General features: G+C 52.8%; 47 protein-coding genes and 1 tRNA gene (1 of these 48 running past the window's edge). 29 read left to right on the plus strand and 19 right to left on the minus strand.

Translation table 11 applies throughout. The annotated features are described in order from the left end of the window. Positions 1-1,435 (plus strand): YadA family autotransporter adhesin (locus tag NAI64_RS04980; RefSeq protein WP_269298397.1); only part of this gene is annotated, 1,435 nt, incomplete at its 5' end. 479 nt (positions 1,436-1,914) lie between these two features. Here NAI64_RS04980 and NAI64_RS04985 read toward each other — a convergent pair. The 5 genes from NAI64_RS04985 to NAI64_RS05005 all read right to left on the minus strand — a co-directional run bounded on the left by NAI64_RS04985 (position 1,915) and on the right by NAI64_RS05005 (position 6,304). Then, the gene (locus NAI64_RS04985) at positions 1,915-2,679 is read right to left on the minus strand and encodes an META and DUF4377 domain-containing protein (protein WP_269298398.1); all 765 of its coding nucleotides are present in this window, start codon (positions 2,677-2,679) and stop codon (positions 1,915-1,917) included. Positions 2,680-2,966: 287 nt separating this feature from the next. Continuing rightward, on the minus strand, positions 2,967-3,584 hold the full coding sequence (locus NAI64_RS04990; protein ID WP_269298400.1) for a nitroreductase family protein: 618 nt from the start codon (positions 3,582-3,584) through the stop codon (positions 2,967-2,969). A 12-nt stretch (positions 3,585-3,596) separates the two neighbouring features. Continuing rightward, the gene (locus tag NAI64_RS04995) at positions 3,597-4,154 is read right to left on the minus strand and encodes a nitroreductase family protein (protein WP_269298402.1); all 558 of its coding nucleotides are present in this window, start codon (positions 4,152-4,154) and stop codon (positions 3,597-3,599) included. Between the two features lie 99 nt (positions 4,155-4,253). Further along, entirely contained in the window at positions 4,254-5,945 is a 1,692-nt protein-coding gene (locus tag NAI64_RS05000; protein WP_269298404.1) for a phosphoethanolamine transferase, read from the minus strand. Between the two features lie 283 nt (positions 5,946-6,228). Then, a tRNA-Lys gene (locus tag NAI64_RS05005) sits at positions 6,229-6,304 on the minus strand. 429 nt (positions 6,305-6,733) lie between these two features. Between NAI64_RS05005 and glnK the strand changes: the two genes are divergently transcribed. Continuing rightward, the gene (gene glnK, locus NAI64_RS05010; RefSeq protein ID WP_269298406.1) at positions 6,734-7,072 is read left to right on the plus strand and encodes a P-II family nitrogen regulator; all 339 of its coding nucleotides are present in this window, start codon (positions 6,734-6,736) and stop codon (positions 7,070-7,072) included. A 14-nt stretch (positions 7,073-7,086) separates the two neighbouring features. Further along, a complete protein-coding gene (locus tag NAI64_RS05015; RefSeq protein WP_269298408.1) occupies positions 7,087-8,415 on the plus strand; it encodes an ammonium transporter in 1,329 nt (442 codons plus the stop codon). Positions 8,416-8,518: 103 nt separating this feature from the next. Here NAI64_RS05015 and htpG read toward each other — a convergent pair whose 3' ends face one another. The 3 genes from htpG to NAI64_RS05030 form a co-directional block, all read right to left on the minus strand. Continuing rightward, positions 8,519-10,444 (minus strand): molecular chaperone HtpG, encoded by a 1,926-nt coding sequence (gene htpG / locus NAI64_RS05020; protein WP_269298409.1) that lies wholly within the window; start codon positions 10,442-10,444, stop codon positions 8,519-8,521. Positions 10,445-10,641: 197 nt separating this feature from the next. After that, positions 10,642-11,973, minus strand: coding sequence for a sensor histidine kinase (locus NAI64_RS05025; RefSeq protein WP_269298411.1), 1,332 nt, complete (start codon positions 11,971-11,973; stop codon positions 10,642-10,644). 5 nt (positions 11,974-11,978) lie between these two features. Continuing rightward, complete coding sequence (locus NAI64_RS05030; protein ID WP_269298413.1) at positions 11,979-12,647, minus strand: response regulator transcription factor; 669 nt, start codon at positions 12,645-12,647, stop codon at positions 11,979-11,981. Positions 12,648-12,990: 343 nt separating this feature from the next. Between NAI64_RS05030 and NAI64_RS05035 the strand changes: the two genes are divergently transcribed. Beyond that, the gene (locus NAI64_RS05035; RefSeq protein WP_269298415.1) at positions 12,991-14,154 is read left to right on the plus strand and encodes an aminotransferase-like domain-containing protein; all 1,164 of its coding nucleotides are present in this window, start codon (positions 12,991-12,993) and stop codon (positions 14,152-14,154) included. A 63-nt stretch (positions 14,155-14,217) separates the two neighbouring features. Here NAI64_RS05035 and NAI64_RS05040 read toward each other — a convergent pair whose 3' ends face one another. Next, positions 14,218-15,141, minus strand: coding sequence for a branched-chain amino acid transaminase (locus tag NAI64_RS05040; RefSeq protein WP_269298417.1), 924 nt, complete (start codon positions 15,139-15,141; stop codon positions 14,218-14,220). A gap of 196 nt (positions 15,142-15,337) precedes the next feature. Between NAI64_RS05040 and NAI64_RS05045 the strand changes: the two genes are divergently transcribed. From NAI64_RS05045 to NAI64_RS05065, 5 genes are all read left to right on the plus strand, one after another. After that, positions 15,338-16,540: a phosphoglycerate kinase gene (locus NAI64_RS05045; protein WP_269298419.1), complete on the plus strand. Its 1,203-nt coding sequence runs from the start codon at positions 15,338-15,340 to the stop codon at positions 16,538-16,540. Positions 16,541-16,561: 21 nt separating this feature from the next. After that, the gene (fba, locus tag NAI64_RS05050) at positions 16,562-17,626 is read left to right on the plus strand and encodes a class II fructose-bisphosphate aldolase (RefSeq protein ID WP_269298421.1); all 1,065 of its coding nucleotides are present in this window, start codon (positions 16,562-16,564) and stop codon (positions 17,624-17,626) included. A 95-nt stretch (positions 17,627-17,721) separates the two neighbouring features. Beyond that, positions 17,722-18,231 (plus strand): 5-(carboxyamino)imidazole ribonucleotide mutase, encoded by a 510-nt coding sequence (gene purE / locus NAI64_RS05055; protein WP_269298423.1) that lies wholly within the window; start codon positions 17,722-17,724, stop codon positions 18,229-18,231. Positions 18,232-18,243: 12 nt separating this feature from the next. Next, on the plus strand, positions 18,244-19,122 hold the full coding sequence (locus NAI64_RS05060) for a phosphoribosylaminoimidazolesuccinocarboxamide synthase (protein ID WP_269298425.1): 879 nt from the start codon (positions 18,244-18,246) through the stop codon (positions 19,120-19,122). A gap of 7 nt (positions 19,123-19,129) precedes the next feature. Next, positions 19,130-20,155, plus strand: coding sequence for an L-threonylcarbamoyladenylate synthase (locus NAI64_RS05065; protein ID WP_269298427.1), 1,026 nt, complete (start codon positions 19,130-19,132; stop codon positions 20,153-20,155). 55 nt (positions 20,156-20,210) lie between these two features. Here the strand turns inward: NAI64_RS05065 and NAI64_RS05070 are convergent, their stop codons facing one another. Together NAI64_RS05070 and NAI64_RS05075 are read right to left on the minus strand one after the other, a co-directional pair. Further along, a complete protein-coding gene (locus tag NAI64_RS05070) occupies positions 20,211-20,729 on the minus strand; it encodes a universal stress protein (protein ID WP_269298429.1) in 519 nt (172 codons plus the stop codon). A gap of 492 nt (positions 20,730-21,221) precedes the next feature. Next, the gene (locus NAI64_RS05075; protein WP_269298431.1) at positions 21,222-21,725 is read right to left on the minus strand and encodes a universal stress protein; all 504 of its coding nucleotides are present in this window, start codon (positions 21,723-21,725) and stop codon (positions 21,222-21,224) included. Between the two features lie 270 nt (positions 21,726-21,995). Here NAI64_RS05075 and msrA point away from each other — a divergent pair, with 270 nt between their 5' ends. After that, the gene (gene msrA, locus NAI64_RS05080) at positions 21,996-22,532 is read left to right on the plus strand and encodes a peptide-methionine (S)-S-oxide reductase MsrA (protein ID WP_269298433.1); all 537 of its coding nucleotides are present in this window, start codon (positions 21,996-21,998) and stop codon (positions 22,530-22,532) included. A gap of 52 nt (positions 22,533-22,584) precedes the next feature. On the opposite strand, the gene NAI64_RS05085 is transcribed toward msrA, so the two are convergent. After that, positions 22,585-23,808 carry an SAM-dependent methyltransferase gene (locus NAI64_RS05085; protein ID WP_269298435.1) on the minus strand — a complete coding sequence of 408 codons (1,224 nt, stop codon included), beginning with the start codon at positions 23,806-23,808 and terminating at the stop codon, positions 22,585-22,587. A 414-nt stretch (positions 23,809-24,222) separates the two neighbouring features. Here NAI64_RS05085 and NAI64_RS05090 point away from each other — a divergent pair, with 414 nt between their 5' ends. Continuing rightward, positions 24,223-24,984, plus strand: coding sequence for a tRNA threonylcarbamoyladenosine dehydratase (locus NAI64_RS05090; RefSeq protein ID WP_269298437.1), 762 nt, complete (start codon positions 24,223-24,225; stop codon positions 24,982-24,984). A gap of 28 nt (positions 24,985-25,012) precedes the next feature. On the opposite strand, the gene thpR is transcribed toward NAI64_RS05090, so the two are convergent. The 5 genes from thpR to NAI64_RS05115 form a co-directional block, all read right to left on the minus strand. After that, a complete protein-coding gene (gene thpR / locus NAI64_RS05095; protein WP_269298439.1) occupies positions 25,013-25,591 on the minus strand; it encodes an RNA 2',3'-cyclic phosphodiesterase in 579 nt (192 codons plus the stop codon). A 139-nt stretch (positions 25,592-25,730) separates the two neighbouring features. After that, positions 25,731-27,137, minus strand: a complete 1,407-nt coding sequence (locus NAI64_RS05100; RefSeq protein WP_269298441.1) for an MATE family efflux transporter — start codon at positions 27,135-27,137, stop codon at positions 25,731-25,733. Further along, complete coding sequence (locus NAI64_RS05105) at positions 27,134-28,885, minus strand: ArnT family glycosyltransferase (RefSeq protein WP_269298443.1); 1,752 nt, start codon at positions 28,883-28,885, stop codon at positions 27,134-27,136. The genes NAI64_RS05100 and NAI64_RS05105 overlap by 4 nt, the downstream gene beginning before the upstream one ends. Positions 28,886-28,966: 81 nt before the next feature. Beyond that, on the minus strand, positions 28,967-29,230 hold the full coding sequence (locus NAI64_RS05110) for a type B 50S ribosomal protein L31 (protein ID WP_269264134.1): 264 nt from the start codon (positions 29,228-29,230) through the stop codon (positions 28,967-28,969). Positions 29,231-29,452: 222 nt separating this feature from the next. Further along, positions 29,453-29,791 carry a hypothetical protein gene (locus tag NAI64_RS05115; protein ID WP_269298445.1) on the minus strand — a complete coding sequence of 113 codons (339 nt, stop codon included), beginning with the start codon at positions 29,789-29,791 and terminating at the stop codon, positions 29,453-29,455. Positions 29,792-29,991: 200 nt separating this feature from the next. Here NAI64_RS05115 and ompR point away from each other — a divergent pair, with 200 nt between their 5' ends. The 10 genes from ompR to NAI64_RS05165 all read left to right on the plus strand — a co-directional run bounded on the left by ompR (position 29,992) and on the right by NAI64_RS05165 (position 47,603). Continuing rightward, positions 29,992-30,744 (plus strand): osmolarity response regulator transcription factor OmpR, encoded by a 753-nt coding sequence (ompR, locus tag NAI64_RS05120; RefSeq protein WP_269298447.1) that lies wholly within the window; start codon positions 29,992-29,994, stop codon positions 30,742-30,744. A 13-nt stretch (positions 30,745-30,757) separates the two neighbouring features. Next, complete coding sequence (locus NAI64_RS05125) at positions 30,758-32,161, plus strand: ATP-binding protein (protein WP_269298449.1); 1,404 nt, start codon at positions 30,758-30,760, stop codon at positions 32,159-32,161. Positions 32,162-32,312: 151 nt separating this feature from the next. Next, complete coding sequence (gene purL / locus NAI64_RS05130) at positions 32,313-36,266, plus strand: phosphoribosylformylglycinamidine synthase (protein ID WP_269298451.1); 3,954 nt, start codon at positions 32,313-32,315, stop codon at positions 36,264-36,266. Between the two features lie 313 nt (positions 36,267-36,579). Then, positions 36,580-39,192: an alanine--tRNA ligase gene (gene alaS, locus NAI64_RS05135; protein WP_269298453.1), complete on the plus strand. Its 2,613-nt coding sequence runs from the start codon at positions 36,580-36,582 to the stop codon at positions 39,190-39,192. A gap of 6 nt (positions 39,193-39,198) precedes the next feature. Beyond that, on the plus strand, positions 39,199-39,444 hold the full coding sequence (locus tag NAI64_RS05140; protein ID WP_269298455.1) for a sulfurtransferase TusA family protein: 246 nt from the start codon (positions 39,199-39,201) through the stop codon (positions 39,442-39,444). 33 nt (positions 39,445-39,477) lie between these two features. Beyond that, positions 39,478-40,227 (plus strand): electron transfer flavoprotein subunit beta/FixA family protein, encoded by a 750-nt coding sequence (locus tag NAI64_RS05145; protein WP_269298457.1) that lies wholly within the window; start codon positions 39,478-39,480, stop codon positions 40,225-40,227. A 44-nt stretch (positions 40,228-40,271) separates the two neighbouring features. Further along, positions 40,272-41,204, plus strand: coding sequence for an electron transfer flavoprotein subunit alpha/FixB family protein (locus NAI64_RS05150; protein ID WP_269298459.1), 933 nt, complete (start codon positions 40,272-40,274; stop codon positions 41,202-41,204). A 75-nt stretch (positions 41,205-41,279) separates the two neighbouring features. Further along, entirely contained in the window at positions 41,280-44,150 is a 2,871-nt protein-coding gene (locus tag NAI64_RS05155; RefSeq protein WP_269298461.1) for an adenosylcobalamin-dependent ribonucleoside-diphosphate reductase, read from the plus strand. Positions 44,151-44,491: 341 nt separating this feature from the next. Next, positions 44,492-44,701: a hypothetical protein gene (locus tag NAI64_RS05160; RefSeq protein WP_269298463.1), complete on the plus strand. Its 210-nt coding sequence runs from the start codon at positions 44,492-44,494 to the stop codon at positions 44,699-44,701. A 280-nt stretch (positions 44,702-44,981) separates the two neighbouring features. After that, on the plus strand, positions 44,982-47,603 hold the full coding sequence (locus tag NAI64_RS05165; RefSeq protein WP_269298465.1) for a DUF349 domain-containing protein: 2,622 nt from the start codon (positions 44,982-44,984) through the stop codon (positions 47,601-47,603). 22 nt (positions 47,604-47,625) lie between these two features. Here NAI64_RS05165 and hslO read toward each other — a convergent pair whose 3' ends face one another. Continuing rightward, positions 47,626-48,540: an Hsp33 family molecular chaperone HslO gene (gene hslO, locus NAI64_RS05170; protein ID WP_269298467.1), complete on the minus strand. Its 915-nt coding sequence runs from the start codon at positions 48,538-48,540 to the stop codon at positions 47,626-47,628. 51 nt (positions 48,541-48,591) lie between these two features. Beyond that, entirely contained in the window at positions 48,592-49,158 is a 567-nt protein-coding gene (locus tag NAI64_RS05175) for a gamma carbonic anhydrase family protein (protein WP_269298468.1), read from the minus strand. A gap of 179 nt (positions 49,159-49,337) precedes the next feature. Between NAI64_RS05175 and NAI64_RS05180 the strand changes: the two genes are divergently transcribed. The 8 genes from NAI64_RS05180 to carB all read left to right on the plus strand — a co-directional run. After that, positions 49,338-50,207, plus strand: a complete 870-nt coding sequence (locus NAI64_RS05180; RefSeq protein ID WP_269298469.1) for an alpha/beta fold hydrolase — start codon at positions 49,338-49,340, stop codon at positions 50,205-50,207. A 70-nt stretch (positions 50,208-50,277) separates the two neighbouring features. Continuing rightward, entirely contained in the window at positions 50,278-51,111 is an 834-nt protein-coding gene (locus tag NAI64_RS05185) for a 3',5'-nucleoside bisphosphate phosphatase (RefSeq protein WP_269298719.1), read from the plus strand. A 197-nt stretch (positions 51,112-51,308) separates the two neighbouring features. Beyond that, entirely contained in the window at positions 51,309-52,190 is an 882-nt protein-coding gene (gene htpX / locus NAI64_RS05190; RefSeq protein ID WP_269298471.1) for a protease HtpX, read from the plus strand. Between the two features lie 28 nt (positions 52,191-52,218). Further along, on the plus strand, positions 52,219-52,845 hold the full coding sequence (locus NAI64_RS05195) for an L-threonylcarbamoyladenylate synthase (protein ID WP_269298472.1): 627 nt from the start codon (positions 52,219-52,221) through the stop codon (positions 52,843-52,845). Between the two features lie 45 nt (positions 52,846-52,890). Then, positions 52,891-53,550, plus strand: a complete 660-nt coding sequence (locus tag NAI64_RS05200) for a site-2 protease family protein (RefSeq protein ID WP_269298474.1) — start codon at positions 52,891-52,893, stop codon at positions 53,548-53,550. 6 nt (positions 53,551-53,556) lie between these two features. Beyond that, on the plus strand, positions 53,557-54,765 hold the full coding sequence (locus NAI64_RS05205) for a tryptophan--tRNA ligase (protein ID WP_269298476.1): 1,209 nt from the start codon (positions 53,557-53,559) through the stop codon (positions 54,763-54,765). 155 nt (positions 54,766-54,920) lie between these two features. After that, entirely contained in the window at positions 54,921-56,108 is a 1,188-nt protein-coding gene (gene carA / locus NAI64_RS05210) for a glutamine-hydrolyzing carbamoyl-phosphate synthase small subunit (protein ID WP_407946915.1), read from the plus strand. Between the two features lie 88 nt (positions 56,109-56,196). Then, positions 56,197-57,671: the beginning of a carbamoyl-phosphate synthase large subunit gene (gene carB / locus NAI64_RS05215; protein WP_269298480.1), read on the plus strand. 1,756 nt of this gene lie beyond the right edge of the window; only the first 1,475 of its 3,231 coding nucleotides appear in the window; the start codon lies at positions 56,197-56,199; its stop codon lies off the right edge, out of view.

Below are 57,671 nucleotides of genomic sequence, written 5' to 3' on the forward strand. Positions count from 1 at the left end.
CCTGACGGTCGAAGGTACTTCCACACTGAAGGGTGATGCAACCATCGCATCGAATGCCGGTGCAAATGCCACGATTGGCAACAATACGGGGGTAGTCGGTGTAACAGGAAGTGAAGTCAATATCAATACAGGCGCTGGTGCGGGTTCAACCAGCATTGGCAGTGCATCCAATGGTAATGCTGTAACGATTGCATCAGGTACATCCGTTATCAAGGCCGAAAATGGTGCCAATACCATAGTCGGGCAAACCAATGTCATGAACGGTTCCGAAAGCAACCTGATTACCAGTCAGCAGAATACTGTGGAAGGCAACAGGAACGTCATCGCGGCAACTGGAGAAAACGCATCGAATACGATGATAGTCGGAGATGGCGGCAACAATATCATCACGGCTACTGGAACCGGTAACAATACCATGTCGGTAGAGAATGGTACTAATACCATTACTGCTACTGGACAGGGAAGCAATGTCATTACATCGGCAACCAACAATACACTGAATGCGGCTCAGGATAACATCATTTCCGCAGGTAACCACAATCAGATTGTATCGGCCGGTGATAATACGATGAGTGCAGGTATCAAAAATACTATTACTGCTGTCGGCAATAATAATATGACCGTAACAGGGGATAATGGCAGCAATAACATCGTTGCCAGCGGCGTCAATGGTTCCAATAACCTGACTGCAACGAATAATACGATTACCAGTACTGGAACGACTACAATTCGGAATGCTGAAACGAATGCAACCAGTGCCATTGTTGTCAACCAGATCGGTGCCGATGCCGGTATTGAAATGGTTGGTGAAGGAACCGCAACAGGTATGTCACTGAAAGGCACGGTCCGTGGCCAGACCGCCAGCTTGGCTTTGTCAGGCACAAATGTCAGTCTGCAAAATTCAAATCTGACGGGATTGAATGTTGATAGCAACAGGACGATGCTTAGTGGCGGTACAAATGCAGCGACAGGCTCGAAGATTACACTGGCAGATAATAATGCATCGGTTATGACTTCAGGTGGTAATGGTATGTGGGCCAATGCCAACAGTGCTGCTTTGACTGGAGGAGGCAATAAGTTGACCATGAACAGTGGTGGAGCGCATTTCTCCAACGGTAGCGGTGGTCCGGTCAAGGTTACCGGTGTGGCTGACGGTACGTCACGCTATGATGCAGTGAACTATGGTCAGTTGCAGGACGTGGAAAAATTAGCCTCTCGTGGTATCGCAGCTGTTACAGCTATGGCCAATATTCCACAAGTTGACCACGGCAAGACCTTTTCGGTTGGTGCTGGTGTAGGTAGCTATAATGGCTATCAGGCTCTTGCTATCGGTGCAAGCGGTCGAGTCATGGATGACTGGATTCTCAAGGCGTCTGTTGGTTCGTCTGAGAACGGTCATGTTGCATTTGGCGGTGGTGTCTCTTATTCTTGGTAAGAACAAAGGAAAAATTTGGAGCTAATGAGGCTGGCAGCAGAAAAGGCTGCCAGCTTTTTTCATATACGGAAAAAGAAATGAAGAAACTATGGTGTGGAATATGGATATGTCTCATATGTACGTTATTGATACCGCTAGCGGGAGCACAGCAGAAAAAGACGTCTCTTTCTCGGGAAACACCGAAAATGCGATTTCTTGGCAAGTTCGACGCAGGTGTTCCGAATGCAGGTATATATAAGATGTATGATGCATCGGATGATGTTGTGTGTTATATCCTGATGCCAGATTTGCCGGTAACGCGGCAAATCACACAGGGCCTCATGTATGAGGGAAACTCGATAGGTGCGATCAGTTGTGTGAAGGTGAAAGTGCATGTCGTTCCGATGAGGGAAAGATAAAGGGAGCGCCCAGTCAGTTTTTTCACTAACGACAGGAATATGGAAAACCCGATGGCGGAAACCACCGGGTTGTTCGTACAGTTACTGGACGATCATGTCGAGGATATAGGCATCACTTGCCGGAACCGGTGCATTCGGTACCTTATAACGTTTGATGCGGAGGATGTGGCCGGTGCCTTCCTGATGACGGTATCCCTCGATATTCGTGGCGAAGACACGCCATGCACTCGTGCCTGTCATGACGCCATTATTGTCGTAATAAACATCACGCACCTGAAAGCAGGTTTTGCCTGTAACGGCATTTTGATCACATTCGATGGTGTTTGCCGCGATTTCCATGAAGATGGTTTCACCAGCGTTGCCGTAACGAGTGGCTGCAGTCGGCGTTCCGGAAAAAGTCAGGTTGGTTCCGTCTTCAAATCCGAGTTTCATGACCGGTGATGCTGACAGATACAGTTCAATGCTGGCAGGTTGTTGCAGCTGGGCGGTGACTTTTTGTTCCAGTGCATTCAGTTGCGGGGTACACAGCATTTTCGTCGAGATCATATTGGAGAAAGTGACCGTATTGCCGTTGAGCAGATAGGTTCCGTTCATGAGGTTGCATGCGTTGGATATTGAAAAACGGTCAGTCTTGAAGTCGATACGGACGGGTTTTTCATTCTGGACAAACCATGCATCGAGCCGGTTGCCCTGGCGGTCGGTCGCATCGCTCAGTTGCCAGTGGAAGGCATTCAGCGCGTCGATAGCTTGCGAGAGCGGCGGATTCGATCCGGATGCGACCGGATTCTGGGCGCATCCGGCCAGAAAGAACGGAATGGTCAACAGGGTCAAGAGGTATCGTTTCATGTTTTTCTCCGTAGATGGTTTTTTCCGAATGCAAGCGGTTTGGAGGATGGTTTTCCTTTCCGGAAAGATATCATCCGGTTCGTCGCAGCGCATATGGCAAACGGATTTTCAGCCTTGTGCACGCTAGTGTTAAGAACTGGCGTAACACAAGTATATGACTGCCCGAATTCGGGACAGTTCGTTTTTTCTCAGGAATTCTGTAAAACCGGGCGAATTTGTCGAATCAGGTTGATGATCGGCAAAGTCGCAGGGGACAAGATGTATCCGACGCCGTATTACGGCCACTGTCATTTTTTGCCGATCAGCATGAGGTTGACTGGGTATTCTTCCGTTTTCAGTTTCAGTTCCTGACGCAATGCGTTTTCGTTCATGGTAATGACGAAACGTCCCTCGATGCCGAGCGATGCTGCCGCCAGATAGATATTCTGCGTCATGGCACCGGCAGCAATGTCGGCATATTCCCGGGCGGTTCCGTCCTGTCCCACGAAAACGAGTACGACGGGTGATTCACCGACAATGCGCTGTGGTCCGGCATTACGACGGACGTCATGGCTCGAGATTTCTTCAAGGCGGTTTTTCTGCCAGTCGTACCGGTATGTGCCGCTATCCATCAGCACGTAAATGGTGTTATAGGGCGCACGGTGCATGGCAAAAGGTACGGTCCATCCGTTTCCGTTCCGGTTTTGTCCGGTCGCTGCCCATAGCAGGTTGGACAGTTCCTGCATGGTGATGCTTTTGAGCGGAAAATCGGATGGCAATGCCGAATGGCGTGCATTCAGAACGGTGAATATACCTTCACCGCCTTGTGTCACCGGAGCAGGCAGTGCGATGTCCGCACCCGCCGCTGTGCTGGAAATTGCCAGTGCTGCCAGCAGGCCAAGACAGGTTTTGCCGAAGGTTGGCATGGTTTGCAGTTCCTATTTGATGACACGGATGACATCACGGCGACGGTGTGGTGTCGTGGGATGCTCTGCAGCGTAACCGAGCGCGACACCGAATTGGGGAGTGTATCCCTCGGGAATACCCAGATCGCGCAGCAGGGTGGCAGCCACGCCCGGGTCTTCGAAAGCCATGGTGAAGCTGGCGAGGTAACACGAACCCAGTCCAAGGGAACTGGCGGCGACGCACATGTTTTGTGCGGCGTTTGCACAGTCTATTCGTGCGTTACGGGATTCATTGCCGGAAATAATGATCAGGGTTGGCGCATTGTAAAAAGGGGAAAATTCCGGATCGAGCGCCTTTTCGCGGTTGCGTTCATTATCCGATTTGAGCATGGTATCGCATGCTGCATCGCGCAGTCTTTTCAGAAGTTCCTTGTTCTGGACGGCGGTAAGATACCATGCCTGCATGTTTCTGGATGTGGCGGCATAGATGCCGGCTTCAAGAATCCAGTTAAGATCGCGGTCTGGAATCTGCTGGGGTTTGTAGGCACGGATGCTCCGTCTGGCAAGCATGGCGCTGATCGTGTCGTTCATGGAGTTCTCCTCGAAGAATTAGGCTCGGATGACTGTTTGCGTAACCGCAATGTTTGTCGGTTATTAGAACACTGTTTATGGGCAATGTAAACGTGATTGTCAGTCTGTTGCAGAGATCGTGACGGGCCGGGCGGCGGTGTTCCATGGCAATGGTTTCGTACGGCAGTCATCAAAGATATCGAGAGTCTTGTCGTAGGTATTCGATCTGATTTCCATAAGAGCGAGCAGGGTATGGAACAGGTTGTCGTGAGACCAGGTTTTGTCTGTTGCTTGCCGTGCGATACAGCCGTAGTTGAGATGGTCGAGCTTTTGCATGGTGTCGGACATCCACAGGACCATGGGAACTTTTTTCTGTTCTTCCGGAGCGATGGAATAAGGAAGGCCATGGAGATAGATATTGTTTTCGCCAAGCGATTCACCATGGTCGGAGATGTAAAGCAGGCCGGATTCCAGATGCGGGAATTTTTTGAGGATACCGATGGCGTTTGAGACGACATAGTCGGTATAAAGGATAGTGTTGTCGTAGGTGTTGATGATTTCCTCGCGGGTACAGTTCTGGAGATCGGAAGTGTCACAGGTTGGCCTGAATTTTCGGAAAGTTTCGGGGTAACGTTTGTAATATGTCGGGCCGTGGCTGCCGATGGTGTGCAGGACGATGAAAGTGTCTTTTTTGACGTTGGCGATATATTCCTCGAGGTTGTCGAGAAGGATTTCATCGAAGCAGCTTTGTCCGTCGCAGTAGCGTGGGTCACCGCTTTTGTAAACCTTTCGAGTGGGGACACGATTGCAGACTTCCTTGCAACCGTCGTCATTTTCCAGCCAGAGGACGTTGAAGCCCGTTTGCTGGAGGAGATCCATCAGATTTTCCGTGTATCTGGCATTGTCGGCATGGAAGTGTTCCCGTGTCATATTGGAGAACATGCAGGGTACTGAGGTGGCGGTTGCGGTGCCGCAGGAATAGACATCCTGAAAGGCGATGACGTTTTCTTTGGAGAGCAAGGGATTGGTGTCGCGCGGATAGCCGTTCAGTGAAAAGTTGGCGGCACGTGCTGTTTCACCGACGACAAGAATGAATACGGCAGGCACCGAGCCTTCGTATGGCATCAGTTTGGCTGATGCATCCAGGCGCCGGAGTTGCTTGTCAACCAGTGAACGGATATGCAAGTATCGTCCGGTAGCGTAGATTGTACTGATCGGATTGATGAGCCGGTGCGTATCCTGATGGTTGCGTCCGAAGGAAGCATATTCCTTGAAAAAAAGGGCTGCGATCATTCCGGTTGTGATGAGACAACCGGTTATGGCAAACAGGCGGCTTTTGCATTCGGTACGGAAGGACTGGTAATCGATGCGGGTCACTGTCAGACATATAGCGGGCAGAACACCGCCAACGATGACCCAGAGAATGAACCGCAGGGTCATGAGATCAAGTGCTTCGCGTGTATTGGTTTCAAAAACGTTTCTGATCATGCCAGAGTCGATGAAAATGCCGTATTCGAACATGAAGTAGTTGGTCGCGCTGGCGATGAACAGCAGCAGGATCAGGACTGGTTTGGCAAGGTACGGTATCAGAAGGAGATTGAAGAGCAGATAGAGTGCAGTGAAGATGACGATGGGAATGCTGATGCCGAAAAAGAATGTGGCAGTATCTGCTACCGTCAGGTGGCGAAGAATGTAGCGCCACAGTGACAGATTCAGCACGGTCGTGAAATACAGGGCGCTGATGACCGTGAGCCACCGGCTGTCGAGGTGGATGCGGTATGCAGTGAATCCAAAGGAGAAGTGTTTTGCCATGTGGGTCGAGTTCGGTTCGGGATTGGGGATATTGTCGAGATGAAACAGTCAAATCCCGATGAACTGTATGTGAACGGATCGTTAACCGCTTGATGTTCGTCAGGGCTTCGTGCGAGCAGATGGTGGTCCGGTAGCGGGTGTTCAGGTGGGAATAAAAGCGCAGGTATGCAATGACAGTCATGCGCTTCGATGAAGCATCCGCAAGAGTGCAGGGATATGTGTTGCCGTGATGGTAAACGGCAATGAAAAAGGCCACGTTATGAAACGTGGCCTTTGGTGTTCTTGGTGGGTTGTGAGCGACTCGAACGCTCGACCTACGGATTAAGAGTCCGCAGCTCTACCAACTGAGCTAACAACCCGACAGGACTGAAATTATAGCAGCAAATTTCCGGATGGGTAAGTATTGTTAGTTTTTTTCTTGCCGACGATGCTTTTTTTATACAGTTTGCGTTGTCTGTCCGGCTCGATGGGTGATCCCTCTGGAAAGAATGGTGCGCAAATGTGAAACGGCGCGGGACTTTACAAGGTAGCGGGGTTCGACGGATGGTTGTGCTGTTTGCACTTTTTCGGTGCGTTTTGTTCGCGATCAGTGATTCTTGTCGTTGTTTTGCAGGTTTTCGGGGCGTTTCCGCCTGCCGATGGTCTGCAAGCGGGGTATTGCCGGATGGAAAAAGTTGGCATGGTCTGTGCTTTATAAGGGATACGGAAATTGTTTTGCAGGGCAAAGGCAAGTGATTTGGGTCTTTGTCCGGATTCGACGGTTTTTCAGTATCCACAAGGGGGACGAGATGAAATTGATCAGTGCCATTATCAAGCCGTTCAAGCTCGATGAAGTCAGGGAAGCGCTGGCTGCGATCGGTATTCAGGGAATGACGGTGACGGATGTCCGCGGTTTCGGACGGCAAAAAGGACATACGGAGTTGTATCGCGGTGCGGAGTATGTTGTTGATTTTTTGCCGAAAGTCAAGATCGAGGTGGCGGTGTCCGACAGGTATCTCGATCAGGTGATCGAGGCGGTTTGCCAGTCTGCTTCGACGGGAAAAATCGGGGATGGCAAGCTGTTCGTCGTCGATCTGGAACAGGCGGTGAGAATCCGTACCGGCGAAACCGGTGAAGAGGCTTTGTGAACAGGAGGCACATTATGAGAAAGAGCGTATTGGCAGCAATGGCTTTGGCTGGCACAGGAATGTGCCGTATGGCTTGCGCACAGGATGCTGCCGGGGATACGGCCGCTGCGGCGGCTTCTGCACTGAGTGCCGGTGATACGGCATGGATGATGACTTCGACGTTGCTGGTGTTGATGATGGTGGTACCCGGACTGGCGCTGTTTTACGGCGGACTGGCACGAACGAAGAATATGTTGTCTGTGCTGATGCAGGTATTTGTGACGTTTTCACTGATTACGGTGTTGTGGTTTCTGTATGGATATTCGCTGGCGTTTTCAGGTGAAGGCGCAATTGTCGGAGATTTCGGCAAGGTGTTCATGAACGGGGTGACGCAGAATTCCATGTCGGTGACCTTGCCGACAATTCCTGAATATGTCTTTTCGGCATTCCAGGGGTCGTTCGCCTGTATTACGGCGGCGCTGATTGTCGGGGCTTTTGCGGAACGGATCAAGTTCGGTGCGGTGATGGCGTTTATGGCGATCTGGTTTACGTTCAGTTATGTTCCGATGGCTCATATCATCTGGGGCGGCGGTTTTCTGGCAGAAGATGGCGCACTGGATTTCGCAGGCGGAACGGTCGTGCATATCAATGCCGGTATCGCGGGTCTGGTCGGTGCATGGTTGATCGGCAAGCGGCTCGGTTACGGGCGTGAAGCGTTCATGCCGCATTCGCTGACGTTAACGATGGTGGGCGCTTCCCTGTTGTGGATCGGCTGGTTCGGTTTCAACGCAGGTTCTGCAGGTGCCGCCAACGGTCTGGCGGGGATGGCTTTCGTCAATACGGTTGTCGCTACGGCCGCTGCGACATTGTCCTGGCTGATGGGCGAGGTCTTTACCCGTGGCAAGCCGTCCATGCTGGGTGCGGCTTCCGGGGCGGTTGCCGGTCTGGTGACGATTACGCCGGCTGCGGGATTCGCAGGTCCGATGGGATCGCTTGTAATGGGGCTGATCGCCGGTCCGGTTTGCCTGTGGGGCGTGACCGGTCTGAAAAGACTCCTGAAGGTCGATGATGCGTTCGACTCTTTCGGTGTGCATGGTCTTGGCGGTATCGTCGGTGCGATTCTGACTGGGGTCGTGGTTTCTCCGGCATTGGGTGGTACCGGTCTGGCAAGTGGTGAATATTCGATGCTCATGCAGGTCTGGATTCAGGTCAAGAGCGTGCTGGTGACGATGCTCTGGTCCGCTGTCGTGTCGTTTGTGGCGTACAAGCTGATCGGCATGGTCTGGGGATTGCGTGTTTCGGAAGACGAGGAACGCGATGGTCTCGACAAGACGTCTCACGGGGAATCGGCTTATCATTACTGATCGCATCTGCATGCAATTTGTGATGTGTACGAAAAAGCCCGGCATAATGCCGGGCTTTTTCATGTTGTTGTGCAAGGATGTCTCTTGCACACGGGCAGGTGTTTTACTGGCTGTTTTTGTTTCCGATGGATTCGAGGAGCATCGAATTCATCCGTTTGACGAAAGCGGCAGGATCCTGCAAGGTACCGCCTTCGGCCAGAACGGCCTGATCGAACAACAGGTTGGTCCAGTCGTCGAAACGGGCGCTTTCATATTTGAGTGCCTGGACAATCGGATGGTTCGGGTTGATTTCCAAAATCGGTTTCATGTTGGGCACTTTCTGTCCAGCGGCTTTCAGCATGCGCTGGAGATTGCTGGAGAGGTCATTTTCATCTGCAATCAGGCATGACGGCGAGTCGGTCAGACGTACCGTAACCCGGACGTCCTTGACCTTGTTGCCCAGAACGGTTTTCATTTTTTCAAGGGTTTCCTTGAATCCTGCCTGGTTTTCCTCGTTCTGTTTCTTTTCGGCCTCATCGGCGAGCTTGAGCAGATCAAGGTCTCCTTGTGCAACGGAAACAAGGTTCTTTTCATTGTATTCCTGAAGGAATGAGAGCATCCATTCATCGACACGATCGGTCAGGATCAGTACTTCGATACCTTTCTTGCGGAAGATTTCCAGATGCGGACTGTTTTTGGCGGCCGTGTAGTTTTCCGCAGTGATGTAGAAAATACGTACCTGGTTTTCTTTCATGCGGGAGATGTAGTCATCCAGCGAAACGTTCTGGATATCGCTGTCGTTGTGCGTGGATGCAAAACGCAGCAGTTTGGCGATTCGTTCCTTGTTGGTCGGATCTTCACCGATACCTTCTTTGAGGACCTGGCCGAACTGTTTCCAGAAAGTGGCATACTGTTCCTGTTTTGCCGGATCGTCGGATTGTGCCAGTTCTTCGAGCATCGAAAGGACGCGGCGCGTGGAACCTTCACGGATCATTCTGACGTCGCGTGATTCCTGAAGAATTTCACGCGAGACGTTCAGCGGCAGATCGTTGGAGTCGATGACGCCACGGACGAATCGCAGATAGACAGGCATGAGTTGTTCCGCGTCATCCATGATGAATACGCGCTTGATATAGAGCTTGATGCCGCCTCGTTTGTTTCTGTCCCACAGATCGAACGGCGCTTCTTTCGGAATGTAGAGCAGCTGGTTGTATTCCGTACGGCCTTCAACCTTGTTGTGTGTCCAGATGAGCGGGTCGTTGAAGTCGTGGGAGATGTGCTTGTAGAATTCGCGGTACTGCTCGTCGGTGATGTCGTTTTTGTTTCGGGTCCACAGGGCGTTTGCCTGGTTGACGGTCTCCAGTTCGGTACCGGTCTTCATGGCCTTGGTTTCGCTGTCCCATTCTTCCTTGAGCATCTGGATCGGCAGCGAGATATGGTCGGAATATTTCCGGATGATGGCTTTCAGGCGCCAGTTGGTCAGAAAATCGTCTTCACCTTCACGCAAGTGCAGGGTGATATCGGTACCACGTGAGGATTTTTCGATGTTTTCGATCGTGAAGTCGCCTTCTCCGGTCGATTCCCAGCGGATTCCCTGATTGGCCGGCAAACCGGCCCTGCGCGATTCGACCGTGATTTTGTCGGCGACGATGAAGCCCGAGTAAAAACCGACACCGAATTGGCCGATCAGCGCATCGTTTTTCTTCTGGTCGCTCGAGAGACGGGCGATGAATTCCTTGGTACCGGATTTGGCGATGGTGCCGAGGTTGGCGACCGCTTCTTCACGGCTCATACCGATACCGTTATCGGAGATGGTGATGGTTCGTGCTTCCGGATTGAAGAAGATGCGGATTTTCAGGTCAGGATCGTGTTCCTGCAATTCGGGTTTGTCCAGCGCTTCGTAACGGAGCCTGTCGATAGCATCCGATGCGTTGGAAATCAGTTCGCGCAGAAAGATTTCCTTGTTGGAGTAAAGCGAATGGATCATCAGTTGCAAAAGTTGTTTGACTTCTGCCTGAAAACCCATAGTCTGTTTTTCTGTTTCTGCCATTTGTTTTCCCTCGTGGAAATCATAAGTCATGTAAATGAAACCTATGTATGGGTTATACCTGATATTTCAAGTGGGATAAAGTGGCGTGACGGGATTCAGCTGCCAGCGGCAAGACGGTTTTTCCACTATGTCCGGATACTTGCGGTATGACGGTATGTAACACCTGGTGGCGTGTTGTGCTGGCAAGGTTGTGGTTGTCATGATGGTGTGCCGTTTTCAGGGCGGAAGGTGACAGTGAAGGTTGTGCCAGCACCCGGTCGGCTTTCCATGGTGATTTGCCAGTCGAGGACATTGCAGATGCGGGAGGCGATGGACAGGCCGAGTCCATATCCGGCTGTTTCCTGCCTGCGCCCCGATTCGCCACGGTATCCTGTGTCGAAGATGCGTTCTTTTTCGGCGGCCGAGATGCCGGATCCGGTGTCGATGACGGAGAAAGCGTGTGGTTCAAGAACGATTCTGACATGGCCATGGGCGGTATAGCGGATGGCGTTGAAAACAAGGTTGTTCAGTACCGAGGCTAGCAGTATGGCATTGTATTTTTCCGTATGTGGCGCGCCATGTCGTTCGATGATGAGTTGCAAGCCCCTTGCTTCGGCTTCATGGCGCCAGACAGGTTCGTTTTCTTCGATGATGTCGGCGATTTCTGCGATTTTTTCGGCGTGTGTCGTGTCATGGCGTACCAGATTGAGGAATACGCCGACCAGTTCTTTCATTCGACGGACGGTGCGGCTGGCACGCTGGAGGATTTGCCGTTCATGCAAATCGAGGTTTTTCGATTGTTCCAGCAGTTCGATGGACGTGCTGATGACGGTCAGCGGGGTACGCAGCTCGTGACTGACTTCGGAGACGAATTGACGTTCGCTGATGAGCAGCTGGTGCAGCCGGTCGGTGGTGATCTGGAAACTTTCCGCCAGTTCGCCGATTTCGTTTTGCGCCCATTGTCCGGAGAACGATCCTGCTTCGAGCCGGCCTTCTTTCAGGGCGCGGTTGAGTCGCCGTGTTTCGTCGAGCAGCAGGTCCATCGGCCGGAACGACCGTCTCGCTATCCAGAAGCCAAGTACGAGCGTAACGAGTACGATGGCCGACAACAGTGCAATGCCTTCGATAAACAGTTGCCGTTCCCAGTTCTCGAATTCGTATTGCGACCGGGTCAGGACATATTTTTTCCCGTCCACGACGCTGACGAAGATGTGCAAGTCTTCGCCGTCGGTGTATTCGCTGTATCCGCTTGGCAGGTTGCGGAAGCGTTCCGGAATTTCGTAAATGGCATCGTGTTCGATATAGAGATGGGAAAAAGAATCGAGTTCAGGGGGATTGCCGTTGGACAAATCGTCCTGGATGGTTTCCATCAGCATGCTTTCCATGGTGGAAGTCATCAGCTGTGCTTCGGCTTCCAAGAGGATGAAGATCATGCAGCAGCTGTAGATGAGGCCGATGACGAGCGCTGTTGCCGCATAAACGGCGACGATACGTGCCTTGATCGAACCGGTAAGCAGCCGTTTCCACCATGGGATGCTTGTGATGTTCACGACCGTTATTCCCGCAATGTCCAGCCGAATCCGGGAACGGTTTTGATCAGGGATTTGTCAAAGGGGGCATCGATGACGGCACGCAGGTTGTGGATGTGTGTCCGCAAGCTGTCGCTGTCGGGCCTGTCGTCTCCCCAGAGTTCATGTTCCATTTCATCACGTGTTACGACAGACGGACTTTTGTGCATGAGCATCCGCAATATTTTGAACATCATGGGATTGAGCCGGATGGGGTTTCCGGCGCGCATGACAGTGAGTTCGTCCAGATTCATGACGATGTCGGCAACCTGGAGAATATGGCTTGCCGGACGTTTGCCACGTCGCAAAATCGCGCCGATGCGCAGTTCCAGCTCGGCCAGTGAAAACGGTTTGACAAGATAGTCGTCCGCTCCGGTAGAAAGTCCTTCTATTCTGTCGGCAACAGTATCTTTTGCGCTTAAAAACAGCACCGACGTTTCGTTGCCGCGTGCGCGCAGTTCACGGCACAGGCTGATGCCATCCATACCGGGCAGCATGATATCCAGTACGATGATATCGAATTGCTGCATGGTCAAAAGGGCCAACGCTTTCAGACCGTCATCGGTATTGTCCGTCTGATGGCCTTTTGCTTCGAGAAAATCCACAAGATTGTAGCGAATGTCCTGATTGTCTTCGATGATGAGGATTTTTGCCATGTTGCACCGGATGTTGATGGTTGGTGACAGGTGTCTGTTGGGAACAGCGATTTTGTCCATGCCGTTTTGCCGTTGCACTGTGTGGTGCACAGAACAGGTGTGCGGTCAGGATGAAGTATGATTGCAATGATACATTGCCTTCAGGAAAGAAAAAATGTTTTTCCGGTTTATGGTGGTTTGCATGGGCCGTTTTCCCGTTTGCCGGTGCCGGAGCCGGAGATGTCGCTGACGGAATATGAGGCCGGTCTATGTCTGCCGATGGAAGCCTGTCGGGATCAAGGCGTTTCACTGGCGGTTTTACGGCGCTATAATGGGCAAAAACATTTCTATTTTTGATTTCCCCATGAAGTATTCAGACAGAATCCTCAATACTCCTTCGTCTTTCATCCGCGATATTCTGAAAGTGCTTGATGCGCCGGATATCATTTCGTTTGCGGGGGGGTTGCCCAATCCGGTGTCTTTTCCGATCGATGCATTGAAAGATGCGATCGACGGGGCGATACGCAAGAACGGCAGCAAGCTGTTCCAGTATTCGACGACGGAAGGTTATCTTCCTCTGCGCGAATTGATTGCGGAGAAATACCGCAAAAAATTCGGTCTGGATGTCCGGCCGGAAGATATTCTGATAACAAATGGTTCGCAGCAGGCACTGGAACTGATCGGTACGGTGTTGCTCGACAAGGGCGACAAGGTGTTGATGGAAGAACCGGGGTATCTGGGAGCGATCCAGGCGTTTTCACTGAGTGAACCGGAATTTCTGTCGGTGACGTTGCAGGATGACGGACTGGATGTGGACAAGCTTGAGGATGTGCTGAAACGTCATCCGGTAAAACTGATTTACAGTGTGCCGAATTTCCAGAATCCGACCGGGCTGACGTATTCGATGGAAAAACGCAAGGCGATCCGCGAGCTGGTATCGAAATACGATCTGGCGTTTATCGAGGACGATCCGTATGGAGAATTGCGGTTCCGCGGCGAATCACTGCCGTATATCGGGGCGGGTTATCTGGAAAACAGCATTTTGCTGGGATCGTTTTCCAAGACGGTCACGCCAGGTATGCGACTGGGCTTCCTGATTACGAAAAACGCACAGCTGATGCGCTATCTGGTGACGGCCAAACAGGGCAGCGATCTGCATACCAACATTTTCACGCAGTATGCGATTTGCGAATATCTGCTGAACAATCCGTACGAGGAACATGTCAGGAAAATCGTGGAATTGTACCGGTCGCAAGCAACTGCCATGCTTGATGCCATGGGGCGTTATTTTCCTGATACGGTGTCTTATACGAAGCCAGATGGCGGGATGTTCATCTGGGCGACACTGCCGGAAGGTCAGGCCGCGATGGATTTGTTTCCGAAGGCGATGGAACAGAAAGTGGCGTTTGTGCCTGGTGATCCCTTCTATGTCTCGCGAAGGGGGGTCAACACCATGCGACTCAATTATACGAATGCAACGCCGGAAATCATCACAGAAGGTATCAGGCGGTTGGGTAGTATCCTGTAAACGATTGCAGGTATGGCGAAAAAAAGCGCGGACAGGATTCCGCGCTTTTTTGTAGGCAATCAATCAGACCGGACTGAGCCAGTGGGCGTATTTCGGATTTTTGCCGGATACGGCATCGAAAAAGAGTGATTGTATTTTTTCGGTGACCGGACCGCGTGAACCGCTGCCGATCTGTCGGTTGTCCACTTCGCGGATCGGGGTGATTTCCGCGGCGGTACCGCTGAAAAAGACTTCGTCAGCGCAATAGACTTCATCACGGGTGATGCGTTTTTCGATGACTTCGATGCCGGCGTCTTTTGCCAGGGTAATGACGGAATCGCGGGTGATGCCGTCCAGACAGCTGGCCAGATCCGGGGTGTAGAGTTTGCCGTTTTTGACGATGAACACGTTTTCACCGGAACCTTCGGAAACGAAGCCTTCGGTATCGAGCAGCATGGCTTCATCGTAGCCATCGGCCGTAGCTTCCTGATTGGCCAGAATGGAGTTGATGTAATAGCCGGATGCCTTGGCACGTACCAGTGAAACATTGACGTGATGACGGCTGAAAGACGAAATTTTTACACGAATACCCCGGCTCATGCCGTCTTCACCGAGGTATGCACCCCAGGTCCATGCGGCGATGGCTGTATGGATGGTGTTGTTGCGTGCAGAAATACCCAATGCCTCGGAGCCGATCCAGATGATGGGGCGGATGTAGCCGGTTTCCAGCCGGTTTTCACGGATGACCTGTTTTTGGGCTTCCATGAGGGTGTCCATATCATATGGGACATTCATCTGGAAGATTTTGGCTGAGTTGAGCAACCGTTTCGTGTGTTCGACAAGGCGAAAAATGACGGTTCCCTTGTCGGTCTTGTAGGCGCGAACGCCCTCGAATACGGACATGCCGTAATGCAGGGAGTGTGTCAGTACATGAATTTTCGCGTTGCGCCAGTCGGTCAACTTTCCGTCCATCCAGATTTTTCCATCACGGTCGTCCATCGGTGACATGTGTTTTCTCCTGAAAATGCCGGTCAAAAATTTTATTTTAATCGAATATAGGAGGGCTGGAACCGGTTTGTACGGAGTGATCCGGAATTTGTGACTTTTTGAAGGTTGTCGGGAGCGCTTGTGTTCCTGCGGCATGGTTATTGGGGGGCAAGGTACGGTAAAATAGCGGCATTCCTTCACTTAATGACGATATGCCATGCAAGCAGATTTTTCTTACAAACGTTTGACCGATCTCGTGGATAAGGGCGAATTGCAGGGAAAACGCGTTTTTATCCGTTCCGATTTGAATGTGCCTCGCGATGCCAATGGCAATATTACCGAGGATACACGTATCCGTGCGTCGATTCCTGCAATCGAGGCTGCGTTGAAAGGCGGTGCGGCTGTGATGGTGACGTCCCACCTCGGCCGTCCGAAGGAGGGGGTATTCTCGCCAGCAGAATCACTTGATGGCGTGGCCAAACGCATGTCCGAATTGCTGGGGCGGCCGGTTACGCTCAAACGTGACTGGGTCGATGGTGTGGATGTCGCGCCCGGTCAGGTCGTTTTGCTGGAAAACGCACGTTTCAATACGGGCGAAAAGAAAAACAGCGATGAGTTGTCGAAAAAAATGGCGGCCTTGTGCGACGTATATGTCAATGATGCATTCGGTACGGCACATCGTGCGGAAGCGACGACTTACGGGATCGCACAATATGCACCGGTAGCCTGTGCCGGTCCGTTGCTGGCCAGCGAACTCGATGCGCTTTCGCGGGCACTGGACAATCCTGCACGTCCGATGATGGCGATTGTGGGTGGCGCGAAAGTGTCCGGCAAGCTTGAAGTGCTGAAAACACTGGCTGACAAGGTAGATAATCTGATCGTCGGTGGCGGTATCGCCAATACGTTTTTGCTGGCTGCCGGTTTTCCGGTCGGAAAATCGCTGATCGAGGAAGAACTGGTCGGTGAGGCGAAAGCGATCATGTCCAAAATGCAGGCGCGCAATGCATCCGTGCCGTTGCCGGTCGATGTGGTTTGCGCCAAAGAGTTTGCTGCCAGTGCTCAGGCAACCGTCAAGAAGGTATCGGATGTCGAACCGGATGACATGATTCTGGATATCGGTCCGGAAACGGCGAAAAGTTATGCTGAATTGATCGCGAAAGCGAAAACCGTGGTCTGGAATGGGCCGGTTGGTGTATTCGAGTTCGAACAGTTCGGCGGCGGCACGAAAGCGGTTGCACAGGCGATAGCCGATTCCGATGCTTATTCACTGGCAGGTGGCGGTGATACGCTGGCTGCGATAGCCAAATACAATATCGCCGACAAGATCGGTTATATCTCTACGGGGGGCGGCGCTTTCCTGGAATTTATGGAAGGCAAGGTTTTGCCAGCCGTCGGAATTCTGATGCAACGTGCCGGTTAAAATTCAATCAAGGAGAAACAGATGTCTATTGTATCCATGCGTCAATTGCTGGATCATGCCGCTGAAAACGGCTATGGGTTGCCTGCGTTCAATGTCAACAATCTGGAGCAGGTCAGGGCAATCATGGAAGCGGCGGCCGAAGTGGATTCGCCGGTGATCATGCAGGCGTCAGCAGGTGCGCGGCGTTATGCGGGCGAACCTTTCCTCCGTCATCTGATCGAGGCCGCAGTCGAGGCATATCCGGATATTCCTGTCGTCATGCATCAGGATCACGGACAGTCGCCGGCGGTTTGCATGACAGCGATCCGTTCCGGTTTCAGTTCCGTCATGATGGACGGCTCGCTCATGCCTGACGGCAAGACAGCTGCATCGTATGCGTACAATGTGGATGTGACCAAGCAGGTCGTCGCTTTTTCGCATGCGGTCGGGATTACCGTCGAAGCCGAACTGGGAGTGCTGGGTTCGCTTGAAACGATGAAGGCGGACAAGGAAGACGGCATTGGCGCCGAAGGCAAGATGACCCGCGAACAGTTGTTGACCGATCCGGATCAGGCGGTGGATTTCGTCAAGGAAACACAATGCGATGCACTGGCTATCGCTATCGGTACATCTCATGGCGCATACAAGTTCACACGCAAGCCCACAGGCGATATTCTGGCGATCGACCGTCTGAAGGAAATTCATGCGCGCTTGCCGAATACGCATCTGGTCATGCATGGTTCGTCGTCGGTACCGCAGGAGTTGTTGGCCGTTATCCGTGAATATGGTGGCGATATCCGTGAAACCTACGGAGTACCTGTCGAGGAATTGCAGGAAGGGATCAAGTTCGGCGTTCGCAAGATCAATATCGATACGGATATCAGACTGTCGATGACGGCTGCCATCCGGCGTTATATGGTACAGAATCCGTCCCATTTTGATCCGCGCGAATATCTGAAGGCTGCCAAGGAAGAAGCCAAGAAACTGTGTATGTCGCGTTATATCGCGTTCGGCAGTGCAGGACAGGCTTCGAAGATCAAGCCGGTGCCGCTGGAAAAGATGGCGGAACGATATAAAAAAGGCGAACTTTCCCAAATCGTGAAATAATATTGTTTTTTTTTAAGGTTACGCAATGGCAGGTGCGTCCGGAATCGGTCGCACCTGTGTTGTTTTGATGGTTGCTTTTGAAAATCGGATACAACATGTCAGAAAACAATCAGGAAGAAAAGCTGGTCGGTATTGTGATGGGTTCCACATCCGACTGGGATGTCATGAAAGAAGCGGCTAAGATGTGCCGCGATTTCGGGGTTTCGTTCGAGGCGCGCGCCTTGTCGGCTCACCGGACACCGGATGAACTGGGTGAATGGATTGCGAATATGGAAAAACGCGGTTGCAAGGCATTTATCGCCGGTGCGGGCGGTGCCGCGCATTTGGCAGGTGTCGTTGCGTCGCATACAATTTTGCCGACTTTCGGTGTTCCGATTCCGTCCAAGTATATGAAAGGGCTGGATTCGCTGCTGGCGACCGTACAGATGCCGAAAGGTATTCCGGTTTCCACGCTGGCGATCGGTGAGGCCGGTGCAGCCAATGCCGCGCTGGCGGTCATTGCGATGCTGGCGATCAACAATAGCGAACTGAAAGACAAACTGATTGAATTCCGTGCCAAACAGTCTGAAAAGGTTCGCAAGGCAACGTTGCCCGAACTGGATTGATGGGAGGTAGTTATGCCAGGTTTGATGAAAACCGATATCAAGTCCCTGCCGTTTTTGCATCGCGGCAAGGTCAGGGATATTTATGCGGTAGGCGATGACAAGATGCTGGTTGTCCAGACGGATCGTCTGTCTGCGTTCGATGTGATTATGGAAGATCCGATTCCGGGAAAAGGCAGGATTCTGACGGCGATGTCGAATTTCTGGTTCAAAAAATTCGGCCATCTCATGCCGAACCATATGACGGATATCGATCCGGAATCGCTGGTCGCACCGGAAGAACGCGAACAGGTCAGAGGTCGTGCCGTTGTGGTCAAGAAATTCAAACCGCTGCCGATCGAAGCGATCGTGCGCGGCTATATCATCGGGACGGGCTGGAAGGATTACCAGAAGACCGGTACGGTTTGCGGAATCCGTTTGCCGGAAGGTCTCAAGGAAGCGCAAAAGTTGCCTGAAGTGATTTTCACGCCATCGACCAAGGCAGCTGTCGGTGAACATGACCAGAATATTTCATTTGAAAAAATGAAAGAAATCGTGGGGGCCGATATTGCAGAAAAGGTACGTGATCTGGCGATTTCATTGTACAAGGCCGCAGCCGATTTCGCGGAAAGCCGGGGTATCCTGATTGCGGATACGAAGTTCGAGTTCGGAACTGACGACAAGGGCAATGTCTATCTCATTGACGAAATCCTGACGCCGGATTCTTCACGTTTCTGGCCTGCCGCCAGCTATGAAGTCGGCATGTCGCCCCCGTCATTCGACAAACAGTATGTCCGTGACTGGCTGGAAGCGCAGCCATGGGACAAGAAAGCACCAGCTCCTCGTTTGCCGGAAGAAGTCGCACAAAAAACGACGGAAAAATATAACGAGGCATTGCGCCTGTTGACGGCCTGATGGTGTGATGAAACCTGTGGATGATATTCAGGAAGCGGCACGGATTCTGGAGTCCGGGCGTCTGGTGGCGTTTCCGACAGAAACGGTTTATGGTCTGGGAGGCGACGCGGAGAATCCGGCTGCCGTGGCGTCGATTTTCGCGTTGAAGAACAGGCCGGCCGATCATCCCCTTATCGTGCATGTCGCACCTGAGGCGGATATCGGATACTGGGCAGCGCACGTACCCGATGAGGCAGTCTCGTTGATGAAGGCTTTTTGGCCGGGCCCATTGACCCTGATTTTAAAGCGTGCAGCACATATTCCGCCGGATGTCGCGGGCGGACAGGATTCCGTCGGCCTGCGTTGTCCATCACATCCGGTGGCGCAGGCGTTGTTACGTGCATTCAGACAGGGCAAGGGTGGAGTCGCGGCACCATCGGCCAACCGCTTTGGACATGTCAGCCCGACGACGGCACAGCATGTCCGCGACGAGTTCGGTGAAGATGCAAGGCTGGGCATGATCCTTGATGGTGGACAGAGCGAGGTCGGTATCGAGTCGACGATTCTGGATTTGTCGCGTGTGGATTCCGTCGGGCCGGTATTGCTGCGTCCTGGCAAGATCGGTGCATCGCAGATCGCGGATGTGATCGGGGTAATGCCCAAGGCACCGGATGGCACAGCGCCACGTGCTTCCGGCACACTGGCTTCCCATTATGCTCCGGGTACACCGGTTGCGATCGTTCCGTCAAAGCGCCTTTTTCAAACGCTGGAATTACTGGAAAACCATCATCGCAAGGTCGCACTGCTCCATTTTTCGTTGTTGCCTGCCGAACGAAAGATAGCGCTGGCTGGCGAAGTCAGTTTGTATTGTTCGCCGGATATCTATGCGCATCAGCTGTATGTTGCGCTTCGGAATCTTGATATGGTCGGTGCGGATGTGTTGATTGTCGAAGAAACACCGCAAGGTGAGACATGGAAAGGAGTGAATGACCGTTTGAGGCGGGCAGCCTATAATGGTCAGGGTGTTGTGGAACGCCTGATTGCTTCAGAATGAAATACATGAATCCATCGCCGCCTGCATGGCGGACGATGGAAGCGTAATCCGGTAATCAGACCATCGGGATCAGGTCAGGGTAAACAACCGGCTGGGTCTTGGGGGGCAGCTGTTCTTTTTTCACCTTGTAGATCAGTACCGGAATCGGGCTGGCGGTTACGACTTGTGCCGCAACGCTGCCGAGCAGCATTTTTTCCCAACCTGCACGACCTCTGGATGCCATATAGATCAGGTCGCATCCGTTCTTTTCGGCTGCAGATACGATATACAGTGCCGGCGAGTTTGAGATATAGGCCTGTTCTGTCAGTTTGACGCCGGCTGCGGTAGCCGCTTCACGAACAGGTGTCATGAATTCCTTGGCAGCTCCCTTGACTGCACGTTCATATTCGGCATCAGTCGGCCAATGATTGTCCGTTTTGGCATGAGCAAAATCGAAAACGGCAGCCTGGTTTTCACCGGCTACGAAGATGCATACTACTTCAGCGCCTACTTTTTTGGCGAGTTCGATACCTTCCATGGCTGCCTGTGTCGCCAGAGCGGAACCGTCAGTAGGAATCAGTATTTTCTTGAACATGATGTATTCTCCCTTTGAAGACCGGTTATGAAACAGGATTGTCAGTACAGCGATATCGGGAATTAACGAGCTTGAATCGTCAATATGAATTTTATTCTTATGCAATTTTGATATAACGTCAACGTCTGATGTACTGTTTTTTATATAATGAATACGATGATGTTATAAGAAATCGTTAAAAAACATATAGTTGCGTCAGTAGCATTTTTAGACGGCATGTTTGCAACAACGCGTTATGACAGGCAGACATCGGGACGGGCCGGATAATGTAATGTCCGATTTGACACAGGAAGGATTTTTCCAGGCAACAAATTTATGCCTGATTGCAAACAGCAGTCAAGGAAAAGAATGGCGTTGCGCCAGGGGAAGATTTTATGATTCTGTGGGGTGCACAGGTTCCGGATGGAACGGTTTGCGTTTCCGGAACCTGTGCAGGGCAGCAGGTCTTGCCACTTAAACTTTTTGGGCTTGTGGCAAGGACATGAAGCAGGGTTATTCAGCCGGGGTGTAATCCATGTAGTTGGGTGGCAGACCTTCTTTTTTGACTTTGTAGACCAGAACAGGAATCGGGCTGGAAGCAATGACCTTGGCGGCAACGCTACCCAGGAGTACTTTTTCCCAGCCGGTACGTCCGCGCGATGCCATGAAAATCAGGTCGCATCCGTTCTTTTCGGCTGCAGCGATGATGGATGCCGATGGTGACTTGGAGATATAGGTTTCTTCGCTGAATTTGACGCCGGATGCTTTGGCTGCATCACGAATTGCCGTCATGAATACTTTGGAAGTATCGGTTACAGCCTGCTTGTATTCTTCGTCTGTCGGCCAGTGCGATTCCGGTTTGACGTGGGAGAAATCGAAAACTGCGGCCTGGTTTTCACCAGCGACAAAAACGCAAATCACTTCTGCTCCTGCCATTTTGGCATAATCGATGCCTTCAAGTGCTGCCTGGGTTGCCAGTGCAGAGCCATCGGTAGGGATCAGTATTTTCTTGAACATAAGGTATTCTCCCTGAATGATCGGTTGTAAAACACAAAAACATCGACAGATGATTTTCCGCAAATGTTTTGCCTTGGACATAAACCGCTCTGGATAAGCGGATACTCCTTCATTTTTATGTCTTTTTCTTATACCGTCAATTCGGAATAAATTGATATTTATTTCGGTTTTTATGTTTGTTCGCAGAAAACTTTTTAAAAACAGTTTATTATGAAAAGATGATTTTTTATTTGTGGAAAACGGGATTTATATTAAACGGGAGCCGGTTGTATGCGAATTGAAAAAGCGACTTTGGGTGGCGGCTGTTTCTGGTGCCTTGAAGCGGTGTTTCTTCAGGTTCGGGGGGTAACGGACGTGGTTTCGGGCTATGCCGGCGGTCATGTCGACAATCCGACCTATTTTCAGGTATGCGAAGGATGGACGGGACATGCCGAGGTGGTGCAGGTATCGTTTGATGCGGATATCATCGCTTATCGTGATATTCTGGAAATCTTTTTTTCCATTCACGATCCGACGACGCTGAATCGTCAGGGGGCCGATATCGGTACGCAATATCGTTCCGTCATTTTTTATCATTCTCAGGCACAGTTCGATGTGGCCCGTGAAGTGATGGCGGAAATGACCAAAGTCTGGCAAGCACCGTTAGTGACTGAATTGGTACCATTACCGGTTTTTTATCCAGCAGAGGATTTTCATCGCGGTTTTTATCGGCAGAATCCGGATCAGCAGTACTGTATGTATATCATCGAACCGAAGGTAATTGCGTTCAGGAAAAAGTTTGCAGACAGATTAAAGGTCAGGCAGTAAAAAAATGCCCGGTATTACCGGGCATTTTTTATGGTAAATCTGCTGGTTGGCGTCAATCTTTTTGTCCGTACATATAGTTTCTGGACATCGGCAGCAAGGGAGATGTACGTCCTGACTTGATGCACAGAACCTGGAAGATAGCGACGCGATCCAGTGCAAATGCATAGGAACAACCGGCCAGATAAACACGCCAGATCCGGTAGCGTTTTTCATCGGTCAGCCGTTTGATGGCATCTGTCGCCTTTTCGAAGTTGTCTGCCCAGATACCGCAGGTTTTTGCATAATGGTGACGCAGGTTTTCGATATCGAGCGGTTCGAGTCCAGCTTCCTGCATGTTCTTCAGTACGAGACCGATGTGTGGCAGCTCACCGTTCGGGAATACGTATTTTTCGATGAATTCTCCACCACCGAACGGGGTTTCGCCACTGTCCGGATCGCAGCTGGTGATACCGTGGTTCATGGCGATACCATCATCCTTGAGCAGGTTGCGGATGATCTTGAAGTAATCCACAAGGTAGCGCAGTCCGACATGCTCGAACATGCCGACACTGGTGATGCGGTCAAATTGGCCGGTGACGTCACGGTAGTCCTGGATACGAATGTCGATTTTGTCTTCCAGTCCTTTTTCCCTGACGCGCTGACGTGCCAGTTCGTACTGGTTTTTTGACAGGGTGATACCGACGACGTTGGCACCGTATTTTTCAGCGGCACGGATGGCCAGCGCACCCCAGCCGCAGCCGATATCAAGCAGACGATCGCCGGGTCTGACACGGATTTTGGTCAGAATATGGTCGATTTTCTTGATCTGGGCTGTAGCGAGGTCTTCGTCACCGTTTTCAAAATAACCGCAGGAATAGACCATGTTGGGGTCAAGCCATTGCTGGTAGAACTCGTTGGAGACGTCGTAGTGGTAGCCGATGGATTCTGCGTCGATCTTGCGGTTGTGGCGTCCACCGAAATAGTGGCGGAATTTGGCTGCTGTCGTGGAGGCTGGAGTATCGAAGATATCGGCCAGGGAATTGCCCATGGTGATCATGTCGTTCAATGTACCCTGTACTTCGATTTTGCCTTCGACATAGGCGGTGCCGAGGTTGTCCAGCGTCGGTTTCAGCAGATAGCTCAGGGATTCCAGTGCCGGTACTCTGATGACGACCTTGGGGGCTTCATTCGGGCTGAGATCGTATTTTTGTCCGGTCCACAGTTCCAGACGCAAAGGTAACGGTGATGTCTTGCGGATGCCTTCGACCCAGTTTTCCAATTTCTTTTCCCAGAACACGGTTATCCCTCCCTATCTTGGTTTGATCCGAAAATTTCTTGCATATCCGTTTTGTCAGTTTTGAACGAATATAGCTGCTATTTCTGATTTTAAATCAGTTTTTCCACCCCTGTAAGGCGATTTGGGCATTATGTTGGAAAATGGAAGGTCAGGACGGGTAAATTATGAAGAATGCAGCATATGTCAAGACATGTCGGACATTTTCCGCTTTTGTGCGGAAGAAGGAGTAATGATTCCTGGATAAGGATGACGGGGATGAATTCTGCTATTGAGGCAGATGTCGTTTCTGGCAGCGAATTGTCGGTTTTGTCGTTTGTCCGATAAAATGACGCGCCGGTTGTAATCGGCGGCAGCCGGTTTCAGATATGACGGCCGGTACGGTGACATCGGCGATGAACAGAAAATGGCGGTTTTATGATGGAAGAGGCAAATTTGTCATCCCGTTTTGCGGGAACGATCCGGCTTTTCGGCGAAGATGGTTTCGGCCGTTTGCAGCGTGCGCATATATGTGTCGTCGGCGTGGGCGGCGTCGGTTCATGGGCGGTCGAAACGCTTGCCAGAAGTGGTGTCGGGATGCTGACGCTGATCGACGGGGATGTTGTCGTCGAATCCAATATCAACAGGCAGTTGCCTGCACTCGAATCCAATCTGGGCAAACCGAAGGTGTCGGTGCTGGCGCAGCGCATTGCGGAAATCAATCCGGAGTGCAGGGTATCGGCTGTGCAGCAGTTCATGACGCCCGACAATATGACGGCCTTGATCGGTGAGAAACGTTTCGACTTTGTGATCGATGCGATCGACAGTGTTCGCGACAAAACAGCGTTGATCGCTTATTGTCGCGATCATGGTGTTCAGCTGATTACGGTAGGCGGCGCGGGCGGACAGATCGATCCGACCCGGATCGCCATTTGCGATCTTTCGAGAACGCAACAGGAACCGTTGCTGGCGAAAGTCAGAAAGCGCTTGCGTTCGCAATACGGGTTTACACGCAATCCGAAAAACAAGTTCGGTATCGATGCGGTTTATTCTCTTGAGCCGGTGCGTTATCCTGCAACGGCAACAGGCGACGATGTAGCACAAACACAGCAGGCCGGTTTCGGCACGACGATGGCTGTGACGGCGAGTTTCGGTATGGCAGCCGCATCTTATGTCATGAGACGGATTGCCGGAATATGAACGTGATATCCGGGATGGAGACGGTGTGTCAGTCGTTTCCGGATATGGCTTTTTTTTCGTACAGGATCCGGTATTCCGGATGAACGCCGGGTTCATGGCTCAGAACGGATTGCATGAGCGCAAGACGGGTGACCTGCCATTTGATCGGAAACTCAGGTGTCCATTCAGATGATACGGATTGTCTGGCGAGCGTGATGTGTGGTCTGAAACGTTCGTGCCCATCGGCCAGCCGGTTCTGTGTCAGGTACGCCTGTATATTGCGATGCAGATGATGCAAGGCATCGGGAATGGCCGACGGGCCAAGCCAGCTCAGGCGGATTTTCGGGAAAAAACCGATGGTGTCCAGTAGAAGGTCAAAGGACCGGAAAACGGTTTGTTCGAGAAAACAGCTGAGGTGCACTCGTACTTCTTCAGGCTGGTTGCCGAGAAAGGCCAGTGTCAAGTGCAGGTTTTGTGCAGGGACAAGGCGTCCATGCACCTGTTTTTGAAGAGCTGCAATCCTGTTGATGGTATGCCGGTCGGGGATCAGTGCGATAAACAGTCTTCTGGAGAGGGTTTGTCCGCCGGTTTCGGAATGGCGTGAAGGTATTTTCGTGCGGTTTTGCATGTCGGCGTGTGGTATGAATAAGGGGTAGTGTGCAAGTTGTTGATGCACGGTTACCTGTCGCTATTATGGCGAAAAACAGTATGGCTGGGTATCTTCCATCGGGCAAGATGGCGAGGACGGCCGGAACGACAGGCATGTATCAGGGTTGTGTTCCGGTGATGATGACGGCATCGGGATTTTCCAGGGCTTTTTTTTCAGTCCGTCTAAGCAGGATACTCATCCCGATGGACAGGATGATGAGGCTGACGCAGTTGCTGAACCAGAATCCAGACGCGCCGGTGATTCTGTCGGGTATCCAGGCGGGAGCAAGTCGAAAAGCGAAGGTATATCCGCAGCCCAATCCGATACACCATAGTGTCAGGATATAAAGCAGCGTTGGCTGCAAAACGACTTTATAGGCCCTCAGTACATAGGAACCGGTAAGCTGGATAGCATCGAAAAACAGCAGACTGCACAGGAATGGAAAGAGCAGTGAGGCACACTGTGCGACGGCAGCATCGGCAGTGTAAAGGTTGATGATGAGGTCTTTTGCCAGCCAGACGATACAGGCGACGGCAATGGCAAGCGATGCGGACAGTCGGGTACCGGATGCGGAAATGTGACGTGCCTTTTCCAGTTGACGTGCGCCGATGGATTGTGCGACCAGTGTGCTTGTAGCACTGGCAAGCGACAGGGGCAGCATGTAAAGAACGCCGGAAAAGTTTGCGACGATCTGGTGACCCGCCACGTCATTGACACCAAGTCGTGCGATGAACAATGCCATGAGGGTGAATGAAGTGACTTCGATGAAGTAGTTGAGCCCGACAGGAATGCCCAGTGCGAGCAGCGCCTTGAGGGAGTGCCAGTCAGGAGCGGTCAGCCCTTTGCCGAACAGATGCAGGATACGGTAGAAAGGGTTGTAACGCAGTATCAGCCAGCCGATGATCAGTTCGAGCCAGAGGATGGCGCATGTGGCCAGCGCGCATCCGGGGCCGCCCATGGACGGGATACCCATACCGCCGAAGATGAACAGGGAATTGAGCGGTATTTTCAGAAGAAATCCGGCGACCTGGATGGCCATGACCATTTTGGGACGTGCCATGGCATTGTTCAGGGTGATGTAGACCAGAAGGTTAAGGGATGCCGGTAACGAAAAGGCCAGAATACGAAGATAAAGCGTCGCTTTTTCCGTCACTTCTGCCGAGGTGCCTGCAATGGAAAGGAATGGTTGCGGGAAACAGAGCAGCAGCGCGCCCGCCAGCGACAGCAGCATGGCTAGCCATACGCCTTGTCTGGCCTGATGTCCCATATGGGTGAATTTGCCGGCGCCGTAGAGCTGGCCGAAAGTCGGCGCCAGGGATTGCATGACTCCGTTGAACGTAACATAGACGCTGATATAGATGGATGCGCCGATCGCCAGCGCACCGAGATCGGTGACGGAATAGCGCGAGACCATCGCGGTATCGAGTACGGGATTGGCGATGGCGGCCAGCTGACCGATCCAGATCGGCAGCGCCAGATGGATGATGCCTGCGGTATGGCTGGAAAAGCGGTTTCCGTTTTTCACTCGATAGACCGATAAAGGCGGAAACGTTCACTGCGGTCGCTGGGCCGGTGACCTTCCCAGATCAGTTCCATGTTTTTGTACCGTTTCGGTGAAATGGGGCGGTTGTATTTGGGAACCCGGTCTCCCAGGAGGAGATAGTGGCAATGTTCGGGAACAAAACCTTCGAATCGGACATTACCGAAATATGCAAACGATGCTCTTTGCGCAGCCGATACGTTCGTTCGGATGCAGCTGTGTTTGTCAGGCATGTGGCTGGCCATTTCGGTAGCGATACCGGCATAGCTCTTGCTGTAATTGATCCATGGCAGCCACAAGGTCGCCAGAAGAACCCAGCACAGGATGACACCACCGGTGGACAGAACGACGGCGCGCCACAGTACGGGCGGCTGGCGGGAAAGGCGCCAGTAAACAAGAGCGAACCAGGCAGCGGTGACGCATAGCGCGATGATTGTGGCAAACAGGTTGAATTCAGGTAAAAAGCCCGGAGCGAGTTTTGTGGCGTTTCGTGCGATACCTGCAGGCCAGCCGTTATGCCGTGCGAACCATGCCAGCCAGATAAACAGGGCGATCAGTGTCAACGTCATGACGGAGAACCAGTCGATGGCGTTGATGGCGCCGCGTTTCATGGTGGGTAGTCCCAGTGCGGCGAGAATCGCCAGAGACGGCAGAAAAGATAACAGGACGGTTTCCTGCATACCCGGACTGAACAGGGCGATGATCAGGAACGTGACGGTAAAGAGGAAAGGCAACAGCACATGCGCCGAGCGCCACTGGCGTCGCCATGCATAGATGGCCCAGCAGGCGAACGGCCATGCCGGCCAGAAAAACCAGATGCCATTACGCAGGAAGTCGCCGATGGCATTCAGTGTCGGCAAGCCGATTTGTCCCGCGTTCCAGATCAGCCATGCGTTGAACGGGGAGCTGTCATAGGGTTGCGACAGTTCCAGTGCAAGCCACCATACAACGACAGGCACGATGGTGGTGACGATGGCGATAATCAGGTTGATGGCATGTTTGCGTCTGGGTGGGGAGCAAAAGAAAATACCGATCAGAAAACACAAATACAGTCCGAATGGGGTGACCAGTCCGTTGGTCAGTACAAGCATACCCAGCGCGAGTCCCAGTCGGATGGCATTGGAGACGGTCGGGGCATCGATATAGCGGGTGCAGCGGTACAGTGCATAGGCGACCAGCGCGACGAACAAGGCTTCGATGCTGGTTTCGTGACTGTGCATCAGAAGGCCGAGGCACCCCAGGTAGATCAGCAAGGCACCGTCGGCCAGCATACGTCCGTATGCCAGGGTTTCGGGTTGTCCGCCGAATGCCAGCCGCATGGGTTGTGCTTCGGTACGTCGCCCCAGCAGGTAGGTGGTATGCCAGACGGAATAGGCACCGATAAGGAAAAAACACAAGGTAGCGACCCGTGCCGCCAGAGCATCGCCCAAAAGCCAGCCGAACAGTTTGATGCAAATGGCGCCAAGCCAGAAGGCGAGGGGCCCGCCATCGGCGATGGGCAATCCGGCGATGTTGGGCCAGAGCCAGTCTTGCCATCCATGCTGTGCCATGGTCCACATGACACCGAAGTCTGCTGCATCACTGTTTTTCCATGGGTCACGACCGATCAGCCCCGGGAGTATGTAAAGCAGACAGAGCAGCAAAATCCCCCAGCGAGGCAGGGTAAGCGTCGCTGCTGCCGGCAATCGTACCGGCTGGGTAGGTGGAATCAGGCTGGGTTGTATGTCGGACATCAGTTTACGGTGGCTATTCGGCCGAACATGGTGTTTGGAAAAAAAAGGCAGCCGAAGCTGCCTTTTTCATGAAGCCTGATATCAGCCGGCAGAAACCTTGGAACCGACCTTGCCGAACTTCTGGCGGAATTTTTCAACACGGCCAGCGGTATCGACGATCTTGTATTTGCCGGTGTAAAACGGATGCGATTCAGCTGAAACTTCAACTTTCACGAGCGGGTATTCCTTGCCTTCGAACATGATGGTTTCACGTGTCGGAATGGTGGAACGGGTAATGAACTTGAAATCACACGAAACGTCCTGGAATACAACTTCGCGATACTCTGGATGGATGCCTTCTTTCATTTATTGCCTCTGTTTGTTGGTAGCCAGCCGGCACTTCATCGGTCTGTACAGCTTCGTGACCTGATTGCCGACCACTTGCGCGGTTTAAGTCAAAATTGCAAGGATAGAAAAGTTCACTGAATCAGCAGAAACTTTTAAACATGTTATTATGACATAAAAAACGTGTTGCGCCAACCAGTACCGGTATGCGCAGTTGCAGTCCGGCAGATGCGGCTGATGGTTTTACCGGTGGTAGATTGCTTGTCCGACCTCGTCGATCTGTTGTCTCAGACGCATGCGTTCATCCGGTGTCATGCGCTTGCCACGCTGGTATCGCGGACATTCCTCAGGTGAATAGGAAGTCGGTGTCATGTCTTCGTGATGGTAGGCTTCTCGGGTGTGCTGGCGTCTCAGAAAGCGTCGGTTGGCCCTCTCTTCCTGAGAGGATTCGGTTTCCTTTTGCACGGTTTCCGAACAGTATTGCATGCGGCCGCCGGCGTGGCAGACCGGAGCGGCCGAGAGTGTACCTGTTCCGGCAATCAGGAAAACGGAACCGAAAAGAAAAAAGGAAAACGCTTTCATATCTTTTACAATCACAATCTGTAAATATTATCAGCCGATTGCAGCCGGGAAATGGCCTTTACTTTTCAAGTGTAGTCAATAAAGGCTCGTTCCGACATAAAAAAACGTTAAAGTTTGTAACTTTGTGTAATGCCGTTTAGTGGAATTTTGCATTCTGGTCTAGTCTTTTTACAACGGTTTTATCAAGGATGGACAATATCATGGCAGTTACAGAAGAAAATCTGGAAAAACAGGGGCGTCAAACCAAGATTCTGGTCGTGGATGATGATGTCCGTCTTCGGGATTTGCTGAGACGTTATCTGTCGGAACACGGTTTTGTCGTCACGACGGCCGAAAACGCGCAGAGCATGAATCGCTTCTGGATGCGTGAGCGTTTCGATTTGCTGGTGCTTGATTTGATGTTGCCCGGAGAAGACGGTTTGTCGATATGTCGCCGTTTGCGCGGTGGCGGTGACAAGACACCGATCATCATGCTGACGGCCAAGGGAGAAGATACGGACCGGATTATCGGGCTGGAAATGGGAGCGGACGATTATTTGCCCAAACCGTTCAATCCGAGGGAGTTGCTTGCGCGGATTTCTGCCGTTTTGAGACGTCGTCATCCCGACGAAATTCCAGGTTCACCGTCGGAGACGCAGCAGGTTTTCCATTTCGGCGAATTCCAGCTCGATCTGGGAAACAGAACGTTGAAGAAAAATGGTGTCAATGTATCGCTGACGACAGGAGAATTTGCCGTTCTCAAGGCGTTTGCCAGCCATGCACGCCAGCCGCTTTCTCGTGACAAGCTTATGTCGCTGGCGAAAGGGCGTGAATATGAAGTGTTCGACCGCAGTCTGGATGTCCAGATTTCCAGGTTGCGCAAGCTGATCGAGCCCGATCCATCACATCCGCTGTATATCCAGACGGTATGGGGACTTGGGTATGTCTTTATTCCTGACAAGGTAACGCAATAATCCCGTACTGCCCATGACGAACGATACGTACCCTGTGCAGGAGCAGGCGCCAGATCAGGAAATACCGGTTTCTCCGGTACCCTGGTGGAAAAGCAGTTTGTTCTGGCGCACGTTTTTTCTGGTCGGGATTTTGCTGGTCATCAGTATGGGGGCGTGGATTTACAGCTTCCGGCTGGAACAACGTGGTACCCGTGCCAGAGCTGTCGCCGAGCAGGTTGTATCGCTGGTGACGATTACACGTGCAGCGCTTGTGCATTCCGAGCCGGAATCCAGGCGTGAGTTGCTGTTTGATCTGGCCAGTAACGAGGGGATCAGAATTTATCCGCTGGAACCTACCGACCAGATCGAACCGGTGACTAATGGCGATGAACTGATGCAGGGGATGCTGCCTTATATGCGCCAGAAAATGGGAGACGATACGATTCTCTCGCCACGGGTCAACGACATGCCCGGTTTCTGGGTCAGTTTCGATCTGGAAGAAGATGACGCGTACTGGTTGCGGCTCGATAACGGGCGTGTGCGCGGGATTTCGGGATTGCGGTGGTTGGGATGGGGCGGTATCGTGCTGCTGCTTTCCCTTTTGGGGGCGGGTTTCATTTCGCGATTGTTAAGTGAGCCGCTCGCACGGCTGGCCTATGCGGCACGCCAGATGGCAAGTGGCAAGTCACCTGAGCCTTTGCCTGAAAAAGGAGTGACGGAAATCCGCGATGCCAATCACAGTTTCAACCAGATGGTACGCGATCTGGAAAGAGTCGATTCGGACAGAACCGAGATTCTGGCGGGTATCTCGCATGACTTGCGTACGCCGCTGACACGCATGCGGCTTGAGTTGGAAATGTCGTCGCTTCCTGAAGAAAGTCTTGAGGGGATGCAGGCGGATATTTCGCAGATGGATGCCATTGTCGGACAGTTTCTGGACTATGCCCGTCTGGGGGCGCATGTTTCGTCCGAAACTGTTGATGTCAGTTCGCTTTTGCATATGATTGTCGAGGAGGCAAGGCGTCGTCCCGGACTTGCGGTCAGTGCGGAAATCGGTGAAGGGCTGTCCATCTCGGCAAGGGAAATCGATATTCGGCGTCTGGTGAATAATGTGCTGACCAATGCGGAACGTTATGGCAAAACGCCTGGGAAAGATCTGGCGGAAGTCGATATGGTTTGCCGCCGTGAAGGCGATGAGGTGGCGATCGTTTTTTCCGACAGGGGTATCGGGGTGCCTGATGAAGATCTGGAACGGATGTTGCGCCCGTTTACGCGAATGGATAACGCGCGTGGACAGGCAAACGGTTCTGGACTGGGGCTGGCGATTGTTTCGCGAATCGCCCAACGCTATCGCGGTCATGTGCGGCTGGCCAACAGGCCGGATGGCGGGTTGGTCGTGTCGGTATGGTTTCCGGCCGCCAAGTCAACGAAAAAATGATGTGGCCGGTGTTGTGCCGGTCAAGATGGCCGGTATGCCCGTTCGCGCATGCCGGTTTTTCTTTTCGTGTCTTTTTCGGTTTATGCCAGTGGCAAGAGTATAATACCGGTTTGTCCGTTTGTTCTGTTTTTCCTTTCTTTTTATACACATTATGCTTATTCTTCCCGGCTCAAATGCCTTGTCCGCTTTCCGTGCCAGACGTCTTTTGTCGGCTTTGCAGGAAAACGATCCTGCCATTACGGGTGTGGATGCACGATATCTTCATTTTGTCGACGGTGGCGAGAGCCTGTCGCAGAACGCGCTTGCCCGTTTGTCGTCGCTGTTGACGTATGGCGATCCGTATCACGGTAACGAGACGGGAGATGAGTATGTCGTCGTGCCACGCTTCGGCACCATTTCGCCATGGTCATCGAAGGCGACCGATATCGCGCATGATTGCGGTCTGGATGATGTCAGACGGGTCGAAAGGGGAATTTCCTATCGTATCCGGCGAGCTGAAGGCGCACCGGCAATGACAGATGAAGTCCGTCAGGAAATCGCTGGAAAACTGCATGACCGGATGACGGAAACGGTGCTTGCCAAACGCGAGGATGCCGCAGCGCTGTTTGAGGAATTGCAGGCCAAACCGATGGAATCCGTCGATATCGTATCCGGCGGCAAACAGGCACTCATCGATGCCAACGGTTCGTTGGGGCTGGCGCTTTCCGATGATGAAATCGACTATCTGTATGATGCTTTTTCCCGTGCGGGACGTAATCCGACCGATGTCGAACTGATGATGTTCGCCCAGGCAAACAGTGAACACTGTCGTCACAAGATTTTCAATGCGGACTGGACGATCGATGGCGAGAACCAGCCGGCTTCGCTTTTTTCCATGATCCGCAATACACATGAAAAAAATCCCGGCAAGACGATTGTTGCCTACAAGGACAATTCATCCATCATCGAAGGCAAGAAAGTCATGCGTTTCTATCCGCAAGACGGCAAGGATGGACATGTCTATCGTGCCAACGAGGAACTGGCGCATATCCTGATGAAAGTGGAAACGCATAACCATCCGACGGCGATTTCACCGTTTCCGGGTGCGGCGACCGGTTCGGGTGGCGAAATCCGCGACGAAGGTGCAACGGGGCGTGGCGCGAAGCCCAAGGCAGGTTTGACCGGTTTTACGGTATCGAATCTTTATTTGCCCGATGCGGTAAGAAGCTGGGAAAATGCCGGCGATGTCACACGCGCGCCGAAAAAAGGGGATACGGCTGCTTACGGAAAACCCGATCGTATTGCATCTGCCTTGCAGATCATGATTGACGGACCGATCGGTGGCGCCGCTTTCAATAACGAATTCGGTCGCCCGAACCTGACGGGATATTTCCGTACCTATGAGCAGAATGTCGATAATCGTGTATTCGGGTATCACAAGCCGATCATGATCGCCGGTGGTATCGGTTCGATATCGGATCTGCATACCAGCAAGCAGGCCTTGCCGGTCGGAACGTTGCTGATCCAGTTGGGCGGTCCGGGGATGCGCATCGGTATGGGTGGTGGCGCAGCTTCATCGATGGCGACCGGCGCAAATGCCGCTGATCTGGATTTCGATTCCGTACAGCGTGGCAATCCGGAAATGCAGCGTCGGGCACAGGAAGTGATCAACGCCTGTTGGGCGATGAAAGAAAACAATCCGATTTTGTCGATTCATGACGTCGGGGCGGGCGGATTGTCCAATGCTTTCCCGGAAATCACCCATGACGCCAACATGGGGGCCGTGTTCGATTTGCGTAATGTGCCGCTTGAAGAAAGCGGGATGTCGCCGCGCGAAATCTGGAGCAACGAGTCTCAGGAACGTTATGTACTGGCCGTATCGCAGCAGGATATCGAATTGTTCGACGAACTGTGCGGTCGTGAACGTTGCCCTTATGCCATCGTAGGTGCGATTACCGAAGAGCGTCAGCTGAAAGTGATCGATCCGGAATACGGGAACAATCCTGTCGATATGCCGATGGATGTGTTGTTGGGCAAACCACCCAGGATGCACCGTGATGTCGTTCATGAGGTGCGCGAATATCCTCCGGTTCGGCTGGATTCGCTGGAACTGGACAAAGTGGCCAGGGATGTGTTGCTGCTGCCGACGGTAGGTGACAAGTCGTTCCTGATAACGATCGGTGACCGGTCGGTGGGCGGGTTGACCAGCCGTGACCAGATGGTCGGTCCCTGGCAGGTACCGGTAGCCGACTGTGCCGTGACCCTGATGAGTTATGAAGGATATGCCGGCGAAGCGATGGCCATGGGGGAACGGACGCCACTGGCAGTGATCGATGCACCGGCATCGGGGCGTATGGCCATCGGTGAGGCGCTGACCAATATCGCTGCGGCACCGATAGCCGATATTTCCGATATCAAGCTTTCCGCCAACTGGATGGCGGCATGCGGGCAGGTGGGCCAGGATGCGGCCTTGTACGATACGGTCAAAACCGTCGGTATGGATTTGTGTCCGGAACTGGGCATCAGTATTCCGGTCGGGAAGGATTCCCTGTCGATGCGTACGACATGGCAGGATGAAGGCCGGGACAAGGAAGTGCTTTCTCCGGTATCGCTGATCGTTTCCGCTTTCGCTCCGGTTACCGACGTTCGTGATGCATTGACGCCACAGCTTGATTGCGATGTCGGTGAAACAGTGTTGATTCTGATCGATCTGGGGCGTGGCAAAAACCGGATGGGTGCATCCGCACTGGCACAAGTAACGCAACAGATCGGCGCATCGGTTCCGGATGTGGACAGCGCAAAAGATCTGAAAGCCTTTTTCGGCCTCATACAAAAGCTCAACCGTGAAGGGTTGTTGCTGGCCTATCATGACCGCTCCGATGGCGGGTTGTTCGCTACGTTGTGTGAAATGGCGTTCGCCAGCCGTTGTGGTCTGGATATCGATCTGGATTATGTGGTCAATGCGGCGCAGATCAAGGGAAGCGACAATGCCAATATTCTCGCTGCGCTGTTCAATGAAGAACTGGGTGCGGTTATTCAGGTACGTCTGGGCGATCTCGACAAGGTTCAGGCACGGCTCAAAACGGCTGGACTGGATACCGCAGCGCATTATCTGGGTGCGGTAACCAGTGGCGAAACGCTGGAATTCAAGTTGCGCGGTGTACCCGTTTATTCACCGTCACGGGTTCATCTGCATCGCTTGTGGAGCGAAACAAGCTGGCGGATCGCGCGGATGCGTGACAATCCGGATTGCGCCGATATGGAATATGACCGGATTCTGGATGCAGACGATCCCGGAATGGCGCCGCGTGTGCCTTTCGATATGCAGGAAAACATCGCGGCACCTTTTGTATCGAAAGGACTTCGTCCGCGTGTGGCGATTTTGCGTGAACAGGGTTCCAATTCCCATGTCGAGACCGCCTATGTCATGCACAAGGCGGGTTTCGAGGCAGTCGATGTGCATATGAGCGATCTGATCGACGGACGTGTCTGGCTGGATGATTTCAAGGGCATGATCGCCGTTGGTGGTTTTTCCTATGGCGACGTGCTCGGCGCAGGCGAAGGCTGGGCTAAGAAGATCCTGTTCAATGAACGCCTGAAAGAACAGTTCGAAACATTCTTTTTCAGACAGGATACCTTTGCGCTGGGTATTTGCAACGGTTGCCAGATGATGAGCAGCCTGGCTTCCATTATTCCGGGAGCAGAAGCCTGGCCGAAGTTCGTGCGCAACCGTTCCGAGCAGTTCGAGGCACGCTTCACGATGGTTGCCATTCCGAAGTCGCCTTCCATTTTCTTTGCCGGGATGGAAGGTATGGAAGCGCCCATCGTGGTATCGCATGGCGAAGGCAGGGCCGATTTCTCGCAACAAGGGGATATCGACAAGGTAAAGGTTGCCATGCGCTATATCGATCGCAAGGGGCAGCCGACAGAAATCTATCCGCTCAATCCGAACGGATCGCCGCAGGGGATCACGTCCGTGACGACAAACGATGGACGCTTCACGGTGCTGATGCCGCATGCCGAACGGGTATTCAGAACGGTGCAGCAATCCTGGGCACCGGGTGGATGGGGCGAATATTCGCCATGGATGCGGATGTTCTTCAACGCACGCAAGTGGGTCGGATAAGGCCGGCAAGGTGAAAACGGCGGTGATACGCCGGAAACTGTTTGAACAGCCTGTGAAAACAGGCTGTTTTGCATGATGTGTACGGTATGGCTTGTCTGTGCAGTCCTGATGTTTTATTTACACCACAATGCGTGGAAAACCTGCCGGTGCATACGTTGGCTATTTGTGTCCGTATTCGTGTGCAGGCCGTTTGGGCGGACTGTGCCGCCGGACAGTTTTGCGGGGGCGATGCCCGATACAAAACGCCCGTATGCGATGTGTTTTCTTTTATAATCTTCTCTTTCAGCAATGCTGTTTTCTTTCAAGACAAAAAATGAAATCTGCCGAAATTCGTGAAAAGTTCCTGAATTTTTTCAAATCCAGGGGGCATACGGTCGTTCGTTCCAGCCCGCTGGTACCTGCCAACGATCCGACATTGATGCTGACCAATGCGGGAATGGTTCAGTTCAAGGATGTGTTTCTGGGACTGGACAAACGCCCCTATACGCGTGCGACATCTGTCCAGCGGTGTGTACGGGCAGGTGGGAAACATAACGATCTTGAGAACGTGGGCTATACCGCGCGTCACCATACGTTTTTCGAAATGCTGGGCAATTTCAGCTTCGGCGATTATTTCAAGCGTGATGCCATTCATTTTGCATGGGAATTGCTGACGACGGTTTATGGCTTGCCGCCGGAAAAACTGTGGGCGACGGTCTATCAGGAAGATGATGAAGCCTATGATATCTGGGCAAACGAAATCGGCTTGCCAAAAGAGCGGATTGTCAGGATCGGCGACAACAAGGGGGCACGATATGCTTCCGACAATTTCTGGCAAATGGCCGATACGGGGCCGTGTGGACCGTGCAGCGAAATCTTTTACGATCATGGTCCCGATGTTGCAGGCGGCCCTCCGGGAAGCCCGGATGAAGACGGCGATCGTTATATCGAAATCTGGAATCTGGTGTTCATGCAGTTCAACCGGGATGAACAGGGCAATATGACGCCATTGCCACGGCCTTGTGTCGATACTGGCATGGGACTGGAACGACTCGCGGCTGTCTTGCAGCATGTACACAGCAACTATGATATCGATCTTTTCCAGAATCTGATCCGTGCGGCCGCACGCGAAACCGGTACGACCGATTTGACGGACAATTCGTTGAAGGTCATCGCGGATCATATCCGTGCCAGTGCATTCATGATCGTTGACGGCCTGATTCCGGGGAGTGACGGACATGGTTATGTATTGCGCCGGATTATCCGCCGCGCATTGCGCCATGGTTACAAGCTTGGTCAGACGAAACCGTTCTTCTACAAGCTGGTCGATGATCTCGTGAAAGAAATGGGGGCTGCCTATCCGGAACTGACCGAAGCCGCCGATAATGTCAAGCGTGTATTGCGTCATGAAGAAGAACGTTTCGGCGAAACGCTCGATAACGGAATGAAGATTCTGGAAGCTGCGCTTGCCGGCGGTACGAAAGTGCTCGATGGCGAAACGGCATTTACGTTGTACGATACGTATGGCTTCCCGCTGGATCTGACGGCGGATATTTGCCGTGAACGGGCGATTTCCGTGGATGAAAAGGGGTTTGATGCCGCTATGGAAAAACAGCGGGCCGCAGCACGTGCATCCGGCAAGTTCAAGATGGCGGCCGTTCTGGATTATGACGGCGAAAAGACGCACTTTGTCGGTTACGAAAAACTGGATGAAACGGGTACTGTGGTTGCGTTGTACCGCGAAGGTGTACCGGTCGAACGGCTGGAAGCGGGACAGAACGGTGTCGTGGTTCTGGATACCACGCCGTTTTATGCGGAATCCGGTGGACAGGTCGGCGATACCGGGGTTTTGCGCAGCGGCGAAGCACAGTTCGATGTCACCGATACACAGAAGATCAAGGCCGGTGTATCCGGTCATCATGGTACGGTGACGCGCGGAGCGATTGCGCTGGGCGACAAACTCGAAGCGCATGTCGATATGCAGCGTCGCGCACAGACCATGCGCAACCATTCGGTAACCCACCTGATGCACAAGGCATTGCGCCAGGTACTGGGTTCACATGTCGCGCAAAGAGGTTCCCTGGTCGATCCGGACAAGACACGTTTCGATTTCAGTCACAATGCGCCGGTCACCGATGATGAAATCCGTCAGGTAGAGGAAATCGTCAATCGTGAAATCATCGCCAATACGCCGACGCAGGCGCAACAGATGTCATATGACGAAGCGATTGCTCATGGTGCGACGGCACTGTTCGGCGAAAAATACGGGGATGTCGTTCGTGTGCTCGATATCGGTTTTTCGTGTGAACTGTGCGGCGGTACCCATGTCGCCCGTACCGGGGATATCGGCTTTTTCAAGATCGTATCCGAAGGGGGCGTTGCTGCCGGTATCCGTCGTATCGAGGCAGTTACCGGGCTGGGGGCGATGCACTGGGTACAGGATATGGCACGCAGGCTTGATGAAGCAGCGGTTGCGTTGAAAACGCAGCCGGACGGGCTGGTCGATCGCGTGGTGCAATTGCAGGATCAGATGAAGGGACTGGATCGTGAACTGTCCACGCTGAAGGCGAAGATGGCTTCCAGCCAGGGCGACGATCTGGCGGGCAAGGCTGTTGATGCAGGCGGTGTCAAGGTGCTGGCATCCATCATCGAAGGCGCCGATGTACCGGGTCTGCGCAATACCATGGACAAGCTCAAGGACAAGTTGAAGACGGCGGCGATTGTGCTGGCGACAGTCAAGGATGGCAAGGTTAGTCTGATTGCAGGTGTCACGCAGGATATGACCTCGAAACTCAAGGCCGGTGAATTGGTCAATCATGTCGCACGACAGGTTGGTGGAAAGGGGGGCGGTCGTCCCGATATGGCTCAGGCCGGCGGTTCCGATCCGAGCGGTTTGCACGAAGCCTTGAAGAGTGTCGAAGGCTGGGTTCGGGAACGTCTGGGCTGATACGGTATGGAAAACAGGGACGCAAGTGGCGTCGATCTGACGGTCGATGCTTGCGGGACAAAATGTCCCATGCCGATTCTGAAGGCCAAGAAGGCGTTGTCGGGTATGGCATCCGGGCAACTGCTCAAGGTGTTGTCGACTGATCCGGGAGCGGTGCGCGACTTCCGTTTTTTCGGCAGTCAGACGGGAAACGAGGTTGTCTCACAGAGCGAAGATAACGGTGTCTATACGATTATCGTCAGAAGAAAATAGGATAGGAAACAGCAGGTTATTTTGGAGCGTTGCATGAAAATACTGGTGCCCGTCAAACGGGTTGTGGATTATAACGTCAGGATTCGCGTCAAGCCCGATGGCAGCGGCATCGAAACGGACAATGTGAAGATGTCGATGAATCCGTTCGATGAAATTGCGGTCGAGGAAGCCGTTCGCCAGAAGGAAGCGGGTGTCGCAACCGAGGTGATCGCCGTTTCTTGCGGTGTGGAAAAATCGCAGGATACCTTGCGCACTGCGATGGCGGTAGGTGCCGACCGCAGTGTTCTGGTGAAAACCGGTGCGGCCTTGCAGCCGCTGGCGGTCGCGCGGATGTTGCAAAAGATCGTGGAAAAGGAGCAACCTGATCTGGTCATTCTGGGCAAGCAGGCTACCGATGACGATGCAAGCCAGACGGGACAGATGCTGGCGGCGCTTCTGGACTGGCCGCAGGCCACGTCGGTTTCCTCGCTGAAAATCGAGAACGGAAAAGCGCTGGTTACACGTGAAGTCGATGATGGGCAGGAAATGTTGTCGTTGACCCTGCCGGCGGTGATTACGGCCGATTTGCGTCTGAACGAACCGCGGTATGTGACCTTGCCCAACATGATGAAGGCGAAAAAGAAACCGGTCGAAACGACGACCCCGGAAGAGCTGGGTGTGCCGGTGGAATCCAGACTGAAGACATTGAAAGTCGCCGAGCCGGCCGCTCGTTCCCAGGTGCAGATGGTGCCGGATATCGCGACGCTGGTGTCCAGGCTGAAAAACGAAGCCAAAGTGATTTGAGCGCTATCGGGCGCATATCCAGTTTTCAATACAGGAATTCAGAAATGTCCATTCTCGTTATTGCCGAACACGACAACCGGTCGCTTAAAAACAGTACTCTGAATACGGTCAGCGCCGCGCAGGCTTGCGGTCAGGATGTCCATGTGCTTGTCGCGGGCAGCCAGTGCCGTCCGGCGGCCGATATGGCGGCAGGTATCGCCGGGGTTTCGAAGGTGGTGATGGCCGATGCCTCTGCGCTGGAACACGGTTTGCCGGAAGATGTCGCCGCACAGGTCCTGGCTATTGCAGTAGGGTATTCGCATATTCTTGCGCCTGCCACGTCTTTCGGAAAAGCATTCATGCCGCGTGTCGCTGCACGTCTGGGTGTCGAACAGGTTTCGGAAGTCATCAGGGTCGTATCGGAAGATACGTTCGAACGGCCGATTTATGCAGGTAATGCCATCGCTACCGTGCAATCCGGAGATGCCGTCAAGGTACTGACGGTTCGCACGACAGCGTTTCCCCCGGCTGGCAAGGGCGATGGCGCAGCGCCTGTCGAAACAATCGGTGCGGTTTCCGGAAACGGCAGGACGGATTATCTGTCATCGCGTACGGATTCTTCTACACGTCCCGAACTTTCCAGCGCGAAAATCGTGGTGGCCGGAGGACAGGGTGTCGGTTCGGCAGACAATTTCAGGCTGATCGAAGCGTTGGCGGACAAGTTGGGTGCCGCGATCGGTGCATCGCGTGCGGCGGTCGATGCAGGCTATGTATCGAATGATTTGCAGGTCGGACAGACCGGCAAGATCGTTGCGCCGGATTTGTATATCGCTATCGGGATTTCCGGTGCGATCCAGCATGTTGCGGGTATCAAGGATGCCAGAACGATCGTCGCGATCAACCAGGATCCGGATGCTCCGATTTTCCTGACGGCCGATTACGGTATCGTCGGTGATCTCAATGAACTGGTACCGCAGCTGATTGCAGCACTGGGCTGATGGATGCCGCACGGGTGGGGCGATTGGTTCTGCCTGAACGCATTTGCGAACAAATATTCGAATGAAGGAGTTGTTATGCCGGTTTCTGGAAGTGAAGTATCGTCCGTATTCGCGCCTCAGGAAATTTCCACTGAAGTATTGATCGAAAAGTACGCCAAGGGCGATGAGACGACGATTGACGATGTGAAGGAACGGGTGGCCTATGCGCTTTCCGAAGTGGAAGCGCCGAAAGACCGGAAGAAATATGCCAAGGAATTTTTTTGGGCCATGCAAAATGGTTTCATTCCGGCAGGTCGTGTCAGCAGTGCGGCCGGGACAGGACTGCAAACGACGCTTATCAACTGTTTCGTACAACCGGTCGGTGATTCGATCACCAATATGGCCGATGGCAAGCCGGGTATTTATACCGCGCTGGCGCAGGCGGCCGAAACCATGCGTCGTGGCGGCGGCGTCGGCTACAATTTTTCCTGTATCCGTCCGCGCGGAGCCAAGGTCAGGGGAACCGGCAGCAGTGCGTCTGGCCCGATTTCGTATATGAAGGTGTTCGACCGTTCTTGTGAAACGGTCGAGTCGGCCGGTGCGCGTCGCGGTGCGCAAATGGCGGTGTTGAATATCGATCATCCCGATATTCTGGAATTCATTACGGTCAAGCAGGAACAAAATCAGCTGAGCAATTTCAACGTTTCGGTCGGCGTGACCGATGATTTCATGCGTGCCGTCGAGGCCGATGGTGATTTCGAACTGGCGCATGTGGCCGAACCCAATGACGATCTGAAAGAAAAGGGAGCTTTCAAACGGGCAGACGGGAAGTGGGTTTACAGCCGGGTCAAGGCGCGTGATGTCTGGGATCTGGTCATGAAGAGCACGTATAACGCTGCGGAACCGGGTGTGTTGTATATCGACCGGATCAATCGCGAAAACAATCTGGCCTATTGCGAGGTGATCGAGGCGACCAATCCGTGTGGTGAACAACCGCTGCCGGATTACGGGTGTTGTTGTCTGGGAAGCCTCAATCTGACGGCTTTTGTCACGGCACCTTTTTCGGCACAGCCGCTGTTTGACTTCGACCTGCTCTCACGGGTGACGACCATTGCCGTCCGGATGCTGGACAATGTACTGACGGCGACGAAATGGCCGCTTGAAGAGCAGGCACGGGAAGCGGCTGCCAAACGTCGTGTCGGTCTTGGCTTTACCGGTCTGGGCGATGCACTGATTATGCTGGGTATCCGCTACGATTCCGACGAAGGACGCAATCTGGCAGCCGAAATCGCTCGTGCGATGCGCGATGCGGCTTACAGCAGTTCGATCGAACTGGCGAGGGAACGTGGTGCATTTCCGATGCTCGATGTGGAACGCTATCTGGAAGGCGGTTTCGTTTCCCGCTTGCCGGATGCCATGAAAGAGGCGATACGCCAGTACGGTATCCGCAATTCCCATCTGACGTCGATTGCACCGACGGGAACGATTTCACTGGCATTTGCAGACAACGCTTCCAACGGAATCGAACCGGCGTTTTCATGGTTCTATAACCGCGTCAAACGGATGCCGGACGGTTCCAAAAAGACCTATACCGTGGAAGACCATGCCTATCGTGTCTATCGTTCGATGGGGCACGATGTGTCGGATTTGCCGGAATCCTTCGTTTCGGCGCTGGAAATTTCAGCCATCGACCACATGCTGATGGTAGCTGCAGTCGTTCCGTATATCGATGCCGCCATTTCCAAGACGGTCAATGTCGCCGAGGATTATCCATATGAAGATTTCAAGAATCTGTATATGGAAGCCTGGAAAAAGGGACTGAAGGGGATTACGACGTATCGTCCGAACAATGTCAGAACGGCGATTTTGTCGGTTCCGGCAGACGAAAAGAAAGATGAAGCAGCACAGAAATCCGACGAACATGCCGTAACCTTGTCCGAACAGGATCGTCGTATCATTCTGAAAGAAGTGACGATCGCGCCGCCATTGTCGTCCTTGCGCTGGCCATCACGTCCGATGTTGCCGGCGGGTGCTTCGGCATGGGTCAGCGAACAGATTCAGTCGCCGCAGGGTGAATTCGCGGTCGCGGTCTCGGATCATGACGGGATTCCGTTCGAGGTATGGGTGCTTGGCGGACAGACGCCACGAGGACTGGATGCAATCGCCAAGATGCTGTCGATCGATATGCGTGCCAATGACCGCAGCTGGCTGCACAAACGCTTTACGATGCTTTCGCATGTCGGTGGAGATGCCTTCGAGATGCCGATGCCGCCTGAGGGAGAATTCGTTCAGGTACCGAGTGCGACAGCGGCGCTCGCACGGCTGGTGATGTGGCGTTACAACCAGCTTGGCGCGCTGGAATACCAGCCGGATGATCCGTCGCCGGTGCTGGATGCGCTGTTCACGTCGCATGAACCGAGGACCGGCACGGACGGAACACTGGCATGGGTTGCCGATGTGCAAAATCCTTCGACCGGTGATGATTTCGTACTGATGCTCAAGGAGCTGGAAATGCCGGATGGTACACGCCGTCCGTACAGCATGGGACTGACGGGTGGGCATCCGCGTGCACTCGACGGTTTGTGCAAATTGTTGTCGGTCGATATGCGGGTGATCGATCCTGCGTGGATCGGAATGAAGCTGCGCAAGTTGCTTAATTATGCAGAACCGCGTGGTGATTTTCTGGCAAGGGTTCCAGGTACGGAGCGGCAGGCCAGTTTCCCGTCCACGGTGGCTTATATCGCCCAGTTGGTTATTCACCGTTATGCGATGCTGGGAATTCTCATGCCGGATGGCCATCCGGTCAATCCACTGGGGGTCGTCGCTGACGAGCCGGTTCGTGAGGTGCGTCCGGCGACCTTGCGCATGGCGGGCAAACTGTGCAATGAATGTGGCAACACGACGGTGATCCGCAAGGACGGGTGTGATTTTTGTACTGCGTGCGGCGCGATCGGTTCGTGCGGTTGATATTGTGTCAGCGAAATGAGAAGCTGCCGGCTGTTTTCAGCCGGCAGTTTTTTTGCGTATGGGAAAGTCGCATGCAAGATGTTGCCTATCGTTTTGCCGGTATCTGTTTGTCGTTGCATATCTTGAAAACAGAATACGGGTTATAATAAAAAGCTGAAATAAATCGGAAATTCAACCCATTATCCGATTTCCGCTATCGTGCAAGACGACATGCGGAAACTGTCGGGCACTATCCTGTCCGACAGCAGGCGGGAGACCAGACCGGCCGGTATGAATCAGGTTCCAGGGCGGTGTGGTTGTCCCGATTATCTCAAAAAGATTTTCAGGAAAGGATTTCTGTCATGAAAAAATCGTTGTCAAGAGAGCAGGCCGACCTGTTGAGACAGTGCTACGTCAGCATGGTGCTGGATCAGGATGTCATGCAGGGCGTTCAGGATCGCAAGGCGGAGGCTTATGATCTGCTGCTCAATATTTATTCCCAGGTCAATGCACCGCGTGTCGCCGAGTGCAACCATTCTGTCGGCAATGCCTGCCGTTGTGTGAATTCCTGAAAACGGAATTCCCTTGCCCGGGTGAAGTCGGGTAACTGTTTGCAGGAACGGTCATGGACGTCCTATGGCATGATGAAAATATGTTCCTGAAAGCATAAAAACCACCGTTATCAGGTGTTTCTTGCTGCGATACTCCCGTTTTGTGAGTGACGGGAAAATTCATCGCACAAACTTGCATAAATCTCGCAGTAATTTTTCTTTTTTTTCGGCAAGAAAAAGCGTCATTTTGCGCCGCATCTTGATATGATGTCGTTTTTTATGAAATCAGGTTTCATATTCTATGCTGAATTTTCTATCGCGACTTCTTGGGAAAAAACATCCTGTCAGTCAGACAGTGCCTGAAAAGAAACAGGAACCATCGGCATCGCAGGATGAGAAACTGAAAGCATTGGAAACAGTAGCTGCGTTGCCTGACGATGATCAGGCAATCGTCGCTTTCCTGCTGGCTTGCCGTTATGCGGATGCACGATATGCAGCAGCACAGAAAATTCGTTCACGACAGGCTATGGAACAGGTCAGGGACGCCATGCAAAAGACCGATAGACGTGTTTATCGTCTGATGCAGACACGCATGAGCGATATGGCACGTACCGAGGCTCAGGCTGCCAGTATGGAACAAGTCGTCGATACGGCGGCAGCTCTGCTCGATGATCCGGCGCTGACTCCGAATCTGGTTGTCGATCTGGACAGGAAATGGCAGTCTGCCGCCAGTGGTGAGCCGGAAAAATGGCAGACCGGTTTGCGGATGCGTTTCGAGTCGTTGCGGAATCAGCTGGAAGGGCGGCTCACAGCACAGTTGCAGTTGCAAAGAACGGTCAAGTCGGCTTACGGTGAAATGACGGCGCTGGAAAATCGTGTGGATATGACACCGCAGGAACGAAAGGAAGCGCTGGATGCTTTTACGGACAGCCTGATGCAGTGGCGACAGTCGCCCGAATGGTTTTCGCTGCCGCGTCATCTTGTATCGGCAGTCGACGAAAAACTTTCGGCATTGGCCGAGGCATCTGCACGGTTTGAACAGGAATTCGAACGCATGCAGCAGTGTGCCGCATGGCTTGATGAAATGGAAGCCGCCGATGTGTCACAGCTGGAAAAGACTGTGCTTGAAAAAGAATGGACTGCATTCAGGCCATCGGGCGTATTGGCGCAATGGACTGATTTGCAGGCGCGATTCGATGCCTTGTGTCTGCGTTTGCCGGTACCGAAGGAAGAGGAGGTCGTTTTGGAATTGCCATCCATCAACGAGTCTTCGTCCGTTGTACAAGCCGATATCCTTGCGCGTTTCGACGCTGCGCTTGCCGCCATGCAGCAGGCAGTTGAGGCAGGATCCATCCAGGAAGCCGCAATGCATGACGAGGTATTGAGGGGACTCGATACGGAGCATACGGATATCGGTGATGAGCGTCAGGAAAAGCTTTCTCATCTCAGAAGCGAGCTTCGTCGTTTGCGCGGCTGGGCCAGATGGAGCGGACAGCTTTCGCGCGAAAAACTGATTCATTTCGTGCAGGAGTTGCCGGAGCAGAATCTGGAGATCAATGCGTTGGCTGAAGAGGTGATCCACGCCCGCGAACAATGGAAGGCGCTCAATGCGGTTGCCGGTATGGCGACGCGCGAACAGTGGACGGAGTTCGATACGGCTTGCAATGTTGCATATGCGCCGGTACTCGAACATGCCAGATTGCAGGCTCTGGAAAAGGAAAAAAATATTGAATATGCCGAAACGCTGATCGAAAAAGTGGCTGTCTTCGCTGGCGAGTTCGAGACACGTCTTGCGGCAGTGACCGAGCAGCTGGAATCGTTCGACTGGAAGAACGTCATCAATTTTTACCGGCAAATGACACAAGCCTGGCGCAAGCTCGGTATTGTCGGCAGGAAAGAAAAGAAACGCCTCGACGAGGCTTTTTCGGCAGCCATGCTACCGGTGCGTGAAAAGCTTTATGAACAGACACAGCTTGAAATCGGTCGCCGCGAGCAGTTGATTGCCGAAGTGGGTGAGATCGATCCCGACAACAAGGAATCCGGCAAGCTGTTGCGAGCCGTTCAGGAAAAATGGCAGGCTTGTGCGAGAGCATTTCCGCTGGATAATCGTGAAGACCGGAAGTTGTGGGCGCGTTTCCGGGAAGCTTGCGAACAGCTGCATATGCGCCGGATGGAAAAGAATCGCGCGCATGACGAGGAAAGACTACAACATTTGAGGGAGAAGGAAGCGGTATGCGCAGAACTGGAGGCACTGGCAGGATCCGATAATGCAGGTATGCTGGAACATCGTCTGGGTGAATTGCTCGGGCAATGGAAAAACCTGGGTTTCGTTCCGCGTGATGCCGAAGCGGATCTTCGCAAGCGCCTTGACGATGCAGTTGCGGCATGCAGGGACAGGATACGTCGCCTGAAATCGGAAAAGATGTATGAGGCATTGGGCGGATTGGCTGACAAATTGGCTTTGTGTTGCGCGATGGAGCGACAGATTGCAGCCTTTTGCCAGGATACCGGTGAGGATACCGGCGATATGGTGTCGGAAGATGAAGAATACGAAACAGCATGGAAGGCATTGCCGCAGCTTCCCGATGAAATGGAAACCGTTCTGTCTCACCGTTTCTATAATGGTCTGAAAGCGATGGCAAACCGGAATATGGCTTATGGCAGGCGTTTGCTTGGCAATGTCGATGCCATGAAAGACAATATCCTGCGTTTCGAGATTGTCTATGGTCTGGATTCGCCGGAATATTTGCAGGAAGCACGTCTGAAAAAACAGATGGAAGTTTTGCAGGATTCCCTGGGGGGAGGTGACCGTACCCGTGCCATCGAGGCGACGCGGCAGTTGCTTGAATTGCCGGCCTTGTCCGATGAGGAAGATATCCGGCGTATCGATACTTTGGTGAGGGAAATGAACAAACCCGGCTGATGCCGGGTTTTTTTCGCTGGATTCAGTGCAGTTTTTGTCCGGCGGGCAGTTCCGCAAACAAGGCATCGCAATCGGCTTGGCCGAACGTGTAGGTCTGTCCGCAGAAATCGCAGTGGATGGCAAGATTGCCCTGTTCTTTCAATGCTTCGCCGACTTCCTTTTCACCGAGCATTTTGAGCATATTGCCGACCTTTTCACGATTGCAGCTGCAATGAAAGACAGGGTGCTGCGGTTCGAAAACGACGAGGTCATCTTCCCAGAAAAGCCGGTGACGCAGGGTGTCGATACCGGTATTGAGCATTTCATCCGTTTTCAGGGTCGATGCCAGTGTAACGAGACGTTGCCAGGTTTCTTCATCCTCGGATGTGCTTTCGCTGAGTCCGTCAGCGCCAGTCGCCGAAGGCATTTTTTGCATAAGCAGGCCGCGGATGACCCGGTTATCGGCGGCCAGCCACAGTCGGGTGTCGAGCTGTTCGGACTGTTTCATATAGTTTTCGATGACTTGTGCGATGGTGTCGCCTGCCAGAGAAACGATTCCCTGGTATGGGCGTTGTCCCGGGATTTTTTCATGCGGATCAAGAGTGATGACGCAGCGGCCCTTTCCATTGGCGTTGATGAGGTCGGTAAAAGTGGCATTGTCCGGAATGGACGCTTTTTCATCGAGTTTTGCAGTGGCACGGATTTTTTGTGCTGAATCGCATTCCACGACCAGCAGCCGTACAGGCCCGTCTCCCCTGACTTGCATGACGAGCGAACCGTCGAACTTGATGTTGGCGCTCAACAGGGCGGTTGCGCCGATCATTTCACCGAGCAGGCGTATGACGGGTACCGGATAATCATGGTGTGATTGTATTTGTTGCCACATGTCGGCAAGTTCGATGAATTCGCCACGTACGGGCGCTTGCTGGAAAAGGAATTTCTGTAATTGATCGTTCATGTGAAAGCTCCGTAAATGATGAAGCCGACGGCGAGGGATGGCGATAAAGTATCAGGCCGTTTCGCTTACGGCATCCACCGAAGTAGCATCTTCGCGGCTGATTTCCGAGAGTGTGTCGAGAAAGCGCTGTTTGTTCCAGACATAGTGGTTGGCGGCACGTGGCATTCTGGCGGCCCTGTCGGCATCCATGTTGCGTGCTACCCGTGCAGGTGCTCCCATCAGCACGACACCGGATTCGAATTGTTTGTTTTCGGCGATGAGAGAGCCTGCACCGACAAGCGAGTTTTCGGCGATCATGGAGCCGTTCAGGACGGTAGCACGTATGCCAACCATACACCCGTCTCCGATGGTGCAGCCGTGGAGCATGGCCATATGTCCGACTGTGACGTTTTTTCCGATCGTCAATGGATAGCCGGGATCGGCGTGCAGGACCGTACCGTCCTGGATGTTGCTGTTTTCGCCGATGACAATGCGGTCGTTGTCGGCACGGATAACGACGTTGAACCAGACGGAAGCATTTTCGCCGATGGTCACGTCGCCGATGATGGTGGCATTATCGGCGATGAAAGCGGTCGGATGGATTTTCGGTATGCGGTCGCCGAGTCGGTAAATAGGCATATTGTTTGAATCAGTATCGGTTAAGGGAAAACGATTATTGTACCTGTTGATCAAGCAGGTCTTTCAGTACCGTGTGAAAAAAGTATGATTCGATAGACAATAAACTGTTTCACAAAGCCGTCTTGCGGGATGACATGCGATTATAATGACCGGTTTTACAGTTTGTTTTTTGTTTGCCGATGAAAGTCTCACGAACGGAATTTGTCGATGCACATGATATGCGCCTGTGCGTTCGCCATTGGGGTGATGAAGATGCGCCGAAATTGTTTATGGTACATGGCTGGATGGATATTTCCGCTTCCTTCCAGTTCGTCGTGGATGCACTGAAACGCGAATGGCATGTGATTGCTCCGGATATGCGCGGTTTCGGGCATTCCGCATGGGCGGAAGGGGGATACTGGTTTCCGGATTATCTGGCTGATCTGGAGGCGTTGCTCGATCATTACAGTCCGGATGCACCTGTTCGGTTACTCGGACACAGTCTCGGCGGCAATATCACGAGCGTATATGCTGGTGTCAGGCCATCGCGTGTATCGCATCTGATCAGTCTTGAAGGGTATGGCATTGTGGAAAACAGGCCGGATATGGCGCCGGGAAGACTGGAGCGCTGGCTGGATTCCTGCAAGGCGCCGGAACGGTTGCGCCCTTATGCAGACAAGGAGGCCGTGATCGCGCGTTTGCAGAAAAACAATCCGCGTCTGACGTATGAGCGTGCGTTTTTTCTGGCGGATTACTGGACGGAAGTAAACGACAAAGGCGAGCGGATCGTGCTGGCTGATCCGAAGCACAAGTCTTTGCCGGTATTGTCCAGACTCGACGAAATTCTGGCATGCTGGAGTCGTATCGAAGCGAAAGTGCTGTTTGTGGAAGGGGAGCATTCGTTACTGGGTATTCGTATGAAGGATCAGGCCGGTGCGCAAAAAGAAATCAGACGGCGTGCATCGTTTATTCACGATGTACGTATCGCACTGGTCAAGGGAGCCGGACATATGCTCCAGCATGACCAGCCTGAAGCTGTGGCTGAATTGATCGAAGACTTTCTGGCGTGATGTGCCTGCATTCTGCGCCGTATTTTCAGCTGTCGTACAATAGGATTTTTGGTAACGATAAATCGGGATGATGCTGAATATCGACTTGCATTCACATTCTCGTGCATCGGATGGCGTTTTGTCGCCTTCGGAGCTGGTTTTGCGTGCGCACGGCAACGGCGTGAAAATGCTGGCGCTCACAGACCATGACGAGGTCTCAGGTGTGGCCGAGGCAAGGAAAACAGCCGGTGAACTCGGTATCGAACTGGTCTCAGGTGTGGAAGTTTCCATTACATGGGCCGGAACATCCATTCACATTGTCGGCTTGCATGTCGATGAAAATGATCCTGTATTGGTGGAACGGCTTTTTCAAAACCGGACCGGACGTATGGATCGTGCGAAAAAAATGGGAGAGCGTTTCGCAGCGCTGGGGGTCCATGGGGCGTATGAAGGGGCTCTGGGCTATGTCACCAATCCGAATCTGATTTCACGCAAGCATTTCGCCCGTTTTCTGGTGGATTCAGGGGTTTGTCCGACGATTTCCAGTGCGTTTGACCGTTTTCTGAAAGACGGTGGACCGGCCTATGTCCGTCATCAGTGGGCGACGCTGGCCGATGCCGTGCAATGGATTCGTGAAGCCGGTGGTATCGCGGTAGTGGCGCATCCGGGACGTTACAAGATCAGCGATGTTGCCTTGCATGCATTTCTCGATGAATTCCGACAGCTTGGCGGTACGGGGATCGAAGTCGTCACAGGCAGCCACTCGCCCGATCAGTATCTTTATTTTGCCCGCCTGGCCAACCGTTATGGTTTTCTGGCTTCCGTGGGATCGGATTTTCATGCACCCGCTGAATCGCCGGTGGATGTCGGACGATTGCCGGACTTTCCGTGTCCGGTTGAACCTGTCTGGCGAGACTGGAAATAATGTTTTTTTGTACGGACTGGTGCAGAAAATGATGCATAAATGCCGGTTTGCCGTTATATTCGTCACGCTTGCAGAAAGTTAATGAACATATGCCGCTTCGGTGTCATGCTGGCACAAGGGTGGTGGGCTTGAATTTTTCAAAACGGTCACCATCTGATTTTTTCTCAGCAATTATTTGAAAAATACGGAATACATACATGAAAAGGATTTTTCTGTTTCTGGTAACCAATCTGGCTGTCATTGTCGTGATGTCGGTCGTGTTGTCGCTGTTGGGAGTGAACCGCTATTTGTACAGCCGCGGACTTGATCTGGGCAGTTTGCTTGTTTTTTCACTGGTTGTGGGATTCACCGGTTCGATCATTTCGCTTTTGATGAGTAAACAGATGGCGAAATGGTCCACAGGTGCATATGTGATTGAAACGCCGTCCAACGGTACGGAACAATGGTTGCTGGGTACGGTGGCCAAACTTTCGGATGCAGCGGGTATCCGTATGCCGGAAGTGGCGGTTTATGAGGGAGAACCAAATGCATTCGCTACGGGGGCTTTCAAGAATTCGGCTCTCGTTGCGGTTTCTACCGGTTTGCTGGCCAATATGACGCATGAAGAAGTGGAAGCCGTGCTGGGACATGAAATCGCGCATGTCGCCAATGGCGATATGGTCACGCTGACCCTGATACAGGGGGTGCTCAATACGTTCGTGGTTTTTCTGGCACGTGTGGTCGGCTTTTTCGTGGACAATCTGCTTTCGCGCAATTCGGAAAACAACGGCGGACGCGGTCTCGGCTATTTCGTGACAGTGATTGTGTGCGAAATTCTGTTCGGTGTCCTGGCTTCGATCATCGTGGCGTGGTTTTCGCGCTATCGTGAATACAGGGCCGATGCAGGGTCTGCACGTCTTCTTGGATCCAGCCGTCCGATGATTCATGCCTTGCAGCGTCTGGGACATATGGCCTCTGGTGATTTGCCAAAAAATATGACGGCCATGGGTATCAATGGCGGTGGTGCATTCATGTCGCTTTTTGCGACCCATCCGCCGATCGAAAAACGGATCGAGGCGCTTCAGACGGGCAGGGTATGAGTGTGCGTTTCAGGAGTGACAATGCAAAATGGGCAGTCAGTTTTTTGAAATCCACCCCGTCAATCCACAGAGCCGCCTGATAAAAAAGGTGGCCGATATCGTGCGCGAAGGTGGTGTAGTCGTTTTGCCGACCGATTCCAGCTATGCGCTGGTATGCAGACTCGACGACAAGGCAGCGGTCGACAGAATACGGCAGATACGTCAGATAGACGAGCGGCATTTGCTGACCTTGCTGTGCCGTGATCTCAGGGAAGTGGGGTCTTATGCGCGGGTGGACAATGCGGCATACCGTTTGCTGAAAACGGCGACACCGGGTGCATTCACGTTTATTTTGCAGGCGACCCGTGAGGTGCCGCGCCGTCTGTCGCATCCGTCGCGCAAGACGATCGGTTTGCGTGTTCCGGACAACCGGATCGATCATGCCTTGCTTGAGGAGCTGGAAGAACCGCTGATTTGTACGACGGTGATCCTGCCCGGTGAAGAGGATCCGCTGACCGAAGGATATGTCATACAGGAACGGCTTGAAAAACTGGTCGATGCAGTTGTCGATGGGGGAGCTTGCGGGTTGTTGCCGACCACGGTAATCGACCTGACTGGCAAAGAACCTGAACTGGTGCGCAGTGGACGGGGCGATCCTGCGCTGGTCGGTTTGTAGTGGCAGCCGTTTTGCCGACTGTTTCATGGATATGGAAGGTATGCGATGGAAAAAATGATTGAAACAGCCGTCATCTGGGCGCTGCCACTTTTGCTGGCGATTACGTTGCATGAAGCGGCGCATGCATACGTCGCCCGCTTTCTTGGCGATTCGACAGCCTATCTTGCAGGACGCCTGACGCTCGATCCGCTCAAACATATCGATGTGCTGGGAACGGTCATTATTCCCGTGGCGCTTTTGCTGGTGGGCAGTCCGTTCATTTTCGGTTATGCCAAGCCTGTTCCGGTCGACTTCGGACAGTTGCGCCATCCACGGCGTGATACGGCGCTGGTGGCACTGGCAGGACCAGCCGCGAATCTGCTGATGGCGTTTCTCTGGAGCATCGTCAAGGTAGGGCTGATTGCAGGACATGTGCATGCCGCATTTCTGCATCAAATGGCTGATGCCGGCATTGTCGTCAATCTGGTGTTGTTTGCGTTCAATCTTTTTCCATTGCCACCTTTGGACGGAGGACGCATAATGACAAGTTTGTTGCCGGCGCATCTGGCGTACAGGTTCGCACAGATCGAGCGGTATGGCTTTTTTATCGTGCTGGGACTGGTTTATCTGGGGTTGACGACATACTGGATGCGTCCTGTAATGTATCTGGGGCGGTTGATCGTCAATTTCTTTCTCTATCCATTGTTATATTTTTTGCCTGTGTGATTCATTATGTATCCTGATCGAGTTGTTTCCGGTATGCGCCCGACTGGCGCATTGCACCTGGGCCATTACCATGGCGCTATCAAAAACTGGGTTCGTATCCAGTCTGAAGTCGAAAGCCTGTTTTTCGTGGCGGACTGGCATGCCTTGACAACCCATTACGATGAAGTGGAAACGATCGAAAAGAATGCATGGGAAATGGTGATAGACTGGCTGGCTGCCGGTATCGACCCTGAAAAGGCGACGATTTTCATCCAGTCCAGGGTGCTTGAACATGCGGAACTGACGCTGTTGATGAGTATGTCCACACCGTTGTCCTGGCTGGAAAGAGTACCGACATACAAGGATCAGATCCAGAAGCTCGCACATAAGGATCTGACGACTTACGGTTTTCTGGGCTATCCGCTGATGATGGCGGCAGACGTGCTGGTATACCGTGCCAATCAGGTGCCTGTCGGCGAGGATCAGTTGCCGCATATGGAAATCATGCGTGAACTGGCGCGGCGTTTCAATTACATGTACGGGCGCGAAAAAGGGTTCGACGAAAAAGCTCTGGCAAGTACCAAAAAGCTGGGCAACAAACAGGCGAAGGCTTTTCTGGAATGGCGAAACGCCTATCAGGAAAAGGGTGATGCTCAAGCCCTGGAAAAGGCCAAGGCGCTGCTCGATGGTGCAGGCAGCATTTCGTCAGCCGACCGTGAATTGCTCTACGGTTATTTGCTGGGCAGCCGCAAGCAGATTCTGACGGAGCCGCGAGCCTTGCTGACCGAGGCATCGCGGTTGCCGGGACTGGACGGACAAAAGATGTCCAAGAGCTATGGCAATGCAATTGCGTTGCGTGACGACAAGGAAACGGTTACACGCAAAATCCGTACGATGCAGACCGATCCTGCACGCGTCAAACGTACCGACCCGGGAAATCCGGATAAATGTCCGGTCTGGCTGTTCCATGTGGTTTATTCCGACGACGAAACGAAAGAATGGGTACGCAAGGGGTGTTGTTCTGCCGGTATCGGCTGTATCCAGTGCAAGCAACCGATCATCGATGCGGTTGTCCGAGAACTCGAACCGATGCAGGAACGTGCGGCGCAGTATGTTGCCAAACCGGCTCTGGTACGTGAAATCGTCGAGCATGGTTGCGAAAAAGCACGGCGTCTGGCTGGCGAAACAATGCGTGATGTCCGTGAGGCGATGGGGCTTGGTTACTCAGGGAAATAGCGGGACGTCAATTTGCTGGCACTGGTATTCTCGGCTATAATTGGACAGTTTAACGAATCAATCATTGCCGTAGCGCCAGCTCATCTTTCCAACTGAAAACCGTATCGTATGTTCCGGACTTGTTCAATGACAGTTCGGGAGTTTCATGCAGCCTGATGAAGCGTGGTGTTGCGGTAACACTAAAAGGAGTTACCTTGCAATTCCCTTTCGGTCAACAGGAACCAGCCGTTCTTGCGCTTGCGGACGGTACAGTCTTTCGCGGTTATTCAATCGGTGCAACGGGTGAGACATCCGGCGAGGTTGTTTTCAATACATCCATGACGGGATATCAGGAAATTCTGACCGATCCCAGTTACAGCGGACAAATCGTCACCCTGACTTACCCGCATATCGGCAATACGGGGGTCAATCCCGAGGATGTGGAGTCCGGGAAAATCCAGGCGGCAGGTTTTATCGTCAAGGATGTACGTCCCGTCATTTCCAATTTCCGCGCGACGCAGTCGCTTCCTGATTATTTGAAGAGTCAGCATATCGTCGCCATTGCCGGTATCGATACGCGCAAGCTGACTCGTATTCTTCGTGAAAAGGGTGCGCAAAGCGGTGCGATTGTAACGGGTGACGACGAAAAGCGTGCACTTGAACTGGCACGTTCCTGTGCGGGATTATCTGGCCAGGATCTGGCAAAAGTCGTCACGGCCGACAAGCCTTATGAATGGACGGAGGCTGGATGGGAACTTGGCTCGGGTTACAGGCAGCTCGGTGATTCCAGATATCATGTCGTTGCGTTCGACTTCGGCGTCAAACGCAATATCCTGCGTATGCTGACGGACCGTGGCTGCAAGGTAACCGTGATTCCCGCACAATCTACGGTCGAGGATGTGCTGAAACTCTCTCCTGACGGTGTGTTTCTTTCCAATGGGCCGGGCGATCCGGAACCTTGTACCTATGCGATCGATGCGGCGCGTGATCTGATCGAGCGCGGTATTCCTGTTTTCGGCATCTGTCTGGGACATCAGATCATGGCCCTGGCATCCGGTGCGAAGACCATGAAAATGAAGTTCGGCCATCATGGCGCGAATCATCCCGTACAGGATCTTGAAACCGGCAAGGTACTGATTACTTCCCAAAATCATGGTTTTGCCGTGGATGCATCGACCCTGCCGGCAAATTGCAAGGTGACGCACAAATCACTGTTCGACGGTTCCTTGCAAGGATTTGCCAGAACGGACAAACCGGCTTTCTGCTTCCAGGGACATCCGGAAGCGTCTCCAGGGCCGGGTGATGTGGATTATCTGTTCGACCGGTTTGTCGGACTGATGGAAGCCGCCAGAAAGAACAAGTGATGGGTGCGGGCCTATCCGAGCCCGCCCGGAAAGCATTTTCGCCGTTTCCCGAAACCTGAAACGGTAACCAAAACAATTTGCGGAAAATATGCCAAAACGTACAGATATCAAGAGCATTCTTATCATCGGCGCAGGCCCGATCATTATCGGACAGGCTTGTGAGTTCGACTATTCCGGCGCCCAGGCCTGCAAGGCTTTGCGGGAAGAAGGCTACAAGGTCATTCTGGTCAACAGCAATCCGGCGACGATCATGACCGATCCGGAAATGGCGGATGTGACGTTCATCGAACCGATTACCTGGAAGGTTGTGGAACGGATTATCGACAGAGAACGTCCGGATGCGATTTTGCCGACGATGGGTGGACAAACGGCGCTGAACTGCGCGCTTGACCTGTATCGCAACGGGGTACTGGAAAAATACAATGTGGAATTGATCGGTGCTTCTCCGGAAGCGATCGACAAGGCAGAGGATCGCTCGAAATTCAAGGAAGCGATGACGAAAATCGGTTTGTCGTCGGCTCGTTCGGGAATCGCGCATTCGCTGGATGAAGCATGGGATGTCCAGAAAAAAATCGGTTTTCCGGTCATTATCCGCCCGTCGTTCACGCTGGGTGGCACCGGTGGCGGTATTGCGTACAACGAGGAAGAATTCGACGCGATTTGCCGTCGCGGGCTGGAAGCATCCCCGACCAGCGAGTTGTTGATCGAGGAATCGCTGATCGGCTGGAAAGAATACGAAATGGAAGTCGTTCGCGACAAGGCGGACAACTGTATTATCGTGTGCTCGATCGAAAATCTCGATCCGATGGGCGTTCATACGGGCGACTCCATTACGGTGGCACCGGCACAGACGCTGACCGACAAGGAATACCAGCTCATGCGCAACGCCTCGATTTCGATTTTGCGTGAAATCGGAGTCGATACAGGTGGTTCAAACGTACAGTTCGCGATCAATCCGAAAAACGGACGTATGATCGTGATCGAAATGAATCCGCGTGTGTCACGTTCATCCGCTCTCGCTTCGAAAGCGACCGGTTTCCCGATTGCGAAAGTCGCGGCAAAACTGGCAGTCGGCTTTACGCTGGATGAGTTGAAGAACGATATCACGGGGGGCGCAACACCAGCATCGTTCGAACCGACGATCGATTATGTGGTGACGAAGGTACCGCGTTTCACGTTTGAAAAATTCCCGTCTGCCGATCCGCATCTGACGACACAGATGAAGTCAGTAGGTGAAGTCATGGCAATCGGACGTACCTTCCAGGAATCGTTCCAGAAAGCGTTGCGCGGTCTGGAAGTCGGTGTGGAAGGCATGAATGAAAAGACGACCGACCGCGAAGTTATCAAGGAAGAACTGGGCGAACCGGGGCCGGAACGGATATGGTATGTCGGCGATGCATTCGCTCAGGGTTTTACGCTGGAAGAAGTCCACAATCTGACGCATATCGATCCATGGTTCCTGGCACAGATCAAGGAAATCGTCGATATCGAATTGTGGCTGGATCACCAGAAACTTGATGATCTGGACAAGGATACGTTGTTCAGGCTCAAGCAAAAGGGCTT

The sequence above is a fragment of the Oxalobacter paeniformigenes genome (assembly GCF_027158465.1).
Taxonomy (GTDB): domain Bacteria; phylum Pseudomonadota; class Gammaproteobacteria; order Burkholderiales; family Burkholderiaceae_D; genus Oxalobacter; species Oxalobacter paeniformigenes.

Bases quoted from the DNA above. Each gene is read 5' to 3' on its own strand.
- purE (WP_269298423.1), top strand. From the start codon at position 17,722: ATGTCAGAAAACAATCAGGAAGAAAAGCTGGTCGGTATTGTGATGGGT.
- alaS (WP_269298453.1), top strand. From the start codon at position 36,580: ATGAAATCTGCCGAAATTCGTGAAAAGTTCCTGAATTTTTTCAAATCC.
- NAI64_RS04985 (WP_269298398.1), bottom strand. From the start codon at position 2,679: ATGAAACGATACCTCTTGACCCTGTTGACCATTCCGTTCTTTCTGGCC.
- htpG (WP_269298409.1), bottom strand. From the start codon at position 10,444: ATGGCAGAAACAGAAAAACAGACTATGGGTTTTCAGGCAGAAGTCAAA.
- NAI64_RS05195 (WP_269298472.1), top strand. From the start codon at position 52,219: ATGGGCAGTCAGTTTTTTGAAATCCACCCCGTCAATCCACAGAGCCGC.
- NAI64_RS05175 (WP_269298468.1), bottom strand. From the start codon at position 49,158: ATGCCTATTTACCGACTCGGCGACCGCATACCGAAAATCCATCCGACC.
- ompR (WP_269298447.1), top strand. From the start codon at position 29,992: ATGGCAGTTACAGAAGAAAATCTGGAAAAACAGGGGCGTCAAACCAAG.
- NAI64_RS05160 (WP_269298463.1), top strand. From the start codon at position 44,492: ATGAAAAAATCGTTGTCAAGAGAGCAGGCCGACCTGTTGAGACAGTGC.
- NAI64_RS05105 (WP_269298443.1), bottom strand. From the start codon at position 28,885: ATGTCCGACATACAACCCAGCCTGATTCCACCTACCCAGCCGGTACGA.
- purL (WP_269298451.1), top strand. From the start codon at position 32,313: ATGCTTATTCTTCCCGGCTCAAATGCCTTGTCCGCTTTCCGTGCCAGA.
- NAI64_RS05065 (WP_269298427.1), top strand. From the start codon at position 19,130: ATGAAACCTGTGGATGATATTCAGGAAGCGGCACGGATTCTGGAGTCC.
- NAI64_RS05150 (WP_269298459.1), top strand. From the start codon at position 40,272: ATGTCCATTCTCGTTATTGCCGAACACGACAACCGGTCGCTTAAAAAC.
- NAI64_RS05200 (WP_269298474.1), top strand. From the start codon at position 52,891: ATGGAAAAAATGATTGAAACAGCCGTCATCTGGGCGCTGCCACTTTTG.
- fba (WP_269298421.1), top strand. From the start codon at position 16,562: ATGTCTATTGTATCCATGCGTCAATTGCTGGATCATGCCGCTGAAAAC.
- htpX (WP_269298471.1), top strand. From the start codon at position 51,309: ATGAAAAGGATTTTTCTGTTTCTGGTAACCAATCTGGCTGTCATTGTC.
- NAI64_RS05185 (WP_269298719.1), top strand. From the start codon at position 50,278: ATGCTGAATATCGACTTGCATTCACATTCTCGTGCATCGGATGGCGTT.
- NAI64_RS05045 (WP_269298419.1), top strand. From the start codon at position 15,338: ATGCAAGCAGATTTTTCTTACAAACGTTTGACCGATCTCGTGGATAAG.
- NAI64_RS05015 (WP_269298408.1), top strand. From the start codon at position 7,087: ATGAGAAAGAGCGTATTGGCAGCAATGGCTTTGGCTGGCACAGGAATG.
- NAI64_RS04995 (WP_269298402.1), bottom strand. From the start codon at position 4,154: ATGAACGACACGATCAGCGCCATGCTTGCCAGACGGAGCATCCGTGCC.
- NAI64_RS04990 (WP_269298400.1), bottom strand. From the start codon at position 3,584: ATGCCAACCTTCGGCAAAACCTGTCTTGGCCTGCTGGCAGCACTGGCA.
- NAI64_RS05205 (WP_269298476.1), top strand. From the start codon at position 53,557: ATGTATCCTGATCGAGTTGTTTCCGGTATGCGCCCGACTGGCGCATTG.
- NAI64_RS05030 (WP_269298413.1), bottom strand. From the start codon at position 12,647: ATGGCAAAAATCCTCATCATCGAAGACAATCAGGACATTCGCTACAAT.
- NAI64_RS05060 (WP_269298425.1), top strand. From the start codon at position 18,244: ATGCCAGGTTTGATGAAAACCGATATCAAGTCCCTGCCGTTTTTGCAT.
- NAI64_RS05075 (WP_269298431.1), bottom strand. From the start codon at position 21,725: ATGTTCAAGAAAATACTGATCCCTACCGATGGCTCTGCACTGGCAACC.
- NAI64_RS05145 (WP_269298457.1), top strand. From the start codon at position 39,478: ATGAAAATACTGGTGCCCGTCAAACGGGTTGTGGATTATAACGTCAGG.
- NAI64_RS05140 (WP_269298455.1), top strand. From the start codon at position 39,199: ATGGAAAACAGGGACGCAAGTGGCGTCGATCTGACGGTCGATGCTTGC.
- NAI64_RS05110 (WP_269264134.1), bottom strand. From the start codon at position 29,230: ATGAAAGAAGGCATCCATCCAGAGTATCGCGAAGTTGTATTCCAGGAC.
- NAI64_RS05165 (WP_269298465.1), top strand. From the start codon at position 44,982: ATGCTGAATTTTCTATCGCGACTTCTTGGGAAAAAACATCCTGTCAGT.
- NAI64_RS05180 (WP_269298469.1), top strand. From the start codon at position 49,338: ATGAAAGTCTCACGAACGGAATTTGTCGATGCACATGATATGCGCCTG.
- NAI64_RS05155 (WP_269298461.1), top strand. From the start codon at position 41,280: ATGCCGGTTTCTGGAAGTGAAGTATCGTCCGTATTCGCGCCTCAGGAA.
- hslO (WP_269298467.1), bottom strand. From the start codon at position 48,540: ATGAACGATCAATTACAGAAATTCCTTTTCCAGCAAGCGCCCGTACGT.
- NAI64_RS05115 (WP_269298445.1), bottom strand. From the start codon at position 29,791: ATGAAAGCGTTTTCCTTTTTTCTTTTCGGTTCCGTTTTCCTGATTGCC.
- NAI64_RS05000 (WP_269298404.1), bottom strand. From the start codon at position 5,945: ATGGCAAAACACTTCTCCTTTGGATTCACTGCATACCGCATCCACCTC.
- NAI64_RS05040 (WP_269298417.1), bottom strand. From the start codon at position 15,141: ATGTCACCGATGGACGACCGTGATGGAAAAATCTGGATGGACGGAAAG.
- NAI64_RS05090 (WP_269298437.1), top strand. From the start codon at position 24,223: ATGATGGAAGAGGCAAATTTGTCATCCCGTTTTGCGGGAACGATCCGG.
- NAI64_RS05125 (WP_269298449.1), top strand. From the start codon at position 30,758: ATGACGAACGATACGTACCCTGTGCAGGAGCAGGCGCCAGATCAGGAA.
- carA (WP_407946915.1), top strand. From the start codon at position 54,921: ATGAAGCGTGGTGTTGCGGTAACACTAAAAGGAGTTACCTTGCAATTC.
- msrA (WP_269298433.1), top strand. From the start codon at position 21,996: ATGCGAATTGAAAAAGCGACTTTGGGTGGCGGCTGTTTCTGGTGCCTT.
- glnK (WP_269298406.1), top strand. From the start codon at position 6,734: ATGAAATTGATCAGTGCCATTATCAAGCCGTTCAAGCTCGATGAAGTC.
- thpR (WP_269298439.1), bottom strand. From the start codon at position 25,591: ATGCAAAACCGCACGAAAATACCTTCACGCCATTCCGAAACCGGCGGA.
- NAI64_RS05035 (WP_269298415.1), top strand. From the start codon at position 12,991: ATGAAGTATTCAGACAGAATCCTCAATACTCCTTCGTCTTTCATCCGC.
- NAI64_RS05070 (WP_269298429.1), bottom strand. From the start codon at position 20,729: ATGTTCAAGAAAATACTGATTCCTACTGACGGTTCCGCTCTGGCGACA.